The 57,671-nt window shown below is 50.5% G+C and carries 43 protein-coding genes and 1 tRNA gene (1 of these 44 running past the window's edge); 23 read left to right on the plus strand and 21 right to left on the minus strand.

Annotated elements, in window-relative coordinates; all coding sequences use genetic code 11:
• Positions 1 to 1,022, minus strand: partial view of a B12-binding domain-containing radical SAM protein gene (locus ACOYW0_RS23215; protein WP_482416114.1) — the 5' portion only. 847 nt of this gene lie to the left of the window's left edge; only the first 1,022 of its 1,869 coding nucleotides appear in the window; it begins with the start codon at positions 1,020 to 1,022; its stop codon lies beyond the left edge, outside the window.
• 142 nt (positions 1,023 to 1,164) lie between these two features.
• Between ACOYW0_RS23215 and ACOYW0_RS23220 the strand changes: the two genes are divergently transcribed.
• Positions 1,165 to 1,920 carry an RNA methyltransferase gene (locus tag ACOYW0_RS23220; RefSeq protein WP_482416115.1) on the plus strand — a complete coding sequence of 252 codons (756 nt, stop codon included), beginning with the start codon at positions 1,165 to 1,167 and terminating at the stop codon, positions 1,918 to 1,920.
• Between the two features lie 1,559 nt (positions 1,921 to 3,479).
• Here the strand turns inward: ACOYW0_RS23220 and ACOYW0_RS23225 are convergent.
• The 5 genes from ACOYW0_RS23225 to ACOYW0_RS23245 form a co-directional block, all read right to left on the minus strand.
• Positions 3,480 to 4,403 (minus strand): bifunctional 5,10-methylenetetrahydrofolate dehydrogenase/5,10-methenyltetrahydrofolate cyclohydrolase, encoded by a 924-nt coding sequence (locus ACOYW0_RS23225; protein ID WP_482416116.1) that lies wholly within the window; start codon positions 4,401 to 4,403, stop codon positions 3,480 to 3,482.
• Between the two features lie 222 nt (positions 4,404 to 4,625).
• Complete coding sequence (locus ACOYW0_RS23230; protein WP_180141448.1) at positions 4,626 to 5,258, minus strand: cyclodeaminase/cyclohydrolase family protein; 633 nt, start codon at positions 5,256 to 5,258, stop codon at positions 4,626 to 4,628.
• Between the two features lie 540 nt (positions 5,259 to 5,798).
• Positions 5,799 to 7,046, minus strand: coding sequence for a M48 family metallopeptidase (locus ACOYW0_RS23235; protein WP_482416117.1), 1,248 nt, complete (start codon positions 7,044 to 7,046; stop codon positions 5,799 to 5,801).
• A gap of 154 nt (positions 7,047 to 7,200) precedes the next feature.
• Entirely contained in the window at positions 7,201 to 9,327 is a 2,127-nt protein-coding gene (locus ACOYW0_RS23240; RefSeq protein ID WP_482416118.1) for a carboxy terminal-processing peptidase, read from the minus strand.
• 72 nt (positions 9,328 to 9,399) lie between these two features.
• Positions 9,400 to 9,669: a hypothetical protein gene (locus ACOYW0_RS23245; RefSeq protein WP_482416119.1), complete on the minus strand. Its 270-nt coding sequence runs from the start codon at positions 9,667 to 9,669 to the stop codon at positions 9,400 to 9,402.
• 871 nt (positions 9,670 to 10,540) lie between these two features.
• Between ACOYW0_RS23245 and ACOYW0_RS23250 the strand changes: the two genes are divergently transcribed.
• A complete protein-coding gene (locus ACOYW0_RS23250; protein ID WP_482416120.1) occupies positions 10,541 to 11,464 on the plus strand; it encodes a serine/threonine protein kinase in 924 nt (307 codons plus the stop codon).
• Positions 11,461 to 13,566, plus strand: coding sequence for a hypothetical protein (locus ACOYW0_RS23255; RefSeq protein WP_482416121.1), 2,106 nt, complete (start codon positions 11,461 to 11,463; stop codon positions 13,564 to 13,566). Before ACOYW0_RS23250 ends, ACOYW0_RS23255 begins: the two co-directional genes overlap by 4 nt.
• A gap of 292 nt (positions 13,567 to 13,858) precedes the next feature.
• On the opposite strand, the gene ACOYW0_RS23260 is transcribed toward ACOYW0_RS23255, so the two are convergent.
• Positions 13,859 to 14,185, minus strand: a complete 327-nt coding sequence (locus tag ACOYW0_RS23260; RefSeq protein WP_482416122.1) for a hypothetical protein — start codon at positions 14,183 to 14,185, stop codon at positions 13,859 to 13,861.
• Between the two features lie 1,858 nt (positions 14,186 to 16,043).
• Here ACOYW0_RS23260 and ACOYW0_RS23265 point away from each other — a divergent pair.
• The 9 genes from ACOYW0_RS23265 (at position 16,044) to ACOYW0_RS23305 (ending at position 27,030) form a co-directional block, all read left to right on the plus strand.
• Positions 16,044 to 16,394 (plus strand): four helix bundle protein, encoded by a 351-nt coding sequence (locus tag ACOYW0_RS23265; protein WP_482416123.1) that lies wholly within the window; start codon positions 16,044 to 16,046, stop codon positions 16,392 to 16,394.
• 65 nt (positions 16,395 to 16,459) lie between these two features.
• Positions 16,460 to 17,830, plus strand: a complete 1,371-nt coding sequence (locus ACOYW0_RS23270; protein ID WP_482416124.1) for an MBL fold metallo-hydrolase RNA specificity domain-containing protein — start codon at positions 16,460 to 16,462, stop codon at positions 17,828 to 17,830.
• A gap of 322 nt (positions 17,831 to 18,152) precedes the next feature.
• Positions 18,153 to 19,442 carry a nucleotide sugar dehydrogenase gene (locus tag ACOYW0_RS23275; protein ID WP_482416125.1) on the plus strand — a complete coding sequence of 430 codons (1,290 nt, stop codon included), beginning with the start codon at positions 18,153 to 18,155 and terminating at the stop codon, positions 19,440 to 19,442.
• Positions 19,443 to 19,509: 67 nt separating this feature from the next.
• Positions 19,510 to 20,130 carry an adenylyl-sulfate kinase gene (gene cysC / locus ACOYW0_RS23280; protein ID WP_482416126.1) on the plus strand — a complete coding sequence of 207 codons (621 nt, stop codon included), beginning with the start codon at positions 19,510 to 19,512 and terminating at the stop codon, positions 20,128 to 20,130.
• Positions 20,131 to 20,334: 204 nt separating this feature from the next.
• A complete protein-coding gene (locus tag ACOYW0_RS23285; RefSeq protein ID WP_482416127.1) occupies positions 20,335 to 21,729 on the plus strand; it encodes a flippase in 1,395 nt (464 codons plus the stop codon).
• A gap of 545 nt (positions 21,730 to 22,274) precedes the next feature.
• Positions 22,275 to 23,054 carry a sulfotransferase family protein gene (locus ACOYW0_RS23290; protein WP_482416128.1) on the plus strand — a complete coding sequence of 260 codons (780 nt, stop codon included), beginning with the start codon at positions 22,275 to 22,277 and terminating at the stop codon, positions 23,052 to 23,054.
• 605 nt (positions 23,055 to 23,659) lie between these two features.
• Positions 23,660 to 24,802 (plus strand): glycosyltransferase family 4 protein, encoded by a 1,143-nt coding sequence (locus ACOYW0_RS23295; RefSeq protein ID WP_482416129.1) that lies wholly within the window; start codon positions 23,660 to 23,662, stop codon positions 24,800 to 24,802.
• Between the two features lie 213 nt (positions 24,803 to 25,015).
• Positions 25,016 to 25,786 carry a class I SAM-dependent methyltransferase gene (locus tag ACOYW0_RS23300; RefSeq protein ID WP_482416130.1) on the plus strand — a complete coding sequence of 257 codons (771 nt, stop codon included), beginning with the start codon at positions 25,016 to 25,018 and terminating at the stop codon, positions 25,784 to 25,786.
• A gap of 26 nt (positions 25,787 to 25,812) precedes the next feature.
• Entirely contained in the window at positions 25,813 to 27,030 is a 1,218-nt protein-coding gene (locus ACOYW0_RS23305) for a hypothetical protein (RefSeq protein WP_482416131.1), read from the plus strand.
• A gap of 176 nt (positions 27,031 to 27,206) precedes the next feature.
• Here ACOYW0_RS23305 and ACOYW0_RS23310 read toward each other — a convergent pair whose 3' ends face one another.
• Complete coding sequence (locus ACOYW0_RS23310; protein WP_482418856.1) at positions 27,207 to 27,617, minus strand: transposase; 411 nt, start codon at positions 27,615 to 27,617, stop codon at positions 27,207 to 27,209.
• Between the two features lie 63 nt (positions 27,618 to 27,680).
• Between ACOYW0_RS23310 and ACOYW0_RS23315 the strand changes: the two genes are divergently transcribed.
• From ACOYW0_RS23315 to ACOYW0_RS23360, 10 genes are all read left to right on the plus strand, one after another.
• The gene (locus ACOYW0_RS23315; RefSeq protein ID WP_482416132.1) at positions 27,681 to 28,463 is read left to right on the plus strand and encodes a WecB/TagA/CpsF family glycosyltransferase; all 783 of its coding nucleotides are present in this window, start codon (positions 27,681 to 27,683) and stop codon (positions 28,461 to 28,463) included.
• A 95-nt stretch (positions 28,464 to 28,558) separates the two neighbouring features.
• Positions 28,559 to 29,665 (plus strand): non-hydrolyzing UDP-N-acetylglucosamine 2-epimerase, encoded by a 1,107-nt coding sequence (gene wecB, locus ACOYW0_RS23320; protein WP_482416133.1) that lies wholly within the window; start codon positions 28,559 to 28,561, stop codon positions 29,663 to 29,665.
• A 27-nt stretch (positions 29,666 to 29,692) separates the two neighbouring features.
• Complete coding sequence (locus tag ACOYW0_RS23325) at positions 29,693 to 32,038, plus strand: O-antigen ligase family protein (RefSeq protein WP_482416134.1); 2,346 nt, start codon at positions 29,693 to 29,695, stop codon at positions 32,036 to 32,038.
• A gap of 177 nt (positions 32,039 to 32,215) precedes the next feature.
• On the plus strand, positions 32,216 to 33,595 hold the full coding sequence (locus ACOYW0_RS23330) for a sugar transferase (RefSeq protein ID WP_482418857.1): 1,380 nt from the start codon (positions 32,216 to 32,218) through the stop codon (positions 33,593 to 33,595).
• A 148-nt stretch (positions 33,596 to 33,743) separates the two neighbouring features.
• Positions 33,744 to 34,130 (plus strand): hypothetical protein, encoded by a 387-nt coding sequence (locus ACOYW0_RS23335; RefSeq protein WP_482416135.1) that lies wholly within the window; start codon positions 33,744 to 33,746, stop codon positions 34,128 to 34,130.
• 779 nt (positions 34,131 to 34,909) lie between these two features.
• Positions 34,910 to 35,851, plus strand: a complete 942-nt coding sequence (locus ACOYW0_RS23340) for a hypothetical protein (protein WP_482416136.1) — start codon at positions 34,910 to 34,912, stop codon at positions 35,849 to 35,851.
• 257 nt (positions 35,852 to 36,108) lie between these two features.
• Positions 36,109 to 37,293, plus strand: a complete 1,185-nt coding sequence (locus ACOYW0_RS23345; RefSeq protein ID WP_482416137.1) for an outer membrane beta-barrel protein — start codon at positions 36,109 to 36,111, stop codon at positions 37,291 to 37,293.
• 144 nt (positions 37,294 to 37,437) lie between these two features.
• The gene (locus tag ACOYW0_RS23350; RefSeq protein ID WP_482416138.1) at positions 37,438 to 37,974 is read left to right on the plus strand and encodes a polysaccharide biosynthesis/export family protein; all 537 of its coding nucleotides are present in this window, start codon (positions 37,438 to 37,440) and stop codon (positions 37,972 to 37,974) included.
• A gap of 1 nt (position 37,975) precedes the next feature.
• Positions 37,976 to 40,168, plus strand: a complete 2,193-nt coding sequence (locus tag ACOYW0_RS23355) for a GumC family protein (RefSeq protein WP_482416139.1) — start codon at positions 37,976 to 37,978, stop codon at positions 40,166 to 40,168.
• A gap of 393 nt (positions 40,169 to 40,561) precedes the next feature.
• Positions 40,562 to 40,646 (plus strand) — tRNA-Leu (locus ACOYW0_RS23360).
• A gap of 104 nt (positions 40,647 to 40,750) precedes the next feature.
• Here ACOYW0_RS23360 and ACOYW0_RS23365 read toward each other — a convergent pair.
• Positions 40,751 to 41,272, minus strand: a complete 522-nt coding sequence (locus ACOYW0_RS23365; protein WP_482416140.1) for a tyrosine-type recombinase/integrase — start codon at positions 41,270 to 41,272, stop codon at positions 40,751 to 40,753.
• A gap of 219 nt (positions 41,273 to 41,491) precedes the next feature.
• Positions 41,492 to 42,328 carry an IS1634 family transposase gene (locus ACOYW0_RS23370; RefSeq protein WP_482418858.1) on the minus strand — a complete coding sequence of 279 codons (837 nt, stop codon included), beginning with the start codon at positions 42,326 to 42,328 and terminating at the stop codon, positions 41,492 to 41,494.
• Between ACOYW0_RS23370 and ACOYW0_RS23375 the strand changes: the two genes are divergently transcribed.
• Positions 42,327 to 43,547, plus strand: a complete 1,221-nt coding sequence (locus ACOYW0_RS23375) for an IS256 family transposase (RefSeq protein ID WP_482415228.1) — start codon at positions 42,327 to 42,329, stop codon at positions 43,545 to 43,547. The genes ACOYW0_RS23370 and ACOYW0_RS23375 overlap by 2 nt on opposite strands.
• Before the next feature lie 394 nt (positions 43,548 to 43,941).
• Here the strand turns inward: ACOYW0_RS23375 and ACOYW0_RS23380 are convergent, their stop codons facing one another.
• The 11 genes from ACOYW0_RS23380 to speA form a co-directional block, all read right to left on the minus strand.
• Complete coding sequence (locus tag ACOYW0_RS23380) at positions 43,942 to 44,493, minus strand: nuclear transport factor 2 family protein (protein ID WP_482416141.1); 552 nt, start codon at positions 44,491 to 44,493, stop codon at positions 43,942 to 43,944.
• A 134-nt stretch (positions 44,494 to 44,627) separates the two neighbouring features.
• Positions 44,628 to 45,107 (minus strand): nuclear transport factor 2 family protein, encoded by a 480-nt coding sequence (locus ACOYW0_RS23385; protein WP_482416142.1) that lies wholly within the window; start codon positions 45,105 to 45,107, stop codon positions 44,628 to 44,630.
• A 51-nt stretch (positions 45,108 to 45,158) separates the two neighbouring features.
• On the minus strand, positions 45,159 to 46,262 hold the full coding sequence (locus ACOYW0_RS23390; protein ID WP_482416143.1) for an NADH:flavin oxidoreductase: 1,104 nt from the start codon (positions 46,260 to 46,262) through the stop codon (positions 45,159 to 45,161).
• A 373-nt stretch (positions 46,263 to 46,635) separates the two neighbouring features.
• Positions 46,636 to 47,235: a TetR/AcrR family transcriptional regulator gene (locus tag ACOYW0_RS23395; RefSeq protein ID WP_482416144.1), complete on the minus strand. Its 600-nt coding sequence runs from the start codon at positions 47,233 to 47,235 to the stop codon at positions 46,636 to 46,638.
• Between the two features lie 453 nt (positions 47,236 to 47,688).
• Positions 47,689 to 48,393 carry an N-formylglutamate amidohydrolase gene (locus tag ACOYW0_RS23400; RefSeq protein ID WP_482416145.1) on the minus strand — a complete coding sequence of 235 codons (705 nt, stop codon included), beginning with the start codon at positions 48,391 to 48,393 and terminating at the stop codon, positions 47,689 to 47,691.
• An 89-nt stretch (positions 48,394 to 48,482) separates the two neighbouring features.
• The gene (locus tag ACOYW0_RS23405; RefSeq protein ID WP_482416146.1) at positions 48,483 to 50,105 is read right to left on the minus strand and encodes a gamma-glutamyltransferase family protein; all 1,623 of its coding nucleotides are present in this window, start codon (positions 50,103 to 50,105) and stop codon (positions 48,483 to 48,485) included.
• Entirely contained in the window at positions 50,102 to 52,258 is a 2,157-nt protein-coding gene (locus ACOYW0_RS23410) for an ATP-grasp domain-containing protein (protein ID WP_482416147.1), read from the minus strand. The genes ACOYW0_RS23405 and ACOYW0_RS23410 overlap by 4 nt, the downstream gene beginning before the upstream one ends.
• Before the next feature lie 183 nt (positions 52,259 to 52,441).
• On the minus strand, positions 52,442 to 53,320 hold the full coding sequence (speB, locus tag ACOYW0_RS23415; protein ID WP_482416148.1) for an agmatinase: 879 nt from the start codon (positions 53,318 to 53,320) through the stop codon (positions 52,442 to 52,444).
• A gap of 11 nt (positions 53,321 to 53,331) precedes the next feature.
• Positions 53,332 to 54,477, minus strand: a complete 1,146-nt coding sequence (gene nspC / locus ACOYW0_RS23420; RefSeq protein ID WP_482416149.1) for a carboxynorspermidine decarboxylase — start codon at positions 54,475 to 54,477, stop codon at positions 53,332 to 53,334.
• Positions 54,474 to 55,652 (minus strand): saccharopine dehydrogenase family protein, encoded by a 1,179-nt coding sequence (locus ACOYW0_RS23425; RefSeq protein ID WP_482416150.1) that lies wholly within the window; start codon positions 55,650 to 55,652, stop codon positions 54,474 to 54,476. Before ACOYW0_RS23425 ends, nspC begins: the two co-directional genes overlap by 4 nt.
• A 50-nt stretch (positions 55,653 to 55,702) precedes the next feature.
• A complete protein-coding gene (speA, locus tag ACOYW0_RS23430; RefSeq protein WP_180144608.1) occupies positions 55,703 to 57,637 on the minus strand; it encodes a biosynthetic arginine decarboxylase in 1,935 nt (644 codons plus the stop codon).
• Positions 57,638 to 57,671: the final 34 nt, after the last annotated feature.

Consider the following 57,671-nt stretch of genomic DNA (forward strand, 5'->3'; position numbering starts at 1 on the left):
TCCAGGCCGTTTTCCTTTACAAAGCCCAGGGAGCGCGAGAAGCTGGCGAGGTCATCGCCGGGGAGGCCGATGATGAGGTCCACCGTGGAAAGGATTCCGTGGCCCTTGAGATGGTTCACTCCGTCGATGAACCGTGTGAGGTCTGTCTTGCGACCCATGAGTTTCTGGGCCTGGGGGCAGGTGGACTGAAGGCCGATTTCAAACACGGTGAATCCTGCTTCGGCAAACAGCTCCGCGGCCTCGGCGTCGATCCATTCGGCGCGTATTTCGCTGCGCAGGGAGAGGCGTTTGTCCGGGTTGAGCTTTGCGATCTCTTTGAGCAGCTCTTTGAGCCCGGGGCGGGCGTTCAGTGACGGGTCCAGGAGATAAAGCTCCTTGACCCCTTTTTGTACGGCCCAGCCGATCCCTTCGAGCACCTTGTTATCGGAGAGAAAGGTGAGGCCTTTGCGGGCTTTGTTGTAGTAGCAGAACTTGCACCCGTAGGGGCAGCCTCGCTGGGTCTCCAGGAGCATGATCTCTTCCGGGCCGGGGTCGAGGAGCTTTTCCATGTACGGGTTTTTGGCGTCCATGAAAAACTCCGGGGCGCAGCCGAAGGCCTCTTTCTGGTCCCAGAATTCCGGTTCATTCAAAAGCCTGACAAAGATCTCTTCCCCTTCGCCGTACACACGGAAATCAATGGCGGGGTGGCGGGTGAGCTCGTTGTCGGCCGTTACCTCAGGACCTCCGGCCACGATGCGCGTCCCGCACCTTTTTTTGACCTCTTCGGCAAGGCGCAGGGAGCGCTCCACATTCCAGCAGGTGAGGGTCAGCCCGAGGATATCGGGGCGCTTCCGGCAGATCTCTTCCAGAATAACGGTATCCCCTCCATGGGTGGCCAGGGGCTCTGGAAAGATCTCCACGCGGGCGTCGGTATGGGCCTCTGCTGCAAGTTTCAGGCATGCGGCCCCCAAAGGGATGTTGCCGCTTTTGGCGCCGACCTGGTGCCTGGGAACGGGAAGTTGGACAAGAAGGGTATGGGGCATGAAAAAGCCTTGGGATCCTGGGGTTAAAAAAGAGAACATATGCGTTTTTTTGCCGGTCTGGTATGACAGTGGGGTTTCTATCAGAATCCGGGGATGCTATAAAGAGCGTTTTTTATCCTAAGATCGTGTAATCAGGAGTTGTATGAAGACAGAGCAGATATCCATTGTGCTGGTGGAGCCCCAGGGCCCCTTGAATATCGGGTCGGTGTCCAGGGCCATGATGAATTTTGGTTTTTCACGTCTGGTGCTCGTGAACCCCCAGTGCAACCATTTGTCCATGGATGCCCTGCGAATGGCGGTAAAGACAAAGCGGATCCTTGAGGAAGCCGTGGTGGTGGATACCCTTGCCGAAGCTCTGGAAGGGGTTCACTACGCCTTTGGCACCACCCGACGCTTTGGCAAGTACCGAAATGTTTTCTACACCCCGGATGAGCTGGCGGAAAAGCTTCACCCCAAAGGCGACGAGGTCAAAGCCGCCCTGGTCTTCGGGCGCGAAGACAAAGGCCTGAAAACCGAAGAGCTGGACTTGTGCCAGTACTTCATCACCCTCCCCACGGACGAGGCCTATCCCTCCATGAACCTTGCCCAGGCCGTCACCGTCTGTCTGTACGAGGTCCGTAAGCGCTTTGCCGGGCCCACCCCCGAAGGCATTGATACCCGGGTCCCCGCCACCAACGAATCCCTGGAGCGCATGCTTCGCCACATGCAGCAGACCCTCCTTGATATCGAATATTTAGACCCCTTAAGCCCCGATCACCTCCTCCGTACCTATCGCCGCCTCTTCGGCCAGAGTGACATCACCGAACGTGAGGTCAATATCCTTCAGGGCCTCTGGAGCCGCATCGACTGGACGGAGAGCGAGCGGCTGAAGTGGAAGAAGATGGTGGAAGAAAAATAGGGAATAGCAAATTCGGTATTTTTTTTGTTGGCTCCACGGGGTGTTGTAGGGTGCGCCGTGCGCACCGCAGGCGATTCAAGACCCGGAATTATCCGATTTCATAAGGACATGTGATTGACCCAAAGCCGGTTGTTTGCGTTACGTAAATCGGTGCGGGAGCCGCACCCTACGCTTCGCAGCCCAGGCGGGACCGGGGGGCCGTGGGAACAGGGAATCGTTTTCGCCATGGCGGCAAAAGGCCGTTGTCCCGTAGGGTGCGCCGTGCGCACCGTAGATTGCCAAAGAAAGCGTATGGGTTACGGCGCATTGCAATGGCGTTGGCTGTGGCCAAAGCCAATGGCTCCGCGTACCGTTTTGCGGTGCGGGAGCCGCACCCTACGCTTCGCAGCCCAGGCGGGACCGGGGGCCGTGGGGACAGGGAATCTTTTCGCCATGGCGGCAAAAGGCCGTTGTCCCCTATGGTGCGCCGTGCGCACCGTCAATTACCATAGAAAGCGAATGGGGTACGGCGTCGTAAAATGGCGTTGGCTGTGGTCAAAGCCGCTGGCTCCGCATACCGTTTTGCGGTGCGGGAGCCGCACCCTACGCTTCGCAGCCCATGCGGGACCGGGGGTTCCGTGGGAACAGGGAATCGTTTTCGCCATGGCGGCAAAAGGCCGTTGTCCCGTAGGGTGCGCCGCGCTCACCGTCGATTACCAAAGAAAGCTGATGGGTTACGGCGCATTGCAATGGCGTTGGCTGTGGCTAAAGCCGATGGCTCCGCGTACCGTTTTGCGGTGCGGGGGCCGCACCCTACGCTTCGCAGCCCAGACGGGACCGGGGGGTCCGTGGGGGTAGGGAATCGTTTTCGCCATGGCGGCACAAGGCCGTTGTCCCGTACGGTGCGCCGTGCGCACCGTCGATTACCGAAGAAAGCGAATGGGTTACGGCGCCTTGTAATGGCATTGGCTGTGGCCAAAGCCGATGGCTCTGCGTACCGTTTTGCGGTGCGGAAGCCGCACCCTACGCTTCGCAGCCCAGGCGGGACCGGGGGGGGCGTGGTAACAGGTAATCGTTTTCGCCATGGCGGCAAAAGGCCGTTGTCCCGTAGGGTGCGCCGTGCGCACCGTAGATTACCAAAGAAAGCGTATGGGTTACGGCGCATTGCAATGGCGTTGGCTGTGGCCAAAGCCGATGGCTCCGCGTACCGTTTTGCGGTGCGGGGCCGCACCCTACGCTTCGCAGCCCAGGCGGGACCGGGGGCCGTGGGGACAGGGAATCGTTTTCGCCACGGCGGCAAAAGGCCGTTGTTCCGTAGGGTGCGCCGTGCGCACCGTCAATTACCGAAGAAAACGGATGGGTTACGGCGTCGTAGAATGGCGTTGGCGTTGGCTGTGGCCAAAGTCGATGGTCTGCGTTACTTAAATCGGGGCGGGGGCCCCACCCCACGGGATGTCATTCGGTCGGGGTGCTTCGAAAGCATAAAAAAAAGCCGCTGGAGATTCTCCAGCGGCTTTTGGTTTTCTGTCAGAGGCCCGTGACCAAAATTACCTATGGCCTATTGCCCCATAACCTTTTTCTTACGCTTTTTCACACGCAGCCACCGTGTGCTTGCAGAGCACCGATGTGGTTACTGAGCCGACCCCTGCGGGGACCGGAGAGATGCGGGCCACGATGGGCTCCACGTTGGCGTAGTCCACGTCGCCGCAGTATTTGCCGGGGTTTTCCGGGTCGGCGTTGATACCGACGTCGATGAAGGTCTGGCCGGCTGCTGCGGCGTCGGCTTTGACAAGGCGGGGGACGCCGGCGGCGGCCACGATGATGTCCGCCTCTTTACAGACGTCGGCGGTGGTGACGCCTTCAAGGCGTTTGGCAAGGCCCATGGTGCCCTCTTTCAGGGCAAGCTCGTCCACGCACAGGGTGCCTGTTTCGTCGATGTAGCAGGTGGTGACGGCGGCACCGGCTTTGAGGAGAAGGTAGGAGACGGGTTTGCCCACCACGGCTCCCTGGCCGATGACCACGCATTTTTTGCCTTCAAGGGGCACGTTGTAGTGGGCCAGCATGTCCATGCAGGCTGTGGGGGTGCAGGGGGGGAAGCCGGAGCCGTTGCCTGCAAAGAGCTTATCGGCGCTGATGGGGCTCAGGCAGTCCACATCCTTTTCCACGGGAATCAGGCTCTTGATTTTGTTCTCGTCCAGATGGGAGGGGAGGGGGGCGAACATGAGGATGCCGTGGATGTCGGTGCGGGCACCCACATCGGAGACGGCCTTTTCAAGGTCGGCCTCGGTGATGGCTTCATCGTGCTCAAACACCTCGTACTCCATGCCCACGGCCGTGCAGGTTTTTTTGGCGCCCCCTTCATAGAACAGGTCGTCGGGGCGGGCACCCACGCGGATGATTCCGAGCTTCGGTGTGGTTCCTTTGGTTTTGAGAGCGGTCACTTTGTCCGTCAGGGAGGCCTTGATGGCATCGGCCACGGGTTTGCCTGTTAAACGTTCTGCCATGTCTGTCGTCCTTTCCGGTCTCCAGAAATAAAGGAGCCCATGTGAAATTGATTCCTGTAAAACAAGAGAAGAATCCTTGCCTGACGCAGCGGCTCCCTTGTGTGACGGCCTACGGGCTGGTGCGGTGCCCGAGCAGGGAGTCGTTTTGTATGGTCGGCATCGGGCCCCGCTGTAGACGGCGGGGCGCTTTCGCATAGCCGTGCTCTGCAAAGGCCCGTTGCGTTATTTCGTCAGCTTTTCCATCACGATCTCAAGGGTGTCGTCCGCATCCACTGTCCCCTGCTCCATGAGGATGTCCATTTCATTGCGGGTGGCCGCAAGGTAGTCTTCATCCTTGATGGAGTTCAGGTTGATGATGACGTTGAGCTGGGCGGAGATGAGGGCGGCTTTGAGAAAGGCCACGCCGCAGCCCACATCGGAGACGGCCATGACCGTGCCGATTTCACCCATGCGTTTGTGAATGGCGATGCCTTCGCAGGCCTTTCGCATGATCTGCATGGGGACGCTGCACGCTGTTTTGCAGCAGGACTCGATGGTCTCGGCCTTGATTGCCGCCTCTTCCGGGGTGGCTTTGGGCAGGCTGTAGGCTTTGGCAAGGGGTTTGAACACCTCGGCGTCCGCGTCGATGAGGGCCAGGAGTTCCCGAATGACGACGTCGCCTTTTTTCAGGAGTTCCAGGACTTCACCTTCCACATCCTGATACTTCTTCTTGCCTGTGGTCAGGTTGCCCACCATGTTGGAGAGGGCCATGCCGACGGCACCGCCCAGGGCTGCAGCTCCGCCGCCTCCGGGAATGGGGGCTTTGGATGCAAGTTGTGAGAGAAATTCTTTGGATGAGAGTTCGGCCATGGACATAACGGCAGGTTACCTCCCTGAAGTGTGAAGGGGCATGCGTTTCGGGCGCGTTTTACGCACATGGCGACTGCAGATTCTTTTTGCCGTCGCAACATCCGGTCTTGCCGTGGCAGCACCACTTCACGGTATGCGCAATGGTATTGCTTCAGGCCCGAAATCAAACCCTTATGGAAGAAATTAGAGTAAGTATATGGCAGTCATGTAATCGAGTGATCCCAAATCCGTCCTGTTGAATACAAATCGTTGCAGATAGGGGTGTATTGCTTTGACTATTACTTGTTGAGCAATGCGATACTATCTACGAAACAGGACAGGATAAATTTAACTTGATATACCTTCTGTGCCGAAATTTGTCAAAAAGAATATATCTAAATAAGGAAAAAACGGTTTGACGCAAGGCTGAGTAATCTTGATCATTTTCCTATAGATGTATCCTTGGGGGAGACTCACCCCAAGCCGCAAAAATGGCTTGCGGCCGAGTCATCCGAAGGCGGTGGCCACAGCGCCGTACGGCCGACCTGGGGGGGCTTTTCGGCAGGGTCAGGAAGGAGGCTTTTGGCCTTCCCGTTGGATTTGCCGGATGCGCTGGAGCAATGGGGGGTGGGAGTGGTTCAGGGCCACGTGAAGCGGGTGGGGGTTGAGGTTGGACAGGCTGGTCTTGTGAAGGGCCTTGAGGGAGGAGACAAGGGCGCCTGAAAGACCGGAGGTTCGCACCGCGTAGGCATCGGCCTGGTACTCGTTGGCTCGGGACCATGCCTGGAGCGGAAAGCCCAGGAGAAATTCCACCGGCGTGTACAGAAGGGAAAAGAAGATCAGGCCGGTGTACACCTCGATGGTGGGCATGAAAAAAGCGTCATGCAGGGGGCGAAAACTCAGGGCCAGGGAGAGGAGATAAAAGAGCACGCCGGTGTGGGCAATGGCGATGAGCAGGCCGTTACGGATGTGCCGAAGCTTGAAATGCCCCATCTCATGGGCCAGGACCGCAAGGACTTCGTCGGTGGACTGGTTGTTGACCAGGGTGTCGTAGAGGACAATGCGCCGGAATTTGCCGAACCCGGAGAAAAAGGCGTTGGCCTTGGTGGATCGCCGGGAACCGTCCATGACGAAGATCTTCTGCAGGGGAAACCCGATGGTGTCCGCATACGCCACGATCCGTGATTTCAGGTCCCCCTCCTCAAGGGGCGTAAAGGTGTTGAACAAGGGCATGATCCAGGTGGGGACGATGATGTTGACCCCCAGCATGAACAGGGTGACCACGGCCCAGCAGATCAGCCAGGCCGTATCGCCCGCATGCTGAAAAAAGGCAAGGATCCCCGCAAGCAGGGGGGCACCGATGGCAAGGCCAACAAGCAGCCCCTTGATCCGGTCCAGAACAAAGGTTTTGAGGGTGGTTCGGTTGAATCCGAAGCGCTCTTCGATGACAAAGGTGCCGTAGAGGTCAAAGGGGAGACCAAACAGGGACTTCAGGGCTCCGAGGAGGGCAAAGGCCGCCAGGCCGGTGAGGACCGGGCCGACGTTGAGCGCCCTGACCAGGCGATCCAGAAAGGGGAACCCCTGGAAAAACCAGAAGAGAAGAAAAAGGCTCAGGAAGAGGAGGCTCTGGAGCCACCCCATCTGCGTGCGCGCCTTGAGATAGGCTTTGGCTTTTTGTCCTTCTTCTGGGGAGTAGAGGTCGTCGAGTTCAGGGGGGATGACTTCGGCGCCGCGGAGGTTCAGGGCATCGGCAACCATGTGGGTCAGGGTTTGGGTCAGCAGGGCGAGCAGTATAATCCAGGCGATCAAGTTCAAGGCGGCGTCCGTGTGCGTTGATGGGTGGCGAATAGAGTGAATCGTGAGCCGTAAACGGCCCCCGGTGCCGTGCCGGGGTGTTTATCACGTGCGTCCGGTCCCGGGGAGTCGGGCAACCCGATCCCCGGGACCGGACATGGCGATCACATGTCGGTTAGTTGGCTTTTTCCTGTTTCAGCAGCATGGCAAAGTCGGAGACCACGTAAGCACACTCTTCAAGGAGGGTGTCGTCGTCATCTTCTTTGTCGTCGGAGTCATCTGTCTCCTCGTTTTCCGCCTTGCGTGAAGCGGTCAAGGCTTCGTAGTCCTTAAAGGGCTTTTCCCCCTGGGCTTTTCTCAGCTCGTTTTCAAGGTCGAGGAAAAAGGCTTCGCTGCTCTCTTTTTCCGCCTTGCGGGTCTTTTCGTTGAGGGCAATGGTCTCTTTTTGCCGGAGGGTCTCAACGTACGTGTTGTAGCCCTTGAGGTATTTAAACTCAGCCGAAGCCTCGGTCCGTTTGTCGTGGCGCTCTTTGACACGGAGCACGATGGGCGTCAGGCTGGCCTGGTGGTACGGCTTGTAACGGATGGGACGGATGGTGTCCCAGGGAAGGGCTTCGGGAAGGGAGCTTTCCCCGGTCTCTTCCAGGTTGTACTCGGAAGGGAAGGAGATGTCCGGGTGGACACCCCGGTGCTGGGTGCTGGCCCCGGAGACCCTGTAGAACTTGGCGATGGTAAGCTTCAGCTGGCCGCTGTCCCGGTTGAGGTTGAGCAGGGACTGAACCGTTCCCTTGCCGAAGGTCTGGGTGCCCACGATGAGCCCGCGGCGGTAGTCCTTGATGGCACCAGCGAAGATCTCCGAGGCCGAGGCGCTCATGCGGTTGACCAGAACGGCCAGGGGCCCGTCGTAGGTGATACCGGGCTCGGGATCCGGGTAGGACTCCACGCGGTTGCGGCGACCGCGTACAAGGACCGTGGGGCCTTTGTCGATGAACAGGCCGGTGAGGGCCGCGGCTTCGGTGAGGGCGCCGCCGCCGTTGTCCCGCAGGTCGATGACCAGGCCGTCGATGTTCTCTTCTTTCAGCTTTTCAAGGAGACGGCGCACGTCCCGCGTGGTGCTCTTGTAGTCCGGGGCCCCTGCCTGGTGGGCGTTGAAGTCCGCGTAAAAAGCGGGGATGGTGATGACCCCGATACGCCGGGTTCCTCCCTCTTCAAGGGGGATGTCCAGGACCTTGCTGCTGGCTGCCTGATCCTCCAGTTTTACGGTGTTTCGGGTGATGGGGATTACCTTGCTCATGGCAGAGTCCGCGCTGTCCGCGGGGATGATCCGCAAACGGACCACCGTCCCCTTGGGGCCGCGGATAAGCTGGACCACGTCGTCGAGGCGCCAGCCCACCACGTCGACGATCTCTTCGTTCTCCTGGCCCACGCCGATGATGCGGTCACCGGGTTTCAGGAGGTTTGATTTCTCAGCCGGTCCTGCTTTTACCAGGCTCACCACCTTGGTGTATTCGTTGTCCATCTGGAGCAGGGCACCGATGCCTTCAAGGGAGAGGCTCATGTGGATGTTGAAATCTTCCGACGCCCTGGGGGGAAGGTACTGGGTATGGGGGTCGTAGAGCTCGGTGAAGGTATTGATGAAGATGCGGTGCACGTCGCTGCTCTTCATCTGGCGTGACCGGTTCAGGCTGTTGGTGTATTTTTTAAGGAGGTTTTCTTCCGTCTTCTCAGATCCGGTATCCGACAGGCGCCTTGTGATGAGTTCGTTTTTCAGCCTGCGGCGCCACAGGTCGTCCAGGGCTTGTTTGTCTTCCGGCCACGGGCTCTCCTCCCGGTCCCTCAGGAGGGTTTCATCTTTGGTGAAGTCCAGGGTGTCGACCTTTGATTCCAGAAAATTGGCCATGAAAGCAAATCGCTCCACGGTCCGGTGCTGGTAGAGGTTGAAGATGTCGAAGGCGGGCTGGAGGTTGCCCTGGGCAAGGGCGTTGTCCAGGACGTATCGGTACCGCTGCATGGTGGCGATGTCGGCGGCGGTGAAGTAGGCTCTCCCTTTGTCCAGGGAGTCGATATAGTTGTCGAAGATGCGGCTCGACAGGTCGTCGTTGAGTGTCAGTTCCTGGTAATGATGTCGTTTGAGGTTTGCGATGATGCTCACGCAGGTTTTATTGAACTCGGGAAGGGGCGCGAGGGTGATGTAATAGTCCTCTGCTGATATGGGCGCCTTGGTCTGCTGGGAGAAAACCGGCGTCGCAAACAGAAAGGACAGGGCAATGCAGGGGATCACCGCAAGGAAACGTTTTTTCATGGTTGCAGGGTATCCTTCGTCTGGGGGTCTGACAGGTAAGGGTGCGCCACCCAAGGGGGTGGCGCATGGGGCTTAGGTTGATGGCTGCGATGGAAAAATGTCTTCTACCGCCAGTCCCTGAATTTTGGACAGGCAATCTTCAAGGGCCTCGTCCGGTGTATCGCCGACCCCTTGATACTCGGATGATGCATGGATCATCACGAGGTTGGGGACAGCCAGAAAGCGCCCGACTAGGGTGCCTTCGATCAGTTCATGGACGTCAATGAAAAGCGATTTTCCGTTTCTCATCAGGTTGTAACGGGTGACGCGGGTTAACACATCTCCGGTTTGTAATGATTGCATAGTGCCTCCTTGGGAACCATAATTAACACAAAAGGGGGGGGCGGAGCGAGCCTTTTTGACTGACGCGGGCCTGGGGGCTGGGGATGCGGACCCTGGTTTGCAAGGAGGTTGAGGGGCTCTCAATGAATGGTTGAGACGGCGTGTTGATATCCTACCATATTAATATATGTCTCAGTATACATGTTCGACCGCCCGATGGGAATGGTTCATCATGCTTCGATGATCATAATCCTGATATTTCATGAGTCGAGTGCGCCCATATGCAAGGCATCAGATCTGCAGATGCAATGGTTTGCCCCAATGCTCTGATAACGCAGAACATGGGTTCACTTGTCTCGCCCGAAGGGTGAGAAAATCGATGAATGGTGTTTTGAATTGTTTAAATTTCTGAATTTAATCCAATAGCCAATTGCGATGGCGGTTTGTTGAATTGGCCTGGCCGTTTTTCATGTGATATTCGGGATAAGCCGTTGGCGTCCTGTTTGATTGGGGCGCCCCATGGCTTGGCTCCTGCTTTGTTAATTGATGCTCCGTTGATTTCGTTGTGGTATACTGAACACCTACACACTTAAACCGGATAATTCACGAATCGCGTGAACGCATCTTCAAGGTATCGGGCTGCAGATGGCGTCGTTTGTTTCAATGCTTCGATAACACGGAGGATAGGCTCCCTTACGACTCCCCGGAAGGGTAAGGGCATGGAGCCGAAAACAGCGGATTACATTTTGCATTTTTAACATGTCCAGATTTTTCCTGAGTAACCAGCTGTAAAAATACCCTATTGATTTGGCCGGGGCGTTTTTCCGTGAAATATCCGGGCTAAAGATCCAACGTGGGCAGACCATCCCGGGAAGGGGGCAGGGCAAGAAACGTGGCGGCAATAGATACCATTAAAACAGACCATCTCATCGGCCTGGAAGTTGGGTCGTCCACCATCGTCCGGGAGCATGCGCGGGGCGGGATGGCGGTGATCTTCGTTGCGTATCAGCGAACGCTCAAGCGGCGCATTGCCTTGAAAGTCCTTCCCAAGAGCCTTATCACACCCACTGCTGCGGAGTTGTTTCATCGGGAAGCCGAATCCGCGGCAGTCCTTTATCATCCGAATATCATCCCCGTCTATGAAGTGGGGGAGACCGACGAGTTTCTCTATTTTTCCATGCAACTCGTGGAGGGAGACTCCCTGCTGCATGTCATGAAGACCGCCCGGAAGAACATCCTTCCCTCCAGGCGGACCCTTCCCGTCAAAACCGCCCTTGAAACGGGTATTCAGGTTCTCGACGCGCTGGATTACGCCCACTCGGAGGGGATTGTACATCGGGATATCAAGCCAGGCAATATTCTTATGGAGAAGCGAAGCGGCCGACCCATCGTCCTTGATTTCGGTGTGGCCAAGGTGTTGAAAGAGGACACCAAGTCCAGGCGCGTGATCCAGGGAACGCCGGTTTACATGGCTCCGGAGCAGATCATGGCCCGTAACGTCGATGGACGGTCAGACATGTATGCCTTTGGGGTTACCTTAAGTCAGTTGGTTGTTCCATCGCTGCCCTTTCCAAAGGTCGGCAGCGCCGTGGAGTTGATGCGGGAAAAGGTCAAGCGCAAAGAGGGGATCTTTACGCGGCCCCTTTCGGAGTTGAACCCTCAGCTTGATGAACGGTTCGATGCCATGATTCAAAAGACCATGGCCTATGACCCGGAGGATCGGTACGCGTCCTGCGGAGAACTCAAAGAGGAGATGGCTGCCTGCCTTTCACAGCTAAAGGACAGGCAGGGGATCAACAGGCGGGGTGACGAATGAAACGGAAAAATCCTCAGAAAAAACAGATCGCCGATAAGATTGGCCGCAGCTTTTCCCTTCTTTTCAATCGCGCCCTCATGTACAAGACCAATCATCCCACCACGGTTCATTCTGCCGAGGAGTTCCATCGCGTGCTCCGGGCGGAGCTGGATAAGGTCTCAGCCATTGCCCTCGTCTTTCACCGGGGAGCCCTCTACGTGGATGAGGAAGCCCTGGACCCGAAGATCAATATTTCCAAAATTGCCGCAAGTTTCAAAGAGACCGGTGTGGAATCCATCTCCTTTGCCGCCGGTGTGTCCCTGGAGGATATCAATCTTCTGCTGGATATCCTGACGGATACCCAGCGCTTTGCCACCGCGGGCGCCATGAAAAATGCCCTGAAGAATCAGGGGGTCAATCTGGTATCGGTCAATCACATTGTCTACCGGAAGGTGACCGAAGGAGAGACAGTTGTATCCAAAGCCGATGCCGAAGGCGGGCAGGGCGGGGTCTCACCGATTCAGACGTTTTTGATCGACAGGTTGATTGCCTCGGATACGGCTGGTGCCGGTACAGGGCTCTTTCGCGAGGTCTTCGGGGCCACAGAGGCCTGGGCCACGGAAGCCTTTGAAGGCGGGCTGGAGAGGTTGGAGGGTGAGCTGGGTCAGCAGCTGGGCGGCCTGGACCACCAGGCTGTGGAAAAGCTGCTGAAGGGGCTGAATTATTTAAAGCAGGAGCTCCGCGAACGCGTGATATCCCGAAGGACGGGAGGTGCTGAAGGAGCCCTTGAGCACGGCCTCCTGGACAAAGCCGATTCCGTGACCGACAAGGTGATGCTGGACCTGATTCGCCGGGAGTACGGCAAGGGCGCCATCAGCATTGAACGGCTTGCCCAGATTATCCAGAGGATCCTGCCTGATCCCGATGAGCTGGTCCGGCTTCTGCCCCGCATTGAGAAGGTGCTGCTGGATGAGGGCATGCCCCTGACCGATTTTATACGGCTCTCGGAGATGCTTCACGGGTATGAAGCGGGCAGGGACGTGATGGATGCCATCGCCGAAGGGGCGGAGACCATCGGGCTCCAGAGGCAGGAGCTCCTTAACGAGATCACCGACGACCCCCGGGGGGCTGCCGAGCTTATCTATCTTGCCTCGGAGATACGCAAGGCCCGTGGTGACGACGGCACCTTGACCGATGTTCTGGTGGAGTACATCGAACGCATCGGCGGTAAGATGGCCCTGGATGCCGTGGGAGAAGGGGGCAAGGAAGGGGAGGAGCATCTCCAGGGGGTGATCGCCCGCCTGGAGCAGGATATCGTTCAGAACCTCAGGGGGCGGGGCATTTCATCCGAGGTGATGGATTCTGTTGTGAACCGGCTGAACGGACGCCTTGAAGGGTGCCTGAAAAAACTGGAGTCCGACTGGGAGTTTCGGACCCTTCCATCCGTAGGGGGCGGGTTCAAGGGAGACGCCACCAATGTGCTCTCCTATTTTGAAGAGACCATCGACAGCATGGAGGACCTTCAGTTTGTCCTTCAAAAAGCCAGGGAGTCTGTGCAGGAACTCCGGGCCAAAGATGACAAGGTCCAGCAAAACGCGACACCTGAAGAGAAAGAGCCTGCATCGGAGCCTCAGCCCGCCTTGCCCAAAGGCGTGTTGGGAAAGAAAAATACCTTGTACTTTATTGAAAAAGAGCTTCAGCGCGCCTATCGCTACAAAACCCCCTTCAGCGTCGCCCTGTTTGAAATGATCGGGGCCAAGGTTTCCGTGCCCGTATCAAAGGGGACTGTCAAGGCCATGGACATCACCACCGTTGTACTGGAATCGTTCCGTAAGATCGTTCGGGACACCGATTCTCTGGGACTTCTCGGCAACAAGCGGTTTGCTGTCCTGATGCCCATGACCGATGACGAGGATGCCCGCATCGCCCTGAGGCGTCATCTCAAGGAGCTTCAGTCCATGGCGCTTAAGGTTGGCAATGTTGCCATCGACGCCACCTTTGCAGGGGCCGTGGCCGAGTATGACGTGGAAGAGGCCCCGAACCTGCGCAAGTTTGTACAGACTGCTGAAAGCGCTCTGGAAGAGATGATCTTCAGGCTGCGGAACATTCAATCGCTTCTATAGCGAAAGGCGAACGGCAGATGGTGAGTGGTGAAAACGTGTGGCCCTTGTTGCATCCATCCCCCATGCTTTGGAGCGCCGCACTCCCGTGCGGCACGAATGCCGACGCCCCTGCAAAAAGCCAAACCCATTCGCAGCATCTCGGTTCGGCTTATTTCATGACGTTCCCAAACACTCCCCAAGGCTCGGCCCCCAGACCTTCACTATATTAATGATGGAGCCACAGCTAACGCCATCCCCCCATCTCTTTTTTCCGCTTCCTCCCCCGTAGCACGTATTTTTCATTACAATGCGCCTATGGCCTATGACCTACTTCACCTATCATCTGCTTTACCTGTTTCCCCTCCTTCATCCTGCGCTGTTCATCCTTGTAGATTTCAGCGATCCTGTCGATTTTCCGATACTGCCTTTCCAGCAGGTCTTCTGTAATGGTTCTGATCCCCCATTTTTTAAAATCGAGTTGAAGCCCATTGCCATTGGAGTCCTCGGCTCCTTCAAATTCGGCCAGGAACTCCCCGACGGATTTGAGAAGCCTGTGGATATCTTTGATGGCGTCACACAGGGCCGGGATTTCAGTCCCTGAGAATATATCGGTGGTATGCTGGGATTCCGTGGTGTTCATGGTTGGTCTCCTCTTCGGGCATCGTGTGCATCCGGCAGCCAATGTGCTGGCGAGGCCCGTTTGGCAGGAAGTTCGATTGTTGGCCGGTAAGCAGGCATGCCGCGCAGGGTAGGGGAGAGGGACACGAAGAAAAACGCAGGAAGAAGTAGAGGGTGTTTGTCATGAAAATAGAAGCCGCTTCGTGTCCCTCGTGGTACATAGCCCGGCTCGCCCGGAGAGTGAGAAAACCGTGATTGAACGTTTTCTCGTGAAATCTCCGGGGGAGCCTTACCAGCCGTGCTTTACGCGCAGATGTCCATCGACGGTATGTCCGATCCATTCAGCAGGCCAGTCAGGGAGCGCAAGACGCATAAACGGGTTTTGTTTTCCTTGTTAACCTTGCTGATGGCGGATTCCGGACGAACGTGCCTTGGTGAGCCTGGCAGGATATTCCTTCGTGAAAGTGAAACCGAAGGAAAGTACCAGGTGCATCGGCACCCAAAGGCACGCCTTTCCATTATCCGACGATCAGGAAATAAACGGTAACGGCCATTTGAAGCGGCAGTAAAGACGGGTGAGTGATTGCGGGGTTCCGCGTGATGAGGAAAATACGACTTGAAATGGATCTGGGGGTGGTGTAAAAAATCGCTTAGCCATGACGACCTCCTTGTAAGGTTGTTTTGGTCAGGCCTGGCAGGATGTTCCCGCATCCTGTCGGGTCGCTACGTATATCGAATAATAACTAGTTATTAGTGCTCACGATAAAACCATCTTTCCGGTATGTCAATAGTTTTTTTCTGATAAATCCACCTGTTATTCCCTCCTGCTGTAATTTGGCGTGTTCCATGCATTGATCCCCTTACGGAAAAGCCTGGTGTCGGGATACTTCACGGTTGTGCTGTCCATTTTGCTTTTTTTGAAATCCAGCTGCAAGGACGTCTATAGATTTGCCCTGGTTGTTGTCTCATCACATGTCCCGTTTATGCCCCTTCACCACGTCCACATCACCCCTTCTTTACATCACGAACACTATTCTGCGTGTTATGACAGCCGTGTTATAGGAGGCATTGTAGATGCAAAGGGCTCCTGATGGGGCCGCTTGTCTTTGCTATGGTGTGGCGGGCTTCTCTGGTGCATATTCCCACTATTAATAAGGCCTTCCGCCGGTACTTTTACCTGTAGATGCTTTTCGTGATGAAGCATATTCACGGATAATTTATTTTTGTATTGACAGAGAAGAATAAAAACGAGACAACAATACTTCAAATTGGTTTGGTGGATCAGTTATGACGCAAACCTCGCGTCGCTTTGTCAGTTCAATCATAGGATTGATTTTCAGCGAAATTGAGAAAAGTGAATTTCGCAACTGCCCGACTGAATTGCAATCGGGTGAATCTAAACAGTAATACGGTGTTCTCTCTTTTTCAGGAGAACAATGTTTTTCGTCATGCGTATGCACGGCAGAACCGTTGTCTCTTCTTCCCCCCTCAATGAAAAGAGACCCAAGGGCTCCTGACAGGCCCTACAGAAGTTCCCATTGATATTGTTGTACATGTTACATGCAATACCCGTCGTACCCCTTGTTGTACCAGAGACAAGCAGTGCCCGTTGTACCCATTGTCGTGCCCGAATCATGTTGTGTGGTGGTCCATGGTCATACCATGACCCCAATGGATACGGTGCCCCCTATGCGTATGCCGAGCTGGATCTCATCGCCCTTACGGCGATTCGTGATTTCCCATTTCTGCGCGATTTTTTTAACAGGTGGATGTAACCTGAGGGGCGGAGCTATGCGAAGTGGGTTATAGGAAATAGGTAATAGGTAATTTAGAATATACAAGCAAATGCTGGGTGCGTTTTGTGCAAATTCGGTTAACCTATGGATTTCCTGAATCTTAAAGTATGGAATCGTGCAAAAGACCTTGCGGTATTTATCTATGTAATAACCGGTAAAAATCCTTTTGAACGGGATTATGGTTTAAAGGACCAAATACGTCGCGCCGCTGTTTCTGTTTCGAGCAATATCGCAGAAGGTGATGAACTTGGTACGAAGAAACAGGCCATCAAACATTTTTATATAGCAAAAGGCTCGTCCGCAGAAGTGTTCACCCAGGCAATTATTGCCTTTGAAGTTGGTTATATTTCGAGGGAAACGTTATGTTACATTCAGAGTGAATGTTCAGCTATTTCAAAAATGCTATACAGTCTGATTCGCTCTCGTGCAAATTAAATTGGGCCAAATGGTTGTTTTATGACCTATAATCTAAGGCCTATTACCTTGGTTTCATATCCCCTATGCCTGCAAAGCTACCAACTGACTTTATCTCTCTGACGCACTTGGGAGGCGAATGTTCCGTCACCGGCTCCTGCCACCTCCTCACAATCACCCATGGTCCAACCATGTTGATCGATTGCGGACTGGCCATGGGAGAGGATTCCCTTGCGCCGTTCTCCGAGTGGCCTGTGGAGCCTGCGGACATCGATTATTTGTTCCTGACCCATGCCCACATCGATCACATCGGCCGGGTGCCGGACCTGATTGATGCGGGATTTTCAGGGGAGATCCTCTGTACGCACCCCACCAAGGCGCTTCTCATCCCCATGCTCCATGACGCCATGGGGTTTTCAAATCGTTCCAAAGAGGAGGTTAAGCGGCTTGAGGCCGTAATCGACGAGTTCTCTTGGGGATTCGAGTATCAGCAGTCCTTTCGACTGAACAAAGGGGTTCGGTTCAAATTTGGGCACGCAGGACATATTCTGGGGTCTTGTTTTATCCATTTCACAATTCCAGGAGATCCGGCACCCTACCGGATTCTTTTTTCAGGGGACCTGGGCTGCAAAGGGTCGCCCATTCTATGCGACCCGGATCCACCCGATGGCTGCGACCTTCTCATCATGGCGTCTACCTACGGGGATCGGAACCATGAGGCAAGGGGCGACCGAATCCAGCGGCTGGAGAAGGCGTTGAAAAGGGCCTTGGCCGACGGCGGCAAGGTGTTCATCCCCGCCTTTTCCCTGGGGCGGACCCAGGAGTTGATTTATGAGATTGACCGGATCCTTTCGTCTCAGAAACAAGGAGAAGCGGCAGGGCAGGGGAGTGACCTGAAAAACATTCCGGTTTTTGTGGATTCTCCCCTGGGGCTCAATGTCACCCATATATACGGCTCTTTGAGCGAATTCTGGGATCAAGAATCAAAGCGCCTGCTTAAAGAGGGCGATCATCCCATCGACTTTGCGACGCTTTTTGCGGTAAAGTCCTACAGAGATCACCAAAAATCTCTCACGGTTTCCGGGCCGGCGGTTATTATCGCGGGCAGTGGCATGTGCACCGGAGGCCGGATCATCGACCATCTGGAAGCTGGCCTGGAAGACGCAAAGAACGATCTCTTTTTTGTGGGATACCAGGCCAAAGGCACGCTCGGTCGCGATATTCTCACATACGGTTCCCGAAAGAACGGTTACGTTCGGATCAACGGGGAGAAAGTCCAGGTCAACGCAAGGCTTCACGAACTCGGGGGGTATTCAGCCCACGCCGACCAGAGCGAGCTGGTGCGTTGGGTGGAAGAGATGCCCGAGAAGCCGGGTAAGATCACTTTGGTACATGGAGAAAAGGAGGCAAGGACGGCCTTACAGAAGGTGCTGGAAGATCGTGGTTATCGGTTATAAGACATTCAGGTGAAAGGTGTCTGGTTCTTCGTTCCGCCATCATATTCTGACTGAGCTATACACATTCTCTGGCAGAAGAATCGGAGTCGGCAAACCAAGAACACATCGAAACCGGATATTTCATGAGCTGAGCGCTGCCATAGTCAATGCATCAGGGCTGCAGATTGGGTGGTGTATCCCAAAGCTCTGATAACATGCAGGATAGCGCCCGAAGGGTGAGCGCTATATCAGACAATCGTGAGTTTCAGCGGCAACAATTCCTTGTTGCTCAGGTCTGATCGTTTTATCTTGAAATATCGGGGTAATAACGGAGCCAACCATTATGATACATGATCCAGTCATCGCCGTTGTCGGTTTGGGATACGTTGGGCTTCCCCTGGCCCTGGAATTTGGAAAACAATACGCGACCATCGGTTTTGATATCAAAGAGTCCCTGGTTGAGAACTGCCGCAGGGGCGTGGACAACACCGGGGAAGTGGATGCAGGGGCCTTCAAAGCAGCGGTAAAATTTTCGGCAACCAGCGACCCCACAATGATCGGAAAAGCCGATTTTATTATCGTGGCTGTGCCGACGCCCATCAATGAAGCCCATCAACCTGACTTTTCGCCCCTTATGTCTTCCTCCGAGACCGTGGGCCGTCACATGAGCAAAGGGACCGTCGTGGTGTACGAGTCCACGGTTTTCCCGGGAGCAACCGAAGATATCTGTGTGCCCATCCTTGAGAGGGAATCGGGCATGACGTGGAAAGCGGATTTCCATGTGGGCTACTCCCCAGAGCGCATCAACCCGGGGGACAAAGTACGAACCCTTACAACCATCACCAAGGTTGTCTCAGGCGACACCCCGGATACCCTTGAAAAAGTAAAGTCCCTCTACGGCTCCATCATCACCGCAGGAGTCCACCCCACGGCGACCATTAAGGAAGCCGAAGCCGCTAAAGTCATTGAAAACACGCAAAGGGACCTTAACATCGCCCTCATCAATGAGCTGGCCATCATCTTCGACACCCTGAACATCGATACCCTCAACGTTCTTGAAGCTGCGGGAACCAAGTGGAATTTTCTCCCCTTCAGGCCCGGCCTCGTGGGCGGCCACTGCATTGGCGTTGACCCTTACTATCTCACCTACAAGGCCCAGGTGGAAGGCTATCACCCCGAAGTGATCCTCTCCGGCCGTAAGCGTAACGATTCCATGGGCAAGTACATCGCCCAGACCACTGTAAAGCGCCTTATGAAAAACGGATGCCTGAACAACGGCTCTTCCGTGGCCGTCCTCGGCCTTACTTTCAAAGAAGACTGCCCGGATCTGCGTAATACCCGCGTTGTGGACATTGTCGAAGAGTTTCAATCCTACGGCATCCATGTCCACGTCCACGACTCCCAGGTCGATCCCCTTGAGGCCAAGCGCCATTACGGCATCGAGCTGACCCCTTTCGACGAAATCCAAGACGTCGACGCCGTCGTCATCGCCACCGCTCATCGCGAATACAAAGCGATGCCCCTGGAAGCGTTCACAGACAAAATCAAAACCAATGGGTCTCTCATTGATGTCAAAAGTGTTCTGGATCCGGATGAGATGAGGGATTGGGGGGGAGATTTTTGGCGGTTGTAGAATCCCTTGGCTATGATTTTCCTGTAATGAACCACCCACAATGGAGTCGCTACAAAGGTTCCCTTTTATGGCAAAAGTAATGAATATAAGCACCAATGTTACTTGGCATGATGCAAATGTTTTTCGACGCGACAGAGAGAAACTTCATGGTCATAAAGGAGCTGTAGTGTGGTTCACTGGGCTGTCAGCATCGGGGAAATCTACAATTGCTCATTATGTTGAGCAAATCCTGTATGATATGGGTTGCTCAACATATGTGTTTGATGGCGATAACGTGAGGCATGGACTGTGTGGCGACTTGGGGTTCGATGAAAAGAGCAGGGTTGAGAATATTCGAAGAATAGGTGAAATGGTAAATCTTTTTATCGATGCTGGGATTATAGCAATAACAGCATTCATTTCGCCATTTCGAGAAGACCGTAAACGAGTTCGGAATCTTGTTGGAAAGGACAATTTTATTGAGGTTTTTATCGATTGTCCTGTCGAAGTGTGTATTGAGAGAGATCCTAAAGGAATTTATGCAAAAGCTATTGCAGGCGATATTGACTTGTTTACTGGAATTTCAAGTCCTTACGAGTCTCCAGAGAAGCCTAATATTGCTATAAGATCCGATAAAGAAGATTATATTGTTGCTGCACAGCGAATAGTTAGTCTTATTGAGGAAAAGAAAATTATAATGCCTCAGTAATTAAGAAGTTCAACTTGGTATTACGTTTTGCTAAATTGTGTTGATGGTTTTGGTAAGTTTGTTTGCTTTCTGTATGGCTTTGTAAATATGAATAAAATGATTTATTACAGATGCTTAAGTAGGTAAGTCAGCAGCATTGATCCTGATCGAAAAGTTTATTAGATAATAGATCGATGTATTTGGGTGTTCTAAATGAGGATTAAGATGCTGGTGCAAAAAATTATCGATTCCGTCAAATTGGATGAAAACCTGAAAGAACTATTTAGCGGAGGGGGGATAACATTAATAGCCAAGGTCGTTGCCGCATTTTTTAGTATGGCAACGAATATCATTATTGCCAGGTATTATGGGCCTGGAATGGTTGGAGTTGTGGCTATTGTAAATTCTGTATTAATAATTACATCTGTTTTTTCAATGTTTGGTACACAAACATCAGTACTCCGGTTGATACCAGAATATACATCTTTCAACTCACCTGACTTAGCTTTTAAGGTGTACAAGAAAGTAATTCTTATAGTGATGCTACTTTCTATGGTTGTGGGATTTTGTGTTCACTGTAGTTCGAACCTTATTGCAGATAAACTGCTTGGTAAGCAATCGTTAGGGTTGTATATTTCTATGGCTTCAATGGTTTTAATGTTCTATTCGTTGGGGCGAGTGAATACCGAGGTGTTGAGGGCGCTTAAGTGGATGAAATTGTATGCATTTTTGAGTGCTTTTCAACCTTTTGCTTTTTTTGTTTTATTGCTAAGTAGTACCTATTGTTTTTTTTATGATGCTACTCCTGTTTGGATACAGTTGGTATTGACGATAATGGTTGGGATAGTCGCATCTTTTTTTGTTTTATATGCCTTCAGTTTTGAGATGGATAATAGTAATACTACGCATTCGCGATGTATATATAGCTACTTAGAAATATTGAATATTTCCCATCCGATGTTTTTGACAGGGGTTCTTTATGTAGTTATAACGCAAATAGATTTGATGATGCTGAGTGCTTTTGAAAGCGAAGAAAATGTTGGTGTTTATAGTATCGTCGTGAGGCTTGCAGGTTTAACTAGCTATATACTTATGGCAATAAATTCAATATCAGCTCCTAAATTTTCTGAATTATATCACTCTGAACAGATCGATGCATTGAAAGAGTTTTCACAGCTTTCAACAAGAATTATATTTTGGCTAACACTACCTATAATTATTATTTTGATTGTGTTTGGGCATTGGGTACTAAGCCTTTTTGGCGACTCTTTTACGTCTGGATATATAACTTTGAATATTATCATTTCGGGGCAAATTATTAACTCAGCATCTGGCTCAGTTGGATACTTCTTTAATATGACAGGAAGGCAAAAAAAATTTAGGAATATTATTTTAGTGAGTGCGGTAATTAACGTAATTCTTAACTTAATTCTTATTCCAAGATACGGAATAAATGGAGCTGCTATTGCAAGCTCCGTTTCTATTTTTATCCAAAATGTTATACCAAATTTGATTTTAAAAAAAGAGTTTGGCTTCTATTTGTTTTTTAACCCATTTAAAATGAGCAGGTCGAGTGACAAGCTTCCATCTTTGTTGGTGGGAATCCGTAAATTTAGGTAATTGAGAGTGTACCCCTCCTTCTTTGATAGGGGTTCCCATAAAAATACATTTACTTCAAGATGACCATTGAAATCAAACGAACGGAGGGCTTGAAAAAAGTTAAAAACACTCGAATAGAATTTTGTATGGAAAGCTGGATCGAATGAGTAATATAGGATGAACATTTTATGTCAGATCATATTTATATTGGGTTCGATCATATGATATAGAAATCCAGTCTCCATATAGTTGTTGGAGAAAAGTGCAATAATTATTGCGCGTAGGTTTATTGGCCCGTCAGCGTGGCTTCATAAAAAGTTTTGGTCTCGTAGATATTTTACGGCAAAAATAGTAATATTCAAATTAATTAAATATTACTATATATGTTATAATAAAGCTGAGTGTAAATGAGAAAATTAGCTCAAATTAGCTCAATTGCAATACTTAGGCTCAGGAATAGGTCTCTTTAAGATGATTAACAATCAAGACCCCAATTTTGCGGAAAAAAAGTGATTTTGCTCTTTGGATAATAATAAATAGTTACATATAGTATATGTGAGGTTGGTGTGGTTGGACTTAAATATATATTTATTGTTGGCTTTCCCCGTTCTGGTACGACATTGGCTCAATCAATTGTTATGTGCGATAAGCAAGTTTTTTCTATGCCAGAAACGCATATATTCACTAAAGGTCTTCGATTTGATCGATTTCCATTAGTGATATCTAATTTATGGACGTGTTGGTATTGTTTTTGGTGGGTTAAAAGAAATTACCATGAAAATTATATTTTTTTTAGTCTTGATAAAGAAAAATTAATTAAGTCCTTTTTTTTATTTATATCAAGGAAGGCAAAAAAGGCTAATAAATCTATAATATTAGAGAAGACGCCAGGCCATTTGAATAAAATTGAGTATATTTCTTCAATATTCACGGATGCTCAATATATACACGTTACTCGTCCATATTCTGGTGCTATCCCATCAATTATGAAGGCCGCTAAACAGTGGGGAGGTGATGACAGTCTATTAACAAATATGAAGCGTTGGGTTGCTGAAACCTTTGTCTCCATATATTACACGGATAAATATGAAAACCATGTGTTAATTGATTATAATGATATTGTAGCAAATCGTAGTGATATAATTAACAAAATTAATAATAGACTGCAGATGAATATCCAGCACGTAAATGATGAAGAGCTAGCAGAAGTGTCAAAAATTATAGTCGAACCGAATGAAATATGGAAGAGTAGTAATTTGAAAGGGGCTCGAAAGAAAAGTACTACTCAACTACATATTGGCAGTATACTTAAAAAGTTTATTAGTTATGTTAATGAGATAGATTGAACCTTAAGTATTTATCACTACTTTATTACGAATGTTAGTACATATGATGGGAATAGGCGATAGAAATTCATCAGGAGTAAGCGTACTTGGAGTGTCCACAATCGATTCTCTATAGCCGTCAACAATAAAACGGTCACCCAAATTAAGCGACAAACTTTTAGAATTCTATTGGGCTTACGTAATACAATTTTGAATATAAATAGTTAGAATTATGATAGTTGACGTGGAGGGGTCATTTTGGCCTTGTCTAACTTCTTGTTTCAAAGCGACAATAAAATGGACTGATCTGATTCAAGGTTGCGGAAGAAGCGCTCTACATTGGGTATTCTATCCGCAATTGCCCTTTCGGGCATACTGCAATACCATAGATATTCATCGAGTCTTTTTTGATATCACTTGCATGTATATTGAAAGCCTCTGTCTGAGAAGTGGAGCAAACCAAGATTATGTTGCCACCTCTACCAAGTCATGTCAGAAGTATAAAAAACAAGATTCATCCGGATTTAGCGTTCTCTGTTCTTTGACAAAAAAAGAATAACACCTATGGTCTTTCATTAAGTCAATAATTCAAATAGGGACTTGAGCTGTCTATGGTTATAAGTAAGATGAAAATAGGCGTAATCGAATTGTGGGGAACAAATAATTCAGGATTGTATTCGACTTTGTTTGCGAATGGGATTAAAAAGAAGAACACTCATGTCACTCTATATACATCAACGCAATATCAGTATTCTTTTTTGTGTAATGTTAATGTTAAGAATATCTTTTTCCATCCTGTAGGTAAAATAGCTAAGTTAAAAATAATAAGAATGATTTATATAATTTATTCGTATATACGGGCTTTATCATGCTTGAAGAAAGACAACCTTGATGTTATCCATTTTCAACCGATAGGATTTTCATTTATACCAATAGACCTTATTTTTTACTATTTTGCTATAGTAAATGCAAAAAGAGCTTTTATCACAATTCATAACATAAATGATCCAAAATCAAATATTCTTTTTAATAAGGCTCTTTTATATTTTTTGAGAAAAACTAATATAGACATTATAGTTCATGATCAGCGAAATTGCCAGTACTTGAAATCTAAAAATATTAATAGTGTTAATGTTGTAGAACATGGACTTTATGATAATTACTTTGACAAAATTAATGAAAAAACTTTTGATTCACTTGGTGTGATGTCATGTTCTAATAAATATCAAATTAAGCTGTTATTGTTTGGAACATTATGTCCGTATAAAGGTACTATAAAATTTTTAGAGGCGTTTTCTAAAGTTAATAATGAGCGCTTTATGGTTGCAGTTGTCGGAAGGTCAAAAAATAAAGCACTGGAAGAGAAAGTCCGAACTATTTCAGATAGCCATCATAATATTTACTACATAAATAGGTTTGTACCTGATGAGATGTTGGCTAATTTATTTTCTTTATTTGATGTCTGTGTACTTCCTTACTCGCCGATGTTTAAAAGTCAAAGTGGTGCACTGTATTTATCATATACATTTAACACTCCAGTAATAGTAACTGATGTTGGTGGTCTTTCATGGAGTGTAAATAAATACGGTACTGGTTACGTAATAGATGTTAACGATGTAGAAATAACTCAGTGTCTTAATGCTTTGCTTAAGGATGATCGATTAAAATTAAACTCATTTAAAAGGGCTATTAAATTAACACATAAAAGATTGAACTGGAATACAATCGGCGATGAAATTGTTGAGTATTACTCTAATCAATATGATTGAAGTCTGATTGACCTTAATGCGAGTTAGTCAGTAAATATTTTTTTCATTATTTTGTATTCAAAAAAGTGTTTTTCCGTATATAAGCGTTTGTTTTTTATTGATGCAGTTCATGCTCCTGTGCCATTACTCTTCGCAAAATAAGCTCTTTTAGAAAGCTAAGTGCTCAATTTAGTTTTTTGCTCAATTATTGTAACCGTGACTAAAGGATAAAAAATGGATACAAAAGCTCAAAGCAACATCCCATCTAAAGAATCACTGTTAACAATTAATGAATGCGAAAAGCAACTTTCGCCTGTCGATTTAGAGCTATCGGCTTGGCACAATAAATATATTTTTCATCATAGTAAGCGAATTGCATTGGACTTAGATGTTGTGAAAGATCATGTGGAAAAAGGAAGTTCGGTTCTTGAATTTGGCTCTGTACCATTGCTGTTAACAGCAGCACTGTCTTTAAGTGATTACAAGGTGACTGGTATAGATATTGCTCCTGAACGGTACCAATCAGCAATAGATAAATTAAATTTGAATGTTATTAAATGCGATATTGAAAAAGAAAGGTTACCTTTTAATGATAATTCCTTCGACTCTGTAGTTTTTAATGAACTCTTCGAGCATCTTCGTATTAACCCAATATTTACTTTATCTGAAGTATTGCGGGTGTTGAAGCCAGGAGGGATTATGATGCTTTCTACTCCAAATTTACGATCAATTAACGGAATATATAATTTTTTGATTAAGAATCGTTCATACTCTTGTTCAGGAAGTACTTATGATGAATATCATAAGATAGAAACATTAGGACATATGGGCCATGTTAGAGAATATACCAAGACAGAGGTTGTTGATTTTTTGTTAAGTATTGGTTTTGATCTTAAAATGGTAATTTACCGTGGCCAATATAGTTCTATTGTCAAACAATTTTTATCAAGGCTCATGCCGAGACTTAAGCCCTTTATTTCGTATGTTTCAACGAAAACATTATAATTTCAAAAACGTTGGAAAGTATAATTATGGTGGCTCTTTTTTACTTGCTGTTCCTTTTTATTATCGCCTCTAATTTATTAGAGTTTTTGCTGTATGACCAATTTGCCGTGTTATTCGATTTAGGGCTGGCCAAGTATTTTTTGATAATTTTATACCTTGTTGCTTTGTTGTGTACAAAAAGAAATATCATAAAAATAAATAATTATGACCGTCGACTGATTTACTATTCTGTGTTTGTTTTCTTATGGTTTTTGATAGACTGTTTTATTTTGCGACGTTTTGAGCTTAGTTTATCTTTTTATAGGTATCTGTTTTTTCTGCCTTTGCTCTATTTTGTTGGTAGGTTTTTGTATTTTCATGATAATAATCAAATATATGTAGTGACTCTTATTAAGATGTTATTTTTTGTGTCTCTAATATCTATTATATTTGGCTTTATAGAGAAATATTTCTTTGACTTATTTTGGGATGATGATTCCATTTATCGATTTGTTAGTCTGCAATTCGGTGATGGGCATATGGGTGATTCAGGTCTTTATAGAGGTTGGTTGGTGGGCGATTATAAAAGAATGACATCATTTTATTTTGACGCAATTGGCTTTAGTTATTTTTTAGTAAGTAGTATCATCATTTATATAGAGTTCAATAAAATCAATATTAGGCCGCTTTGGTACGTGTTTTTTTGGTTGCTTCTTTGCGTTGCTGGTGTAGTTCTTGCTGCAGGTAAAGGTGCTTTTATATTGCTTTTCTTGTATTTTATAGGACGGAAAGTCGATTTAAGAGTATTAATTGGTTGTGTTCTATTAGTTCTTTTTTTATTGTTGTTTTTAGTTTTTCATAGTGGTTATTCTATCGTGGGCAAATCTGTATATTTACATGCTTTAGGCTTGTTGAATGTACCCGTTATTTTAAGTGATTGCCTTTTTGGTTTTGGGCTTGGGCACAGTGACTACTTATTTGCAAAATCATATTTGCAGCATAACTATGCGTTTCATATTGAAAGTTTTTTTTCTCTGCTTGTTTATCAGGGTGGTATATTTGGTATTATAGCTTATATTATGCTGCTATTTTCGTTTTATCCCCAAGAGAATACAGGTTACGGTAGGATTGAATTGTGTAATGTTCCGATATATATTATTCTTCTTAGTACAATGTCTTATTCAATATTCAGCTTGGTTGGTAATGGCTTGTTAATAGTCTCTTTTGGCTATTCTGTTAGTGGTCAAGATGCTATATTTACATGAGAATGTATAAATTTGCAAATAGCACTTGATGGGCCCTTGCCATGGTGGATATTGAATTAGGGTCATTACTGTACAAAACAGCCTCCAAAAGAATAATTTTCTTCGAGATGCCCTTGTGATTGTTAGAGGGTGCACAATTTAAAAAACAGGTCCCATTCATTTGTCTGCTTTCCAAATCATGTAAGTGGGAGCATTAACTGTACTGACATAGGCTTAAGTGGCAGAACATCACCTGGTTGATCTATCCAAGCCCATAAATCCCGGTGCGTTAACAGGTTCCACCTCAATAAGGCAACAAGATTTGACAGTGACCAGCCAAAATTCGATTTCGCCTGAAGGAACCTGATAATCAACATAGCGATAAGTGCTGTCCAAATCGGTCTCATCAAGGCATTTTCGGAGGTTCCAACGGATGTTTGTATTCGCAGGTTCTGCTTTATGGCTTTGAAGAACAGCTCAATTTGCCATCGGACCTTATAAATGACTGCAATAGTTCTTGCTCCAAAGGTCATATGATTGGTCAGCAGATTGATGTACCTGTCATTGTCCTTATCGAAGACGACAACTAACCTGACACAGGGCGATATTTAGGTACAAAAGAGTTTTTTACTGCGGTCTTTGTTGTAAACTTGGATAAAATGAGGTTTCAAATGTCGAGGTTTGATGTTATGGGCTGCCCCATTGACCCATATGATATGAATCAAACAATACTTGAAGTAGAAAAAGCAATTGAAGGCAGAGCAATGTGCCAGCACGTTGTTGTCAATGTCTCCAAGTTTGTTGAGATGCAGTCTGACTCCAAGCTTAAGGATATCATTTCGTCTTGTGATATCATTAACGCCGATGGGATGCCCATTGTATGGGCTTCCAGACTTTTGGGACAACCGCTTCCGGAAAGAGTTGCAGGGGTTGATCTTTTTCAGGAACTCATTCGTGTCTGTGCCGTCAAGGGCTACAGGCCTTTTTTCTTTGGAGCCAGGGAGTGGGTGGTAAAAGATGTTGTTGAGGTTTTTAAAGCAAGGTTCCCGGAGCTCAATGTGGCGGGGTATCGCAACGGGTATTATGCCCCAGATGAGGAGCATGCCATTGCGGAGGAGATCAGGGAAAGCAACGCCGATATGCTTTTTGTCGGTTTTTCGTCTCCCATGAAGGAGAAGTTTTTAAATCGGTGGATGCCAGTCATGAAAGTCCCTTTTTGTATGGGCGTGGGCGGCAGTTTTGATATCATTGCGGGAAAAACCCGGAGAGCCCCCAAGTGGATGCAGAAAACCGGTCTGGAGTGGAGTTATCGCGTTCTGCAGGAACCGAACAGAATGTGGCGGCGTTATGCACGAACAAATCCCGCTTTTGTTTGGATGGTCATGCGTGAAATGATCCGACGGGGAAATGCATCTCCTTCCATCGATCTTCAACCCACCGATGGGTCCCAGTAGTTCCCCTCGTTAATTTGGCTTTACGTTTTTATCGGTGTTATTTATTTGTCCCTTTCTATCCCTTCTGACATCACAATCATTTAGTGGAATTAGACATGAAAATTGTTCTCGTTGCTGGCGCCCGCCCCAACTTTATGAAAGTCGCCCCCATTATCCGAGCCATAAAAACCCGTCAAAACAACACGGCCATTGAGTACCGGCTTGTCCATACGGGGCAGCACTATGATACGAATATGTCCGAAAGCTTCTTTGATGATCTCGGTATTCCTGCGCCGGATTATCACCTCAACGCTGGTGGTGGCTCCCATTCGGAGCAGACTGCAAAGATCATGGTGGCGTTCGAAAAGGTCTGTCTTGATGAAGCTCCTGATGTGGTTCTTGTTGTGGGAGATGTCAATTCCACCCTGGCGTGCAGCATTGTTGCCAAAAAGTTGTTGATCAAGGTCGCCCATGTGGAAGCGGGGCTTCGGAGTTTTGACCTGACCATGCCCGAGGAGATCAACCGGATGGTCACCGATGCCATCACCGATTACTTTTTTACCACAGAGAAACACGGCAATGAAAACCTGCTGAGGGAAGGGAAATCCGACGGGTCCATTCATTATGTGGGTCATGTGATGATCGATAATCTTCTTTTTCAGCACGCAAAGGTCCTCAACACCGAAGCCACCTCCTTTTCCAACCACGATCTCAAGAAGAGCTTGGGGAATTATCTGTTTTTGACTCTCCACAGGCCGTCCAACGTGGACAATGAGGCAAGGCTCCTTGATATTGTGGAAGCCTTGAATCAGGTGGCCGAAGAGACTCCCATTCTGTTTCCCGTGCATCCCAGAACCAGAAAAATGTTGGATTCTTTTGGCATCAGGATGTCCGAGCGAATTGTTCAGCTTGACCCCCTTGGCTATCAGGAAGCTCTTTATTTATGGAAGGATGCCTCGTGCGTCTTTACCGACAGCGGTGGGCTGCAGGAGGAGACCACGGGCCTGGGGGTTCCCTGCTTTACCATTCGAGACAATACAGAACGGCCCGTGACCGTGGAAGAGGGGACCAATACCCTCATCGGTACGACCGGTTCCAATATCCTCGCTGCCTATGACGGCCTTAAGAAGGGGCATGTCAAGACGGGTTCAATGCCTGAGTTATGGGACGGCAAGGCAGCGCAGCGTATTGTTGATATTTTAATTGACGACGTCATTTCCTGATAATCCCCAGTTTTTCAGCTTTCATTCATGCTCTCCTTTTCTTACCTGACATTCCTTTTTCTTCTTATTTTCTCACCCCTTGCCTTCGGGGCCCGTGATCCATGGGCACTTTCGGTTATAGAGTGGGGCTGCGCCCTGGGTGCGCTATTTTATCTTGGTGCAACCAAAGGTAAGAAGAAATTGTACCGGGTCCCGGGACTGTTGCCTCTGGGGCTTTTTACGGGCTGGCTCCTGTTTCAGGCCGTGCCTCTTCCCGTCGCCCTTGTTAAATGGCTTTCACCGGCCACCCATGCCGTCTATCGGGAGAGCCTTGGGCCACTATACGAGGTCCGCTGGATTCCTCTCTCTGTTGACCCAGGGAAAACCTTGGCTGAGAGCTTTCGCTTCTCTGCCTATCTCCTGTTCTATTGGTGGGCCGTGCAGCTTCTTGCGGACCGGACAAAATTCAAAAAAACGGTTCTGGTCGTTGCCGGGCTCGCCGGATGCATGGCCGTCTATGCCATTGTGGAAACCCTTTTTACCAATGGGAAAATATACGGTTTTTATGCCGGGCCTGCTAACAACACACATGTGGGTCCGTATGTGTACCATAACCATTACTCTGGATTTATGGGGATGGTCTTGCCCATGGTGTTAGGGCTTTATCTCTACTACAGGCCCCAGGTAAGGTATGGCTCCTGGAGAGAAAGGGTTGTGGAGTTCTGGAACGGAGCGGCAGGTCACCTTCACCTTCTGCTGGGTTTTACGGCTGTTCTTATGGGCACTTCAGTGTTCCTCAGCCTGTCCCGTGGGGGAATCATTTCTCTGTGTCTTTCCATGATTTGTTTGATCGGTTTTTTCTCTCTTCGCAAAGGGGGCTCCCGGCGAAAGAGGTTTGTATCATTGGCAGTTCTTCTGATGTTTCTTTCTGTTTCCTGGTTTGGCTGGGAGCCCGTTGTTGAACGGTTTGGCAGAGCCTTTAACGAAGAGGGAGAGTTGGTTAATACACGTTTTAGCATCTGGGACGACACCCATGGCATGGTGAACGATTTTTTCCTTGCTGGCACCGGCCTGGGGAGCTTCGGGGCCATCTATCCGAGTTATCGGAGTCTGGGTGGTCATAAATTCGTGAGCCATGCCCATAATGACTATGTCGAGCTGCTGGCATGCGGTGGGGTTGTCGGCTCTCTTTTGGTTGCATGGTTTGTTGTGGCGTTGTTTCGCGCGACGTGGATCAGGTATCTCAGCCGTCGCGACCCATATGCCCATTGTCTTTACCTGGGAGCCGTTGCAGGTCTTCTGGCGATTTTTTTCCATAGTGTGGTGGATTTTAATTTTTACAACAACGCAAACGGTTTGTTTTTTTCCTTTATGTGCAGTCTTGCCGTTGCAGCCTCCCATACGCGTATTCGCGGCAGGCAGGAAACGTTTCTTACAGAGTCACCGCTGGTTCAGAAGCGTGCTGTGTGGTTTACGGCCGTGATTTTTCTGGGGCTTGTCAGTGTGTATCAGGGTGGTTTGCTCAGGGCATCCTCTTTGTTTAACCGTGTGGAGGGCACGGTCATAGAAGAGGATACCCCGGAGGAAGAGGTTGACCGTGTTGTAGATGCTCTGGGACGTGCAACACTGCTTGCTCCCATGGAATCCCTTTATCCCTTTGCCCTTGCACGGATTTTTGCATTTCACGGCCAGGATAAGGCCTTTGAAGAGCAATTGAAACGTGCTTTGTGGTTGTGCCCGGTAAACAGCTCTGTCCTCCAGTACACCGCCCGATACCTGTGCCGGAACAATCAAGTAGCCCTTGGGCGGCACTATTTTGAGAGTGCGATTGCCCATGACACGGCAAACCCGGAAAGGCGCAAGATGTTCGCCGGTTGGTTGCTTGGTCGTGGGGAAACAGAAGAAGCTGTCGCGCATATGAAGCAAGCCATGCTCCTGAATACGTCAAGGCAGAACATCAAAGGGTGCGTTTCTCTGCTTTTGTACCACGGCGTGAGCAAAGAGGCCGTTTACGCGATGCTTCCTGAGCGAATCTATCCCCGCTTTGTGTTTGCCGACACGATGAGGGCCTTCGGGGATCATGACCTGGCGCGGGACGTGACTGTCCGGGCACTGGATTACCTGGAAGCCGAAGACTCTGTAAGGCCTTGGTTCTTCACCAGGGTATACTGGGCCCATATGAAAGAAAAAGACTATGATATGGCGCTCTCTGTCCTGCAGAAAGCGTCTCAGTACTTTCCGGATCATGCGAAAATTCGTCTTCTCATCGGAGATACCTATGTGAAGATGGGGATCCCGTACCGTGCTGTCGAGGAGTACGAGCGGGTGTTGATTGTTGACCCGGACAACCGAAGAGCAACGGCAGGTCTAAAGCGGCTGTCGTCCTACCTTTGATTTGGTGATTGAGTTGTTGATGAACCGAAGCATTCTCCCCCCCTTAGCGTTTATGGTATCGGCACAAAAGGTGCCTTTTTGGGTGCGTTTGTATCAGAAAACCGAGGGATTCTCATGCTTAAAGAAAAGAACAGGGTTATTGTCCGGTTTCATCTCTTTATCGATGTGTTGATTACGATGCTGGCCTTTGTGGGGGCCTACTTTATCAAAAAATATCTGCTTCCCGGTGGGGCAGGGGGGCTGTCCACGGCTCCTAATTATTACACCCTTCTTTTTATGGTGACGGTTATCTGGGGGCTGACGTTTCAGGCCTTCAATTTGTATGAGCCCTATCGAAAACGAAGCCTCATGCAGGTTCTGGTTAACGCCACACAGGCCGTTTGCTTTAGCCTGCTGGTATTTGGGGCCGTTTTATATGCCTTGAAAAACCATGACGTAAGTCGCGGTATGATTCTTATTTTCGGCGGCCTCAACATGGTGATGCTTTGTGTCAGCAAGGCCATAATCTATCTGGTGCTGGTTAGAATCCGAAAGCGTGGGTACAACACGCGAAATATTCTGGTTGTGGGGAGCCTTGAGCGAGCCAGGGATATCCTGAGGAAAATTGAAAAACAGAAAGGCGCAGGGTACACCATTCAGGGGTGCCTGGATGTCGATTCCCATCGCATTGGCCAGGAGGTTATCCCCGGTGTAAAGGTTCTCAATAATGTGGAACGGCTCTCCGATATCCTCAAAGAGACTGTGGTGGATGAGCTGATTTTTGCCATGCCGCTGAAGTTGATTCCCAGGGCGTCAGTTTATTTGACCCTCGCCGAAAAAATGGGCGTGAGCGTCCGTATCGTACCGGACTGGCAGATCCACAACCTGGTATACAAACCTGGAAACGCGTCAGTATCTTTTGAGACTTTCCTTCAGATTCCCACTATGAAGATGCATATGATCTCTTCGGACAGTGTGGGGCTGATGCTGAAAAACGTGTATGACTATGTTTTTTCCTGCGTGATGTTGATTTTTTCCCTGCCTTTTTTTCTTGTGGTTGCTGTGGCTATAAAAATAATCTCTCCCGGGCCGGTTTTTTATAAGCAAAAACGTATGGGCGTCAACGGACGGCTTTTCGATATCTATAAATTTCGCACCATGGTCGTGGGGGCGGACAAAATGCTGGATGACCTTAAGGATGCCAACGAGGCCGACGGCCCGGCTTTTAAAATAAGAAAAGATCCCCGGGTAATTCCGTATGTGGGAACTTTTTTAAGGAAAACAAGCATGGATGAGCTCCCCCAGTTGATCAACGTGGTGCGTGGGGAGATGAGCCTCATCGGGCCCCGGCCCCCCATTCCGAGCGAGGTGAGTGAGTACGAGCTGTGGCAACGCCGAAGGCTCTCCATGAAACCAGGAATGACCTGTATCTGGCAGGTGACCCCCAACCGCAATGATGTCAGCTTTGAGGGGTGGATGAAGATGGACTTGGAGTACATAGACAACTGGTCCTTAGGATTGGACGCAAAGATTTTTCTGTCCACCATAAGAGCTGTTTTAACGGGGAGTGGGCGTTAGTCGTTAAATTTTACACTGCCCGTTGGTGGGCTGGGTTCATTCGACTCGTGAAATATCCGGGCTGGGTTACCGATGAGTTTTTATGACTGATTAATGCTGGGGTATCCGATGTCTGGGTGGCCCCAAAAAACGAAGGCCTGACTCTGGCGTGGGAAAACTGGCGGAACATTTGGACCATAGTCCATATGCAATGGCTGATCCTTTTACCTGGGAGGATGTCTGGAACATAGCCGTGAGTATGGCGGCAGGTTTGGATCTGGACGGTCTGCATGTGAAAGTCGTTGAAGTGGTCACCGAAACCGTTCTTTTTGAGTGGCGGTGGTGTGCAGGCAATGTTACGCCGTTTATGAGGAGAGAGAACGAAACGGGGTTCCTGGCGGGTTTTGTGGTGCCCCTTGAGAACGGCAGCAAGGTGGAAATTCTTTTTGAAAGGGATAAGAGTACCCATGCGGCGGTTTCCATCCAAAAGCACATTGAGTTTCTGAAAGAATTTCTGGTTTTGCAAATATCTCGATTTTGTTTCGGGGAAAGTTAGTTGAGTTTTGAATTGCCTTTGGCTAACACCTTATTGTTATGAGTAAAATGGGTCTGGTTTGGTTTCAGGCTTTACTCTGTAAATGAGGTCGAAAATACTTGTGTGTTTTCGCGTGTTATGCTTAAGTGTCTATGAATTATCCCCCCTGATGTCAACCGGGCCTGCTGTCTGCCTGGTAAGAATACTCTGTAGTGAAAAATATCAAAACAAAATGAAGAACGACACCTTTGTATCGACGGTTTCGGGCCTTGCTGGGGTGCTGTGAACGTGGGGTGTGCTGTACCTGGTTTTGCGCTATGTCACCATTTTTCTTTGGTTTATAGCTGCCAGGTCGTCGATTGTTTGAACACATCTCATTGCTCCGCCGTTTTGAAAGGTTAACGTTAGAGTATGCGGTCCAGGCACCTGACTTGCCATGCTGTGCATGCATCATCATTAACATGGGCCATATTTGCAGACAGTGCGAAATATGTCGCTTGGTCAATTGGCGACAAAGCCATTTAACTCGGTTGAGCGCTTTGTGCTTAGCCCGGATATTTCACGAGTCGAGTTCACCCATATTCAACGCTCTGATAACGCAGAAGATGGGTCCGCTCGGCTCGCCCTAAGGGTGAGAAAATCGAGCACAAAACCGTGAATTACATTTTGTATTTTGAAATGTCTGATTTTTACAATAACCACCTGTAATAAAATTCTATTTTTACGATCGGGCCGTTTTCTCATGAAATATCCGGGTTAGGGGCGGTCGACTTGTTTAACTCATGCGTCAAGGGGGCACCATGAAAAAGTGGGTTGTTGTCATTATGTCGGTATGTTTGGTTTTTGGCGCGGTTTCGCTAAGTTTTGGGGAGCCGGAAGAAGGACCGGTCTGGAAGACTGTCTTGAACGATGCCATCAAGTTCGGTGGCGTCTCAGATTCTACCATGATGCAGGAAGCACTGCAGTTCGCAATGACCAATAACATTGAGTTGCCGGAGTTCCTTTCCGAGGTCAACACGATCAGCCCCGCAGCCGTTGAGGTGGCATTGACCGCAAGTTTTAAGGTGGTTGACGATAAGGGTGCTGTTATCGCCGCTGCTTCCGGTATCAATGCTGATGTCGGGACCGTGGTGACAGCAGCCATTGCAGCCGACGTTCCTGCCGGCGAGATTGTTACGGAAACAGTGAAGGCAGATCCTTCGTCTGCAGGAAAGGCCGTTAGCGCTGCCATTGCAGCCAACGCATCGGCCACCGAGGTTGTTTCAGCAGCCGTAGCAGCCGATCCCACCACTGCGGGTGACGCAGTCGCAGCCGCGATGGGGGCCGGGGCTCCGGCCGGTGACGTTGTCTCTGCCTCAATCAAAGCAGACCCCACAACGGCAAGCACCGCGGTTACCTCCGCCCTTGATGCAGGTGCACAGGCGGATGAGGTTGTCTCGTCTGCCGTCACTGCGGATCCGTCCACCGCGAGTTCGGTGGTGGCAGCAGCCATTGATGCAGGTGAAAATGTGCTGGAGGTTGTGGGAAGCGCCATTGATGCCGGGGCGAGTTCAGAGCAGATTACGAACGGGGCCGTCGCAGCTGGCATGACGGCGGAAGCGGCACAGGTAGCCATAGACACGGCCAATGAGGCCCTGACGTTTACCACCGAACCGGACGATGCCGAAGAAGACAACACTCCGGTAAGCCAACCGCCCGTTGCCATTGATGATCCGCCTTCTGAGGATGCCAGTCCCAACTGATGCAAGGAGCAGATGGCGGGGAGGACGATCAGAAGTTTTTTTTCGGGAGCATGGGTTCCCGTTGGTCTCTAAGTTCCCTTGTTCTGAAGCGTCACAGGAAAAAGGCATATGGCCAGGGGCGCACTGCTTACCGTCTTGTATATTGCGGAAACGGTTTTTTAAAGGCCGGTTCTCAGCCTTTACCATAAAACATAGGTGAAAAAGTGAAACGAACGACGTGGATAGGGTGCGGATTTGGGATTGTGGTGTTTCTGCTAATGACCACTTCAGGGTGGTGTGATCTTTTCTCCCAGGATATGTTCGGGCTTGAGTCGGATACGATTCATCCCTTTCTCTCCTTTTCCGGGGAGTACACGGACAACGTGTTTGCCACCAATGATGATGAAGAAGATGACCTGATCAGCTACATCACCCCAGGGGTCTGGCTGGCCCTTCCCGGAGCCGATGCTGAGGTGATCAACATTGCCGCTTCCAGCTCCGTACCGGGCGGCATGGCCCAGACCCGCTTTCAGAACGAAGAGATGGGCAGGTACCAGGGCTTTTTCAGGTATGCTCCCACCTTTGAAAACTATCTGGATATAGACGATCGGGATTTTATCTACCATAAACTGGATGCCTACGCGGCCCTGAACCTTGCCGGAGGTCTCTCCTTTGAATTGATGGACCAGTACCAGGACTCTCGGGATGATGTTGAGGAAGAGACGGACAGCGCCGAGTTTAACAACAACCTGTTGGCCCTCACCACCTCCTATGCCATCACTGACAAACTGAAGGCGCGTGTGGATCTCGGTTACTACGATGTGAACTACAACTCGGACGCTCCGGAAAAGGATCGTAAAGACATAAGCGTATCAGGGTTTGTTCTGTTTGATATCCGGCCCAAGACAACCATTTTCGGTGAAATGTCCCACACGGATATCGACTACGATACGGCCAATGTGGACAGTACGGAATTCAAGGTGTTTGCAGGGGTTAAATATGATGCCAGCGACCGCATCAATGCCATGGGCAAGATCGGCTACGTGGAGAAGGACCTTGACGAGCTTGACGAAACAGACGATACCCTCGGCCTCGAAGCCTTCATCAGCTACGATTTAAGTGATCGTATCGATCTGAGCGCCAACGCGAAAAGGGGAAATCAGGAAACCACCACAAGCCGCTTTGTTACGGAAAGCGTGTTCAGCGTGTCCGGCACCTACAGTCTGACTTCACGCATCAGTTCAACTCTCTACCTTGCGGCCATGGAAGAGGAATACAAGAAGATCGACAGGGACGATAGCACCTATAAGATCTCGCCGTCCGTTAAATATCAGTTTAATAATCGGATTTTCGGAAGCCTGGCTTATATGTATACCGATCGGGATGCCTCTGGTCAGGATACGAGCGCCCAGAGCGATTATACTGAAAACAGCGTGATGCTTACCATAACGGCTTCGATGTAAGGGGACTGCAGGGCTGAGGGGAACAAAGGGATGCGGCGTCGGTCGGGTCGGTCAAGACCTTACCTGTCGGTGCCGCCTGGTTTGGTTTTCCCCTTAGCCTTTGCCCTTTGCAGGTTAATGACATTTTTACTATCGAAGGGTCTTATGAGAAATACAGCAGTACTTTTGATTTTCGTCTTGTTCTTGAGTCCTCTTTGCACGGCTTCTGCACAGAATTTCCGGGTCGGTAAAGGGGATTTGTTGTCTATCAAGGTGTATGAGCACGAAGATCTGAGCATGAATGTGAGGGTGAGTGCCGACGGCACCATCAAGATGCCCTTTATCGGAAGCGTAAAGGTGAGCGGACTGACCGGGGAAGAGATTTCCGAGCACCTGATGCGGCTGTACGTGGATGAAGAGTATCTCGTGAATCCTCAAATCAATGTTTTCATTGATGAGTATCGCAGCCGAAAGGCAAATATTCTGGGCCAGGTCAATGAGCCTGGGCGTTACGAGATTGATGAGGACACCTCCATCATGGTTCTTGTTACCATGGCCTCGGGGTTTACGCGCAGGGCGTATAAAAAAACAGCCCAGGTGATCCGGCGGGTTGACGGAGAAAAGAAGATAATTGAAGACGTTGATATGGGTGACAAAGTTATTCCCGGGGATATCATTGTGATACAGGAGAGTTTTTTCTGATATGGAAGAAAGAGAGATCCACTTACGCGATTACTGGCGGGTGATTCAAAAGCGGCGGCTGACTGTCCTGACTTTTTTTGTTCTAACCCTGGTCCTGACGATCATCGGGGTGTTTACCTCCAATCTGGAACCCACCTGGGAAGCCACGACCCGGCTCCTGATCGAAAAAAACGAAAGCTCTTCACCCATCATTGAGTCCCAGGGCTATGTACGCTGGGATCCCCAGTTCCTTGAAACCCAGTTTCAGATCATTCGAAGCAAGCCTGTTGCCGTCAAGGTGGTGGAGAGGTTGGGGCTTGCCACGCGCTATGGTTCCTGGTTTCTGGAAACCGATGAAGAAAAGGGCTCGTTGTGGGAAGACGCCGTTTCGTGGGGCAGGGACGTGATGAAATCATTTTCCGCCACGGAAGAGCAGGACGAGGGGCTGGAAGGGGCATCCATCACCAATGAGGATATCATCGCCAACGCCTTGATCGAAGAGCTGAAGATCAAGCCTACCAAAGACAGCAAGATCGTCAACATCAGCTATGAGTTCGACAACCCGGTTATTGCATCCATGGTGGTGAACGCCTTTACCCGTGCCTACATGGATGAGCTCCTTGAAATGCGTATGAAAGCCACCGGGTATACCGTGGAGTGGATGAGTAAGAAGGCCGAAGAGCAACGAAAGCAACTTGAAGCCGCGGAAAAGGCCCTGAACGCCTACATGCGCCAACAGGACATCGTGGCCATCGAAAACAACATCAACATCGGGCCCCAGCGTGTTAACGAACTCTCCGCAAAAATGACCGTGGAGGAGACCCGCAAAGAAGAGCTTCGGGCCATTAGCGAGAGACTGCGTACTGTCACAACCGAGGAGGCCCTTACCGTTCCGGCTGTATCGGATGATGAGGCCATTCAGGATATCCGCCGTGATCTGGTCAAAGCAGAACAGACCATCCTGGAGCATTCCAAAAAGTACGGGCGACGCCATCCGGTGATGATCCGCAGCACCAATGAGCTTGCCCTCCTTCAAGACAAGCTCGCCACAGAAACCAAGCGGGTGATCCGGTCCATCCAGAACAACTATGAGATGGCCCGTGAAAATGTGAAAAACCTCAAGGCACAGCTTCTGGCTGCCAAGAGCGAGGCCATCACCCTGAGTGAGAAATATGTGCAGTACAAGATTCTCAAACGGGATGTGGAGACCTATCGCCACCTGTACAACGCCCTTATCGCTAAAATCAAAGAGCAGACCCTTTCTGAAGAGGTTCAGACAGTCAGTGTCTGGACCGTGGAAGCGGCTGTCCCCCCTGTGGAGCCGGTGGATACGCATCGTGCCCGGAACCTCCTGCTCGGAGTGCTGCTCGGGCTGTTCGGCGGCGTCGGGCTCGCCTTTTTTGTGGAGTACCTGGACAACACCGTTAAGTCTGTTGAGGAAGTTGAAGAGCGTTTTGAGTTGCCTGTGCTCAGCGTGGTGTCTCAAATGGATGCCAAGGAAGGGCGCATCGAGACGGTTCTGAAAGAGGCTCCTTTGTCCAGTGTTTCAGAGAGCTACAAGTCCCTGAGGGTGGCCCTGATGCTCACGAGTAAAGACACCCCGCCCCAGAGGATTCTCTTTACCAGTATGGCCCCGGCGGACGGAAAGACCACCACCGCCGTGAACCTGGCTACGGCCCTTGCCAACAGCGGGAAAAAGGTGCTGATTATCGATGGGGACCTGAGGAAGCCCAACCTTGGAAATCTGCTGGGTCTTACCAGCGAAGTGGGCCTCAGCACCTACCTGAGCGGCAACAGCGATGAATCCGTTGTTGTGAAGACAGGTGTCGAGAACCTCCATGCGGCCCTGGCCGGACCGGTCCCGCCCTTGCCTTCGGAACTCCTCAGCTCTGAGCGTCTCAAGGCCTTTCTGGACTCAATGTCGAAGGTCTACGATATGGTGGTGATTGACTCGCCTCCCGTCATGCCTGTTTCGGACAGCCTGATCCTGAGCCGCCTTGTGGATACCACGGTGGTGGTGGTACGCGCCGGTAAGACCACCTACGACATGCTGGACCGCGGTCTCAAGGCCATGGAGCATGTGGGGGCTGACGTAAAGGGCCTGGTGATTAACGGGGCAGGGAAGAAAAACGGCGGTTACTACTATTATGGTTATGGCGCTTATTACGGGGGCTATGCCTACGGAGGGGATGACAGGCAGAAGGCGTGTGGGTAAACAGATCAACTGCTTATACGGGTGCCGGGTGACCTCCCGGTGATTCCATAAAAAAAGCGGAATGCATGTTTCATGCATTCCGCTTTGCTTTTAAGGCCAAGCCGTTCGGAGGTGAGCTATGGCAGTAGACCCTCGCTGAACGGCTTGCAGGGGACCGTATGGCTGCCACCATCAGTCACACCTGTTTATACACTACCGTAAAATGGGGGAGGGGTCAACGTGAAATTCAAGACTGGCGCACTTTTCAGGGATTGGCCCACCTTGGTAAGGAATGACGTGAAAGGGTAAAAAACGGGTTGACAGCATGCTGCTGGGACTGTATAAAAACGTGGTTTTTCAGACCCTCATTGGTCGTTGCAAATGGAAATGAGGTCCTGTATAAATTAACAACATGCCGAAGTGGTGGAATTGGTAGACACGCTAGACTTAGGATCTAGTGCCGCAAGGCGTAGGAGTTCAAGTCTCCTCTTCGGTACCATTAATAAAAAGAAAGGGTTATGGCGCTAAGCATACAGCGTGCCATAGCCCTTTTTTCGTTTTGCTGTGTCGTTTCTGTGTCACACGTACATTTTGTCCCCCCCCCTATTTTGATGCTGTGTCAGGTGCCGTTTCCTGGGCTAAAAAGAGCCTGAATTTTTCCATGGCATCGGAGGCCTCTGTGTCCGATACAAAATTATAACGGTCAAACATTTCCCTGGTGGAATGCCCGGTTATCTTCATGATAACTGTCTCATCAACACCAGCTCGGCGCATATTGGTCACAAATGTGTGGCGAAGGTCGTGGAAGGTGATTCCGTCTTTTGATTTTCTACCGTAGGGGATGTCTGTGAGCTTGCAGGCCTTTTGCAGTGATACGCGGATGTTTTTTACAGGGAGAAACTTGTAAAGAAAGATGCAATCTGTGTGTAGGTTCCGGGGGATATCAAGGAGGATTTCCAGAAGAGGGGAGGGGATGGGAACAACGCGAGCTTCATCATCTTTCGTGATGTCAGCATCAATGGTAATCTCCCGACGCTTCAGGCATATCTGGCGCCAAGCCAGGTATACAATCTCATTTCTCCGCATGCCGATGTAATAGCCCGTGGCCCAGATGCTGTTTAGCATGGGGGCACTCATTGCTCTTTTCCTTTTGGCGGACGTCCCTTGCCGTACTTGGGGTCATCCTCTATAGATACCCTGATATCATGGAGAGCCGAACGAGCCGCGGCAAACTTTTCAGCAGCATCTTGGGCGTCCTCCCTGCAATGGAACCCGATTGATCAAGCTTCGCAGCTCTGTTTTTCAAGACTTTCCCGATCTTTTGTGAGTTGATGATCGATTTTCTTATGTCGTCGTTTGTCGTGGGCGGAAAAATGGACCACCAAAGCCCTGTATTCGGCGCCATAGAGAGTTACCGCTGCTTCCTGGTACCGATAAAGCCGCTGGACTATTGGTCGTCTGATCTTGGGAGGGCTTGCCGATATGGAGCCAAGCATCCTCACCTCTTTCCGTCGCTCCTCGTATGGCCAGGTCACACTCGTTGTATCGGGCAGGAAGACGAGTGATGAACTTGATATTGTCGCCGGCAAGTTCGAGGATATTACGATCGAGCATGGCCAAGTCTGCCACATAAACTGAAGCACCGGTTCCAATTCCATGTTTAGCCAGGTGCGTTGAGATCTGGTTAAGAGTTTCGTTATTGAGCTTATTATCACGGGCACTCCCGTCTCCCACGGGTATGTTTCGGTCGCTGCAAAGAAGCGAGATCATAAGCTGCTTCAAGTCCGGTCTGTGATCTTTGCTGTAGTCATGGGTGATAAGCGGCAAAGCCTCTTCCGAATATTCATCACCATACACACTGACGGAGGTCGTGTCGAAATGAAGAGACCTGGTATCCAGCTCAAAAGCGTTGATAGCGATATGAGAAACCGCCGTGACGAAGCGCTGGGTCCCTGTTGCATGAAGTTTGTCCAGGACTCGGCCCAAATTATGATCTTGAAGATCGTTGGGGTTCATCGGTGTCCCCAGAAGACAGTAGAGATCCTGAGATGAGTAATAATCTGCCAATCGGTACAATGGCGTTCGGAACGACAATGTATCCATGATAAGGGGGAACGAGAGTGTAAATTTATCTGTGTATCTGGCTGTGGTATTAACCTCCTGAAAGGAGAATGTCACCATGGCCAAAAAGCAGAGTCGTATAGATGCACTTTTAGATGAGCTGCTCAAAGATGAAGACCCTAAAGAACTATTTAATAAAGATGGACTTCTTGAGGATTTAACCAAACGCCTTGTGGAACGCGCCTTGGAAGGCGAGCTGACCGATCATCTCGGCTACCAGAAGAATGAACGCCAAAAGAGTCGCTCGACAAACGTCCGTAATGGCAATACAAAAAAGACAATTGTAACGAATCGAGGTTCACTTGATATTGAGGTTCCCAGGGATCGAGATGGTGATTTCGAACCTCAGTTAGTCAGAAAGCGCCAAAAAAGGCTTCCAGGGTTTGATGACAAGGTCATTGCACTATATGCTCGCGGAATGACAGTGAGAGAGATCCAGGGCCATCTCAAAGATCTCTATAGTGTTGAAGTATCCCCGACACTGATCAGCAATGTGACCGACAGCGTCATAGATGATGTTCGCCAGTGGCAGTCTCGTCCGTTGGATACGGTCTACCCCATCGTTTACCTGGATGCAATATATCTAAAAATTCGTAAAGGCAGCCATGTTGAAAATCGAGCTGTTTATCTGGCATTGGGTGTAAACCTTGAAGGTAACAAAGAGCTTCTTGGCCTCTGGATTGGAGAGGCTGAGGGTGCAAAATTTTGGCTTGGCATCCTCACTGAGCTTCAAAGCCGAGGGGTAAAAGATATTTTGGTCGCTTGTGTTGACGGCTTAAAGGGCTTTCCTGAAGCCATTGGGAACGTCTTTCCTCAGACGGAAGTCCAGCTCTGTATCGTTCATATGGTGCGTAATTCTTTGAGATACGTTGGTTGGAAAGAGCGAAAGAACGTCGTAAAGAGTTTAAAGGAAATCTACACTGCACCCACAGAAGAAGCTGGTTTGAGAGCTTTGGATCAATTTGAGCAAGAGTGGGGAGAAAGGTTCCCAATTATCGGCCAAATATGGCGTTCTAAATGGGAAAATATAGCGCCGTTCTTCCGTTACCCAGAACCGATACGTAAAGTCATTTATACGACAAATGCTATCGAATCTTTGAACGCATCATTGAAGAAAATTACAAAGAAACGGGCAGCTTTTCCAACAGAGGATTCAGTGCGAAAGGTTTTGTATCTGGCGATATTAAAGGCTTCTGAGAAGTGGTCGCGCCCCATCAGGGACTGGGCTGCTGCTCTCAACTATTTTTCGATTGTATTTGAGGGGAGAGTCCCTCTTTGATTTAAACGCCAGATACACAGTTTATTTGACAGTCTCGGGGGAACAGGAAACAGGTTACGGCCTGTATCCACTTGCATCTCGCTATCAATAAGGGTGTTGAAAGTGCGCTGCGTCCATGAGGGGTTTAAACTCCTTGGCAGTGATGATCCGGTTCCTGTGTTCCTTGATTATTTCGGGAGCATTTTTGAGAGATTCAGAAACGGGCGCAAGGCCTCATAGGAGACCTTGTCGTTATCGGCCGTTTTCTTCATTTTCTTAAATTTCACTGTCCTGAGGCCTGCTCTACAAGGCAGAGTTCATGACAGTGGCTTTGTTAAGGTGAACGATGAAGCTACAAACAGCTCCTCCATAGTTGTCTTGAATGAGCATTTTGGGGGTGATAGTTTTTACACACTTAAAATACCCCATTGGCATTTCTGATTTTACCGCCTTTTAGCAAATTATAGAATCGCATGGATGTATCAAGTGGTTGAATCGAGTCCCAGTGTTCTACAATTCTTCCGTTTTTAAGCCGCCACGTATCTATGATGTTCATCCCTTTCCGGTCATTTCCTCGGTCCTTTTCTTTTAGCGTTGCATGTGAGTGAAAGATTACATAATCTCCATCCACGTAGATATGTTTTACGTCATACGTGTAATCTGGATAATCCTGAACAAATTTTTGCAGAAATCCCACCAAGCCAGTGATACTATCAGGGAGATTTCTATTGTGCTGAATATATGAATCGTCGTTATATTTCTCCAAAACATAGTCAAAGTTGTGATCGTTCATTAGGTTTTGTACAAAATCCGTAATCAGTTTTGCGTTTTCCGTTTCTTTTTCTGACCAGCTTTCTTTCTGCAGGGATTCAAAATTTATAACTAATTTTTCTGATTGTGCGTGAATATCGGTTGAAAAGGCGACGCAACCCACAATAAAAAATGATAGAATGGTGATTTTCCACATAATTATTTCCTCTTAAAATATAGATGTATATCTCTACTGACCAATGCCATGTAATGCATGCCAGGCTTAGCTAACAGTAGATTTTGAAATTTATGGATTCTATCTTCAGACCACAGGGCAAATGGAATAACTGGTTAGAAAACCCCATTTGTGTTAAGCACTGCACCACCTGTGATCCAGTAATACAAACGCATAAAACTATCGAGAGGCTGAACCGCATCCCAGTGCTCCGTTAACTTTCCGTCTTTAACAAGCCAGGTATCAATAATATTGAACCCTTTTCGATCATTTCCCCGATGTTTTTTGTTTACCGTTGCATGCGAATGCAGAATGACATAGTCACCGTCGACAAAAATGTTTTTTACTTCATAGGAAAAGTCCGGAAATCGCTTTGCAAGGGTGCTGACAGAATTAACCACTCCCTCAATGCCATCTTCCATGCTTCGATTATGCTGGATGTAAGTGGCATTTGAATACTGCTGTTCAATGAGTTCAAAATTGTGATCATTCATCAGGTGTTGTACGAATGAAAGGACAGTTTCAGCTTTTTCCTTTTGGGCCGGTGACCAGTGATCTTTTACGAATGAGTTCATCGTGTTGCGAATAGTTTCCATGGCTTCCTCCTTTCTGAGATTATGATTTATTTTCAAGTGACTTTAGGAACTTCATCGTTTCTTTTTGTGCTGCTTTTTTTCCTTTCCTAATTCAAAAAAGCAAATTGTGCCGTTTGGGTTATAGCACCCATTACAGGCTATACATGTAGCATCCTGCCTGTCGCCTGCCATCCACCTTTCGACAAGTTTCGGTTCACGAATCAGGGGGCGTGACATGGATATTGCCGCTATGTTTGTTTCTGAAAGAATACGATCAATAGTATCAATATTTCTGAGCCCACCGACAAGAATAACCGGAACAGATACGTTGTTGGCCACTTTTTTCGCATATTCGAGATGATAGGCTGTATGTTTTTTTGATCGGCTTGGTGCATATTTACCAGTCAGGGTACCGCCGCTTACCTCAATGGCATCGATTCCATTTGTTGCTAATTCGTTTACAATTAAAAGAAAATCCTCTCCTTTTAACCCTTCATCTGTTGGATGAAAGTCTGAACAATTCAGCTTGACCCAAACAGGGTAGTCTTTTCCGCATTTTGCTTTAATTTCGTTTAATATTTCGACAAGAATACGGGCATTTTTAACAGGTGAACCACCATAGTCATCTGTTCTTTTATTAAAAGCCGGACTTAAAAATTTGCTGAGGAGATACCCATGGGCTCCATGAATCTGCACACCGTCAAATCCAGATTTTTTAGCTATTAAAGCGGCGTTGCTAAATTCTGTTATAAACTCTCCTATCTGTTGTTTCGTAAATGACAGAGGGGTAATACCACTGACAGGATCAGTTACCTCTGAGGGACCATAGACCTGCCCCTTTGGCGGAGATAATAGTTGAGAACCTGAATGGTTGATTTGAGTAACGATTTTAGATCCATGTTGATGAACGGTTTCGGTTAATTTTTGTAATCCTGGCAGTGAGGCCTCATTCAAGGCCACCGTTCCTTTACTGTGGTGGTCGGTTTCTGAAAAAACATGGTACCCCGTGATGATCAGCCCTACATGACCTTTAGCAAGATTACGATACGTATCTAACAACAGGTCACTGACCTGCCCGTTTTTTGCGGTCCCTTCATGAGTGGCTGATCGAAAAATCCTGTTTTTCACTTCAATGCCACCTACACTAGTTTTTTCAAATGTTGATTTTGTTTTCATTTTCATTCCTTGTTTATTTATTTTGTACTGTTTGCTTAGTGATTGGCGAAATTCATGAAAGGCATAAGCCCTCATCTAAAGAACGGCCTCGTCACGGCCTCGAAAATTATTTTTCATATCATTTTCTCCTTAACCTCGATGTTATAGTAGACCGGTCGTCTTGGTTCTTGGGCTAAAAAAAATCTATCAACAGTTCGTTTCCATCAATAAATTTTTTTAGCAATTCAATAAGCCCTGAATCAACCTGTGGTGTTGCTTGTGTAGTGTACGACAGGTACGCCGTGAAACAAGCGCCCTTGGAGTGCGCCTCCTTGCAACCCCTTGGTTGACCCGGTGCTTGCAACGTTTTTATTTCTGAATTGGAAATGGGGCATTAATTATTCTTAAAAAGAACGTCTAACATGTGATCAAGGGCGTTTCGGGCAGATGCGGTGTCACCCTCCACTTTCATTCGTAACAACGCCCCTTCCCACTGATTTAAAAACAACATAGATAGTTGCTCAGCAGTGAGGTCATTTCGAATGCTACCAGAATCCTGACCCTTTTGTATCAATCCGGTCATTCTGTCCTGCCATGCCTTGAAAGCATATTTTAATGCAGTCTCGCAGAGTTTACTCTGCCCGCCTATTTCTGCTGAAAGATCGCCAATAAGACATCCTTTGAGGCACTGTTGCTCATCTGCACTGTCCAAAACATGGAGATACATGGTCTTGATTATTTCCAATTCATCCCCGTCACTTTCTTCGACATAAAGATCAAACTGCTCCATCATAGCATTGTTATATGCCCGGATAACCTCGACGGTAAATTGCTCTTTGCTTTTGAAGTAATTATAAAATGAACCTTTCGGTACCTTAACAGCGTCGAGTATTACCTTAAGGCCAGTCCCGTGATATCCATGCTCCGACAGAAGTTCGATGCCCTGCTGAAGAATTCTTTCTCTTTTATCGTTATGTTGTTTTTTTTGTGCCATGGAATGTATCATACGACCGGTCGTCTTGTTTGTCAAACGATTTTTCTAAAATGGCTTTGTCTGAAAACGACCGTACATGCGCATTTTGTCATTTTGTAATCATGACGTATCACAAAACTAAAGAGAATAGAGGGTCGCCACGTCTAATATTTTGATTTTATGATGTTTGTTGTGGCTTGGTGTGATGAAAATTCGGGGCTTAGGATATGGTGCCGCAAGGCGTAGGAGTTCAAGTCTCCTCTTCGGTACCAAACAATAAAAAGGGGTTACGACTATTCGGTCGTAACCCCTTTTTATTGTTTTTGAGACCGCGTGCGACACCCGCACAGTCGGTTCACATGGTCCTTTGACCTTGGTGTGTCGTGTCGATTACCTCAACATTGAGGCTGTCTTGTCAAAGATGGGAACGGGCGACAGTGGATGGCGGGAGAGCGAGCGGGACAATACTTGTGATTAAAAGCGAGTGATTTCAATAAATCGTTGCAACATCTCTAAGACAGCTTCTCCTTTTTCCGTGTGGGGTATCCACGGCTCCCGTGATATTTCAAGCTGAATCCAGGGCATTTCCCGGCCGTGGCATTGGGTAATCCAGCCACCGGAAAATGGCGTGTTGATGGTTACGTCGGGGTCAATATGGCGCGCTGCGATTTCAGCCATGGATTCAACCCAAGGGCGTGGAGCGGCCGAGTGGTTGTTGTTCCCGAGACAGATGCGCGGGCGTCTGGAGCCGGGATCCGATGCAATGGGTGGCGCGTGTTCTGCCATGGTGTGGAGGTCGAGACCCAGGGCGATGGCCGGTGTATTGGCAAGTTCACTGAGAGATGCGTGATAGGGCCTGTGGTACCTCCGAATGAGCTCTTTGATAAGGCGCGGAGGAAGCGGCTCCGAATAAATGGGGATATCCCAGCAGGTATGGGTTTTGACAACGCCGTCGCGCGAGATATCCTTTTCTTTTCTGTTAAGGTCCACAAAGGCCCGAGCGATGTGCGTCTCCGTATATGATGCCATAAAGGGCCGGAGGGGTAGAGCAATATCCCGGGCCCCTTCATCTCCGTCCTGCTGAATTTCCTTTGGGGAAAGCCGGCACAGGTGACGGACCTCCGCAGGGACGTCAAGGCCTCCATGGGGCAGCGAAAGAGCGATGGGAAGGCGTTTCATGGTAACGCTCCTGATTTTTTCTGAACACCGCAGTCCATTATCCCCAGCGATATCTCAGGTAATGAGTTGAAAAGCGCATAGAATCGTTTCTAATCCGGGCCTTGGGCGGAACCGTCACGCCTTGGGTCTGCAACACCAAGAAATGTACCATCCTCAGACATCACCAGCTGAACGCATCCCAGGAAAAAGGAGTAGGGATCCCGGACTTGAATATCGAATCCATGTCGGGAGAGCATTGGCCCGATATCGCTTCGCATGCGGGTGCCTTCCAGTGAGACTTTGCCTTTGATGGATACGTGCATGCGGGGTGCTTCCACGGCCGTGTAAGGCGTGTCTCCCCGGAAAAGGCGAAGAAGGACCTGGAGTACGGCCGAGACGATGCGCTCCGAACCCGGTGAACCGATGGAAAGCCAGGGTTCCCCGTTTTTCAACAGGATGGTGGGAGCAACAGAAGCCCATGGCACGGCGTTGGGCCTCAGGTAGTAGGGGTGGGTGATGTCTCGGTATTCAAAGGCGCTCATGTAGTTGTTGTAGAGAAAGCCTAACTTTGGCGAGGCGGAAAAGGAGCCGTAAACCCGTTCGATGGATTGGGTAAGTGCCACCATGTTGCCATGGGCATCGATGGTGGAGAGATGGGTGGTCTCTCCCGAGGATTTGATGCGGCGGTGGATGCGCTTGGCCGCTCGAGCCGCATAGTCCTTGTGGGTGATATCTTCGTCGAGTTCCAGCTCCTGGGCGAAAAGAGTGGGGTCTGCAGGGCGGTCCGATCGGTCTATGTTGGCCTTTCGGATGATATGAGCCAGCAGGAGTACCCCCCTCGGTGTGTCGATGATTTCAGGAAGCTCGGGAAAGTGCTCCAGGAGATTGATGGCCTCGATGAGGGTGCGTCCTGCTCCCGGGGGGCCGAAGGTGAAGACCTCGGCATCTCCGAACGGGGTAACCAGGGGCTGACGTTCCACGGGCCAGGGGATCTGGGCCAGGTCGTCGTCCCTCAACAGCCCGTTGTTCGATTCCATGTCATCGCAAATGAGCCGGGCGATCTCTCCCTGGTAGAAGTCTTCGATACCCTCTTTGGCTAAATGTTTCAGGGTTCCGGCCAAAGCGGGCTGTTGAAAGATGGCCCCGATGGGGTACGGTGTTTTGCCCCCTTTCAGGAAAAAGGGGGCCGCGCTGTGGGATTTCAGGTGTTTGAGCTCTCGGCGTGTCAGGTGGTGTTGGAGCGGAGAGATTCGATACCCTTTTTCTGCCAGTTCAATGGATGGAGCAAGTACCTCGTCAAGGCTTTTGGTTCCGTAATGCTTTAGCGCGTGAAAAAGCACGGCCGGGGTGCTGGGTACCGTGGTGGCACGATGTCCGCGAAGCTGCTCGGCTCGCTCAAGCTCCCCCGGAGGTGTTCGGTTGGGAGCTCGGCTGCCTCCGTCCAGGCAAAAGGTGCGTTCGGTCTCCGTGAGATGCAGGGTGAGCATGGTCTGTCCACCCAGACCTGAGGCGGCGGGCTCTACAACCCCTAAGGCAAAGGCGACAGCCACGGCAGCATCCACGGCGTTGCCCCCGGCCGCAAGCATGGTGCGGCCGGCTTCGGTGGCCAGGTGGTGCTGGGATGCCACCATTCCTTTTGCCGAAACCCCGACACGCTGTGGATAGTGAATTCGCTTGTCGCTGGGGTCCACCAGGTCTGTATCCAGAAATCGGCGTGTGTGCTGCTGAATCATGAGGTCTCCGTGATGTTGAGTAGAAACTGGGCCAAAAGCAGTGAACGCTGAACCAGGCTGATTCGGGAGACCGATTCCTGGCTGGTGTGAAGACTCCGCGCCACGGGTCCCATGCCGCAGAGTACCGGCGTGGGGGGCAAAACGAGGCCTGCAGCCGATGGCCACAGGGAAGAATCCGTGGCCAGCGGGATATCCCAGGCATCGGCCGTCATTTTTACGTCGTTGTACAGGGCTGTGTTGAGCTGGTCCGAGACCATGGGCGGTCGGTCTGAGAGCCGCAGCAGATTCCACTTCACGCCGCTGCCTTTAAAAAGGGCCTTTAATTTTCGCTCCGTCTCTTCGGCATCCCCGATGGTGGGGTAGGATACCTGGAGCACGACCTGGACCCGGTGGGGCAGGCGCCGGGGAAATGCCTCTGTTTTGATGTCAACTGCCGAGATCCCGATGCGGTTTCTGCGGTTGGACAAAGCCGTGGCCGCATCAAGCTTTTTGTAAAGGACGCGCATAACCTCGGGAGATCGTGTTGCCTCTCCAAGACGAAGGGATTTTCCTTCCACCACAAGGCGGTATCGTCTCTGCCCGCGCCTGGAGTGGATGACGCAGTCCCCCGAAATTCCGGGATTGAGAAGGATGGCACGGGAAGCTCCTGCACAGGCCTTGGAGATGATCTCGGCGCTCTCTTCGCAGTCTCTGCCTTCATCGGTGTAACAGATGACGCCGATACGGGACCTGGCAAGTTTCCGGACGTGTTTGAGGGCCCGTAAGGAGAACTCAAGCTGAGCAAGGGGTGCCCTTGATGTCCCGATCCCTTCACCGTACAGCCATTCCGGGTCCCTGCGAAAGCGTTCTGCCCCAAGGCCCGGGTTGACCGGGACATCAAGGTGCGTAATGAGCACGGTGCCCCCATGGGTTCCCCGAGAACCCTCCCAGGTCCAGACATCGCGGTGGTCTGTGAATTCACGGACCTGGCGCAGGCCGATATCGGTCAGGGTTTCATCAAGCCGGTCGGCAGCCACGCGGATGCCCACCGCGTCATCACTGCGTGAGGACACATCCGTCCAGCTTTCCACACGTTTTTCCAGCTGGTCCCGTCGTTCGGTAAGGTAAGCGAAGATGCCTTCGGCAGGGTCTTTGATACGCTTGGTCAACTGGGGAGGGTGGGGCGTACCGAAGTAACGGGCCGACGCCACTTCCACCAACCGATTGGTCAGGACGGGAAAGCTCATGCCCATGGCTTCTGCTGCCGCCACATAAGAGCCGTGTTCTCCAAGGCTCGGCAACGAGTTTATTTCCAGGATATACAGGTTCCCCTCTGCATCCATGCGCATGTCCACACGGGCGCAGTCGTAACACCCCAGGGCTTCAAAGGCCCCTTTGGCGATGGCAATGGCTTTCTGTTCCGTGGCGTCATCAATGGGGGCAGGGCACACCACGTCGATTTTTCGGCCGGACTGCTGTTTTTTGTCCTCCATGGTGTAGATCTTGGGACCTTGGGTTGGAAAGACCAGCTCAGCCGGTCGGAACGCTTCCACCTGGGCACCGTTTCCGAGCAGTCCAACGTTTATCTCCCGCCCTTCGATATAGCTTTCGGCAAGGACATCCTGGCCGAATTCATCAAAGATGGCCTGGGCCGCGTCCCTGAGTTCCTCTTCGGTATTGACGATTTTGATACCGAAGGAGACCGCCTCGTTTTTGGGCTTGACGATGATGGGAAAATCAAGGTCGGGCATGGCAAACCCCGGCCCTTTGAGCACGGCAAATTTCGGGGTGGGAAGGCCGTTTTGCACAAAGATCATTTTGGCCACCACCTTGTCCAGCGCCAGGGAGTGGGCAAGGGGCCCCGAGCCCACGTAAGGTACGCCCACCATCTCCAGGATACCGGGTACATGGGTGTAGCGGGCCTGTCCCTGGATTCCGTAGGAGAGGTTAAAGGCCATGCCCGGTCGCTCCCCCTTGAGGGCCCGGGGCATAAACTCTTCCAGATTGTCGATAAGGTCTTTGTCCCCTTCGAGGGCGACAACTTGATGGCCGTTACGCTTCAGTGCGTTGACAATACGTTGAATGGCCGCGAGGCCGTACTTCTCCCGGTTGGAGACGCCAAAAAGGTTGATGACTTTCTGGGACTCCCTGTTGTAAATGACGGCGATTTTCACCGGCAGGTCTCCACATGTTTTAGGTAAAGTTGACGATGGCTCTGTGATGAAGATGTGAAAAGCTGAGCTGAATTACACTACCTTTTTGACGCTGGCAATAAAAAAATGAGCCGTGCTAATAAATTGAAGATTCAATGGAATTATCAATCGTTGGCCCGGTTAATGCAAGGCTGTTTTTTCTTGTTAAAGCGATTCTTTTGTTGCACTTCGGCTGACGAATCCCATGGTGTCGTAAACGAGTCTCGCGGCCGTAAAATCGGGGAAATGAAGCCCCTTGACCGGGGCCAGTTCCACCACATCAAAGCCAGCCACCCTGCGGCCTGATACGGCCTTTTCGATGATCTCGTGGCACTGGTACCAGGTGATCCCCCCGGGTTCCGGGGTGCCTGTGGCCGGCATGACGGAGGCGTCGAGCCCGTCCACGTCGATGGTGAGCCAGATGCGCTCCGGGAACCCGTCGGGGAGCATCTGCTCGGGGATGCCGTGTTTGGCGATGTCCCGTGCGTCCAGGTGATGGACGGGATGGCTTTTCCTGAAAGCCACCTCGGGTAGGGAGATGCTTCGGATGCCCGCCTGGAACACGGTATGACCCATGTCGCAGGCCCGTCGCATGACGCAGGCGTGGCTGTAAGGCGTCCCCTCGTAGGTGTCCCGAAGGTCGGCATGGGCGTCTATCTGGACAATGCCGATCTCTCCGAATGCCGCCCGGCACGCCTCAAGGGCCCCCACGGTTACGGTATGCTCTCCTCCCAGCAGGACGGGGAGTTTCCCCAACGCAAAAGAGCGTTCCACCACTCCTTTGATGCGTCCAACCACTTCACTGAGGGGGCCTTCCGTCTCCACGGGAGGTGCCGTCCAGATCCCATGTTCACTGGGGTTGGATACCCCGTCATACAGTTCCAGTTGGCTTGAGGCCCGCAAAATGGCCGAAGGCCCTTTTCCCGTTCCTCCGCCGTAGCTCACTGTCTGCTCCAACGGCACCGGGATGACATGAAACAGGGCTTCGTCCGGTGTTATTTCGTCCAGCTCCTCTTCAAGGAACCGGGGGTAGTTGTCGTGCATGGATTGACTCACTAAGCCAGCCTGTTGACAAAATCGTCATAGCCGAAGGTTCGCTCCAGGTGAAGGGTGCCCGTGCCATCGATGCGGTAGATGGAAGGCAACCCGATGCCGTTGAAGGTGTTGGTTTTCACCATGGAGTAGATGGCCATGTCGGTGAAGACAAGGCGGTCTCCCACCTTGAGGGGCCCATCAAAGCTGTATTCCCCGATGATATCGCCTGCCAGGCAGGTGAGGCCGCCCAGGCGGTAGGTGTGTGCCTTTTCATCTTTTTTTCCGCTGCCGATGATAAAGGGGCGGTAGGGCATCTCCAGGACATCGGGCATGTGGCAGGACGCGGAGGTGTCCAGGATGGCGATTGCCATGTCCGACGCCCGGGTAATGTCCAGCACCTCGGAAACGAGGAAGCCGGCATTCAAGGCAATGGCTTCCCCCGGCTCCAGGTAGATGGTGAGGTGGGGGTGCCGGGCCTGAAAGTCGTTGATCAGGCGAATGAGCAGGCCCACATCGTAGTCTTTTCGGGTGATATGGTGCCCGCCGCCGAAGTTTACCCATGTCATCTGCGGGAGGAACTTACCGAAAGTTGTTTCAAAGGCTTCGAGGACCTCTTTCAGGTCGGTGCTGTCCTGCTCGCAGAGGGCGTGGAAATGAAGGCCCTCGATGCCGTGAAGCAGGTCCTCTCGAAAGGCTTCCCGCCGGACCCCTAAGCGCGAACCCGGCGCGCAGGGGTCGTAGATGGGGGTGGCCCCCATGCTTTTTTCCGGGTTGACCCGCATGCCGCAGCTCACCGGTCTCGGATGGGCAGCCACTGTCTTTCGGAACCGTTCCCACTGGGAAAAGGAGTTGAAGACAAGGTGATCGCAGATCGGCATGAGTGTCTCAACGTCCTTTGCGCTAAAGGCAGCTGCAAAGGCATGCACCTCGCCCCCGAACAGCTCGTGGCCCAGGACGGCCTCGTTGACGGAGCTGGCACAGGTGCCGTCCAGCACCTTCCGGATCAGGGGAAAGGTGCTGGACATGGCGTACCCCTTCAGGGCGAGCAGGATCCGGCAGCCGGTCTCCTGCTTCACCCGGGCAAGGACCTTAAGATTTTCGGCGATCAACCGTTCGTCCACCACAAAACACGGGGTGGTGACGGCCGCAGCATCGAAATCGATCACTTCACCACTTCCTTCCAGGGGAGTCCGTGACGGTTCAGGGCGTCCATGAAAGGATCGGGATCGAATTGCTCCATGTGCTTGACGCCGGCTTCCATCCATTTGCCGGTGAGCATCATCATGGCACCGATCATGGCAGGCACGCCGGTGGTGTAGCTCACGGCCTGGGAGCCCACCTCTTTGTAGCAGGCTTCATGGTCGCAGATGTTGTAGACGTAGACAGTCTTCTCTTTGCCGTCTTTGACGCCCTTCATGAGGCAGCCGATGCAGGTGCGGCCCTTGGTCAGGGGGCCCAGGCTTCCCGGGTCGGGCAGCACCGCCTTGAGGAACTGGATGGGGGCGATCTTCTGGCCGTTGTAATCGATCTCGTCGATGCGGGTCATGCCGATGTTTTCCAGCACCTTCAGGTGGGTGAGGTACTGGTCGGAGAAGGTCATCCAGAACCGGGCGCGCTTGAGTCCCTTCAGGTGCAGCACCAAAGACTCCAGTTCTTCGTGGTAGAGGAGGTAGCACTTCTTCGGCCCGATGCCTTCGGGAAAGTCGTAGGTCATGGACCAGGAGAGGGGATCGGTCTCCACCCATTCGCCGCGTTCCCAGTACCGTCCTCGCTGGGTAATCTCCCGGATATTGATCTCCGGGTTGAAGTTGGTTGCAAACGCCTGGCCGTGGTCGCCGGCGTTGCAGTCGATGATGTCCAGCTCGTGAATTTCATCGAAGTGGTGCTTGGCGGCATGGGCGCAGAAGACGTTGGTCACGCCGGGGTCGAACCCGCTTCCCATAAGGGCCATGAGCCCCTTCTCCTTGAACCGGTCCTGATAGGCCCATTGCCACTTGTACTCGAATTTTGCTTCGTCAAGGGGCTCGTAGTTGGCGGTGTCCATGTAGTGTACCCCGGTCTCCAGGCAGGCATCCATGAGGTGCAGGTCCTGGTAGGGCAGGGCCACGTTGAGCAGGAGATCTGGCTTGAACTCTTTAATCAGGGCAATGGTTTCGGCCACGTTGTCCGCATCGAGTTTTGCGGTTTGGATGGGACGGGGAAGCTGGGCGGCAATCCTGTCGCACTTTTCTTTGGTGCGGCTTGCCAGCATGATCTCAGAAAATACTTCGGGAACCTGGGCGCATTTGTGGGCAACCACCTGGCCGACGCCGCCGGCTCCGACAATCAGTACACGGCTCATGGTGTTTCTCCTTTATTTTGTAAGGGGTAAAACGGGTAACGCGTTGTTTCTTACCGTTCGAAGTATGTGTACCCTTGCAGGCCGTTTTCGTAGGCCTGCATAATCCGGTATCGTTCTTCGACGGTGATCTGTCCGTTGCGGATGGCCGCTTCCGCGGTTCTGCGAAAACGGTTGAGCATGCCGCGGGGGTTGTATTCCACGTATTCAAGGACATCGGCCACGGAGTCCCCGGAGACCTCCTTGACGTAATCCACGGTGCCGTCGGGCTGCATTCTGATGCTCACCACGTTGGTGTCTCCGAAGAGGTTGTGGAGGTCCCCCAGGGTCTCTTGATAGGCCCCCACCAGAAAGACGCCGAGGTAGTACTCTTCGTTTTCCCTCAGCTCATGCAGGGGCAGGGTGTTCCTTACGCCGTGGGGATCGATGAACCGGTCGAGCTTGCCGTCGCAGTCGCAGGTGATGTCCGCAATGACCCCGTGCCGTGTGGGCATTTCGTTGAGCCGGTGCATGGGCATGGTGGGGAACAAATGACCGATGGCCCAGGCATCCGGCAGGCTTTGAAACACGCTGAAGTTGGCGTAGTAGATGTCGGCAAGGGCTTCTTCGATGCCTTCAAGCTCCTTGGGCACGCGCTTCAGGTGTTTGACCTTCCGGGCAATGGTATGGATGATATGCCAGAAGATATTCTCGGCCATGGAGCGTTCCCGCAGGTTGAGCTCTCCGTGCTTGAACCGCTGGCGCACCTCATCGCGATAGTAGATGGCGTCGTTGAAGCACTCCTGGATGTTTTTGAGGGTCAGCCCCTGGAGCACCTCCATGAGGCTTATAATCACATCGGGGGTCTCTTCACTCACTTCGTCGAGGAAGGGCTGCGGTTCCAGGCGCCCCACATCGAGGATATTGAAGAGCAGCATGGAGTAGTAGGCCACGGTGGCGCGCCCGGATTCGGTGACGATGGTGGGGTGAGCCAGCTCCTGGTCGTCCATCACCCCCATGACGGTTTCGATGATGTCGGCGCAGTATTCGTCGATGCTGTAGTTACGCGAGCTCGCAAAATTGGTATGGGACCCGTCGTAATCCACGGCCAGCCCGCCCCCCAAGTCGAGGTACCCCATGGCCGCGCCCTCTTCGGAGAGACCGGCGTAGATACGGCACGCCTCCAGCACGGCGCTTCGAATGTCCCGGATGTTGGGAATCTGGGAGCCCAGGTGGTAGTGGAGGAGTTTCAGGCAATCGAGCATCTCCGTCTCTTTGAGGCGGTCCACCAGCGCCACCACCTGGGTGGTGTTGAGGCCGAAGATGCTTCGGTCTCCACCGGATTCGGTCCAGTGCCCCCCTGCGCGGCTGGCCAGCTTGATGCGCACCCCGAGATTGGGCCGGGTGTCCAGGGCCTCGGCGCGGCGCATGATGAGCTCCAGCTCTTCGGGCATCTCCACCACAAGGAAACAGTTCAGGCCCATTTTGGTGGCCCAGAGGGCCAGGTCCACAAACTCTTCGTCCTTGTAGCCGTTGCAGATCAGGCAGGCCTCGGGATCGGTGAGAAAGGAGAGGGCCGCAATGAGCTCCGCCTTGGAGCCTGCCTCCAGCCCGTGGTGGTACTGGCGCCCGAATTGGGTCACCTCCTCCACCACCTCCATCTGCTGGTTCACCTTGATGGGGTAAACGCCCCGGAATGCCCCCTGGTAACGGAAATCGTCAATGGCTTTTTGGAAGCTTGTGTGAAGATGGGCGATCTGGGAATCAAGTATGTTTTCGATGCGCAGGAGAACCGGCATTTCCCGGCCCCGTGCACGGATGCCGGAGATGACGTCCAGAACCCGGATTTTTTTGTCAGGGGCATTGGGATCGGGGATCACCTCCACCTGACCGTCTTCAGAAATATCGAAGTACCCGCTTCCCCAGTTTCGGATGCCGTACACATCGGCTGAATCCTCAATGGTCCAGCGTTCAAGTTTGTCTTTACCGAACAATGTCGAATCCTTCATGCTGTCGGTTTTCTCAAGGGCCCGTAAGGGCGGC

The organism is Desulfoluna sp. HI9BLuna, assembly GCF_056829775.1.

Bases quoted from the DNA above. Each gene is read 5' to 3' on its own strand.
- ACOYW0_RS23220 (WP_482416115.1), top strand. From the start codon at position 1,165: ATGAAGACAGAGCAGATATCCATTGTGCTGGTGGAGCCCCAGGGCCCC.
- ACOYW0_RS23225 (WP_482416116.1), bottom strand. From the start codon at position 4,403: ATGGCAGAACGTTTAACAGGCAAACCCGTGGCCGATGCCATCAAGGCC.
- ACOYW0_RS23230 (WP_180141448.1), bottom strand. From the start codon at position 5,258: ATGTCCATGGCCGAACTCTCATCCAAAGAATTTCTCTCACAACTTGCA.
- ACOYW0_RS23240 (WP_482416118.1), bottom strand. From the start codon at position 9,327: ATGAAAAAACGTTTCCTTGCGGTGATCCCCTGCATTGCCCTGTCCTTT.
- ACOYW0_RS23245 (WP_482416119.1), bottom strand. From the start codon at position 9,669: ATGCAATCATTACAAACCGGAGATGTGTTAACCCGCGTCACCCGTTAC.
- ACOYW0_RS23255 (WP_482416121.1), top strand. From the start codon at position 11,461: ATGAAACGGAAAAATCCTCAGAAAAAACAGATCGCCGATAAGATTGGC.
- ACOYW0_RS23260 (WP_482416122.1), bottom strand. From the start codon at position 14,185: ATGAACACCACGGAATCCCAGCATACCACCGATATATTCTCAGGGACT.
- ACOYW0_RS23265 (WP_482416123.1), top strand. From the start codon at position 16,044: ATGGATTTCCTGAATCTTAAAGTATGGAATCGTGCAAAAGACCTTGCG.
- ACOYW0_RS23270 (WP_482416124.1), top strand. From the start codon at position 16,460: ATGCCTGCAAAGCTACCAACTGACTTTATCTCTCTGACGCACTTGGGA.
- ACOYW0_RS23275 (WP_482416125.1), top strand. From the start codon at position 18,153: ATGATACATGATCCAGTCATCGCCGTTGTCGGTTTGGGATACGTTGGG.
- cysC (WP_482416126.1), top strand. From the start codon at position 19,510: ATGGCAAAAGTAATGAATATAAGCACCAATGTTACTTGGCATGATGCA.
- ACOYW0_RS23285 (WP_482416127.1), top strand. From the start codon at position 20,335: ATGCTGGTGCAAAAAATTATCGATTCCGTCAAATTGGATGAAAACCTG.
- ACOYW0_RS23295 (WP_482416129.1), top strand. From the start codon at position 23,660: ATGAAAATAGGCGTAATCGAATTGTGGGGAACAAATAATTCAGGATTG.
- ACOYW0_RS23300 (WP_482416130.1), top strand. From the start codon at position 25,016: ATGGATACAAAAGCTCAAAGCAACATCCCATCTAAAGAATCACTGTTA.
- ACOYW0_RS23305 (WP_482416131.1), top strand. From the start codon at position 25,813: ATGGTGGCTCTTTTTTACTTGCTGTTCCTTTTTATTATCGCCTCTAAT.
- ACOYW0_RS23315 (WP_482416132.1), top strand. From the start codon at position 27,681: ATGTCGAGGTTTGATGTTATGGGCTGCCCCATTGACCCATATGATATG.
- wecB (WP_482416133.1), top strand. From the start codon at position 28,559: ATGAAAATTGTTCTCGTTGCTGGCGCCCGCCCCAACTTTATGAAAGTC.
- ACOYW0_RS23325 (WP_482416134.1), top strand. From the start codon at position 29,693: ATGCTCTCCTTTTCTTACCTGACATTCCTTTTTCTTCTTATTTTCTCA.
- ACOYW0_RS23330 (WP_482418857.1), top strand. From the start codon at position 32,216: ATGCTGGCCTTTGTGGGGGCCTACTTTATCAAAAAATATCTGCTTCCC.
- ACOYW0_RS23340 (WP_482416136.1), top strand. From the start codon at position 34,910: ATGAAAAAGTGGGTTGTTGTCATTATGTCGGTATGTTTGGTTTTTGGC.
- ACOYW0_RS23345 (WP_482416137.1), top strand. From the start codon at position 36,109: ATGACCACTTCAGGGTGGTGTGATCTTTTCTCCCAGGATATGTTCGGG.
- ACOYW0_RS23350 (WP_482416138.1), top strand. From the start codon at position 37,438: ATGAGAAATACAGCAGTACTTTTGATTTTCGTCTTGTTCTTGAGTCCT.
- ACOYW0_RS23355 (WP_482416139.1), top strand. From the start codon at position 37,976: ATGGAAGAAAGAGAGATCCACTTACGCGATTACTGGCGGGTGATTCAA.
- ACOYW0_RS23365 (WP_482416140.1), bottom strand. From the start codon at position 41,272: ATGCTAAACAGCATCTGGGCCACGGGCTATTACATCGGCATGCGGAGA.
- ACOYW0_RS23375 (WP_482415228.1), top strand. From the start codon at position 42,327: ATGGCCAAAAAGCAGAGTCGTATAGATGCACTTTTAGATGAGCTGCTC.
- ACOYW0_RS23370 (WP_482418858.1), bottom strand. From the start codon at position 42,328: ATGGTGACATTCTCCTTTCAGGAGGTTAATACCACAGCCAGATACACA.
- ACOYW0_RS23380 (WP_482416141.1), bottom strand. From the start codon at position 44,493: ATGTGGAAAATCACCATTCTATCATTTTTTATTGTGGGTTGCGTCGCC.
- ACOYW0_RS23385 (WP_482416142.1), bottom strand. From the start codon at position 45,107: ATGGAAACTATTCGCAACACGATGAACTCATTCGTAAAAGATCACTGG.
- ACOYW0_RS23390 (WP_482416143.1), bottom strand. From the start codon at position 46,262: ATGAAAACAAAATCAACATTTGAAAAAACTAGTGTAGGTGGCATTGAA.
- ACOYW0_RS23395 (WP_482416144.1), bottom strand. From the start codon at position 47,235: ATGGCACAAAAAAAACAACATAACGATAAAAGAGAAAGAATTCTTCAG.
- ACOYW0_RS23400 (WP_482416145.1), bottom strand. From the start codon at position 48,393: ATGAAACGCCTTCCCATCGCTCTTTCGCTGCCCCATGGAGGCCTTGAC.
- ACOYW0_RS23405 (WP_482416146.1), bottom strand. From the start codon at position 50,105: ATGATTCAGCAGCACACACGCCGATTTCTGGATACAGACCTGGTGGAC.
- speB (WP_482416148.1), bottom strand. From the start codon at position 53,320: ATGCACGACAACTACCCCCGGTTCCTTGAAGAGGAGCTGGACGAAATA.
- ACOYW0_RS23425 (WP_482416150.1), bottom strand. From the start codon at position 55,652: ATGAGCCGTGTACTGATTGTCGGAGCCGGCGGCGTCGGCCAGGTGGTT.
- speA (WP_180144608.1), bottom strand. From the start codon at position 57,637: ATGAAGGATTCGACATTGTTCGGTAAAGACAAACTTGAACGCTGGACC.